The sequence below is a fragment of the Microvirga sp. 2MCAF35 genome (assembly GCF_052115545.1).
GTDB lineage: Bacteria > Pseudomonadota > Alphaproteobacteria > Rhizobiales > Beijerinckiaceae > Microvirga.
Map to the genome: position 1 here is coordinate 56,341 of NZ_JBFRGW010000011.1, position 56,796 is coordinate 113,136.

Below are 56,796 nucleotides of genomic sequence, written 5' to 3' on the forward strand. Positions count from 1 at the left end.
CTTGAAATTGTCGAGCCACGACGTGAGCCAGACTTCCAGAGCGGCTTTGGCGGCCTGTTCCGTCGGACCGTAACCCAGGCATCCTCCTGCAGCGGCGTCGACCAGATCCAGAACCGGTTGCTCCCGTCATAGGCCACGCTTCCGACCTCGATGGGGCCGACAAAACCGACATAGCGGTTGAGCGGCACGCCGGCCCCCTGGTCCTGCTGCCACCGAATTCTGTCCATTCACGGTTCCGCCTTTCGCCTGTCGCTCCTCGCGAAGTAGCGCAGACCGCCCTCCTCGCAAACCAGGCCGACGACGGCAAGGAACAGGACGTATCGAAGCACGCTGGCGCCAATCGCTTGCCATCAGGGATCTTGTCATGCGCTTTCTACCCACCAGCCTTCACGGTGCAATCGACTATCTCTGGGGCTTCGCCCTCATCGCGACGCCGTAGGTATTCGGCTTCGCCGATGTGACGGCAGCCACATCGGTTGCCATCGTGTTCGGCGCCGGTGCCATCCTGTACTCTGCCCTTACGGCTTATGAACTCGGCATCCTCAAGCTTCTGCCCATGTCCCTGCACCTGATCCTCGACGGAATTGGCGGGATCCTGCTTGCGGCATCGCCCTTCCTGCTCGGCTTTTCAGACCAAGTCTTTTGGCCGCTTGTTCTCTTCGGCCTCTTCTCGGTCGCCCCGAGCCTGGTCACACACACGGAGACGATGTGCCGACAGGGCACAGGGAGCCGACCTAGCCATCAGGATGTTCGGTTGACGGTGGCTCGCGACAGGCGCAGCATGAGGGCCACCATGGGAGGCGCCAATGTTCGAGCAGGCCGTCCAAGTGAGTGAGGCGTTCCGTCAAAGCGCACACCAGATGCAAGGGTCGCTCCATATGGCGCTCAAGGGCTGCCCCGAATGCCGGACGACGCAGATGATCGCGTCGCCCAGCCTCGGCACCTGCGAGGAATGCGGTTCGGAACTGGTCGTGCTTCTGAGCGAGTAACCGGACTTTTCCTGAGCAGGCTCCACCTACCACCCTCTATGCTCTGCGCCCGGAGAATCGCATGGCACCATCTGGGTGGATCGCGCGGATACGCAGCGTCCTTGGAGCACATTCGGCCGAATTGAAGTTGGCGCTCCGGGTCACCATCGCGGGCACGCTGGCCTACATCGTCACGAAGATCCTGAATCTGCCGCAGGGCTATTGGGCCGTGATCACCGCCGTGGTCGTGATGCAGGCGAGCGTGGGCGCGTCGCTCAAAGCCGCTATCGAACGGTTCAGCGGCACATTGGCCGGGGCCGTCTTTGGCGGCCTCGTGGCCGCCTTCGTTCCACACAACTCGCCCTTGAGTTTGGGAATTGCCATCGTCGTGGCTCTGTTTCCTCTGGCGCTTCTGGCGGCGGTCAAGCCTGCGTTCCGGGTAGCGCCCATCACCTCGCTGATCATGCTCCTGCCTCCGTCGGGACAGGCCATCGGCCCCCTCGCCTCCGCGTTCGATCGGGTGCTGGAGATCACGCTCGGCAATATCGTCGGCGTCGTCGTCTCGCTGTTCATCCTGCCTGCGCGGGCGCATGTTCTGCTGACGGACGCGGCCGCCAGGGTCGTGTCCCTCAATGCTGAGCTATTCTCCGTTTTCATCGCGGAGCTGACGGCAAGTCCCCAGGGTCGGTCTGCTCTCCAGAATCTCCATCCGCAGATCCGTTCCGCCCTGAAAAAGGCCGAGGCGGCTGCCGAAGAGGCAACACGGGAGCGCAAGAGCCACCTGACCGAGGCACCCGATCCGGAGCCGCTTATCCGCACCCTCTACCGGGTCCGCCACGACCTCGTGATGATCGGCCGCGCCTCTTCCAGTCCCCTGCCTGCTCCAGCGCGGGACAAGCTCGCCCCTTCGCTCATGGCCCTACATGAGGAAATCCAACGCTTTCTCCTGAACCTGGCTGAGGCGCTCCACCAGCGCAAGGCCCCTCCGGAACCGGCTGCCTTCGAGGAGGCTTTGAATACCTTCAGCACCGAAGCGGAAGCGCTGAGGGCGGATACACTCATCCGTGAGCTGCCCGGAAAGACCTTTGGACAGATCTTCGCCCTCGGCTTCGCATTCGAGCAGTTCAGGCAAGATCTGGGCGACCTTCTCGAGCGGACCGAAGAGCTGTCTCTTCGACAGACGGAGGCGGACAGGGAAACCGATCTGCCCGCCACCTGACCGATCATTCCTCGTAGAGCGGCACCAGCTCCATCTCCGGCACGAGCACCAGCCCCTTGTCGGTGATGCGGATCTCCGGGATGACCGAGAGCGGGATGAGGTTGAACCCCATATAGGGGATCTTGCAGCCCGCCTTCTCCCATGCGGCCTTCAGGGCACGCGTCTCCTGTGCCACTTCCGTGACGCGCTTATCGGAAAGAAGGCCCGCGATGGGCAGCGGCACCATGGCGACGACCTTGCCCTGATCCACGACGCAGACACCGCCTTGCGCCTCGATGATCGCATCGAGGGCCACCTGCATGTCCCCCTCGTTCGTTCCTGCCACGATCAGGTTGTGGGAATCGTGCCCGACGCTGCTCGCGACCGCCCCGCTCTTCAGGCCGAAATCCTTCAGGAGACCATGGGCAATGCCTGCGCCGTCGGTGCGGCCATGGCGCTCGATGACAGACACGAAGGTGAGATCGTTCCTGGAAAGCAGCGCGTCCCAATCCTTCTCGGGTTGCAGCTGGACCTTGTCGTGAAAGAGCACGATGCCGGGCAGCGCCACACGGATCACGTTGGCTTCGCAGGCCGCTGCTGGCAGCTCGGGAATGAGCGTCGGCCGCTTCGAGACATGGACCGTGCGATAGGCCTCGGCCGGATAGCGGTAGCGACTGGAAAGCGCCTGATCGAGCACCGGCGTGATCTTTCTGCCTTCGACCACCAACTCGCCGCCATACCAGGTGTTCTGCACTTCGAGCTCGTCGTTCAGCAGCACCACATCGGCACGGCGGCCGCCGCCGAGCCCGCCGATCTCCCCCTCCATGCCGAAACGTGTGGCCGGATGGAGCGAGCCCATGCTCCACGCCTGTTCGCGGCTCATGCCGGCGCGACGGGCTTCGCGCGTCACCCAATCCATGCCGAACATCATGAGATCGTCCGCATCGCGGTCATCGGTGCAGACGCAGATGCGCTTATGCGAGGAGCCCAGCTCCGTGATCGTCTTGATCGCTTCGGGCAGCGAATGCCACGGGGTCGTCGGCGGGCCGCCGCGCAGGAAGATCCACACCCCCGCATCGAGCAGGTCGTCGGCGATGTCCCGGTCAATGGCCTCATGGGTGTCCGTGACGCCGCTCGCCGCATAGGCGGCCACGAACTCACGGCCGTAGATGTGCCCGGAGACCGGCTTGCCGCGTTCCAGGGCAGCGGCGAGAATCGCGTGGCTGCGCTCGTCACCCATGGTAACGGGGACGAAGTCCATCTTCTCGCCGAGCGCCGCCGCCTCCGGCCAGCGGTCGAACAGAGCCGCGATCTTGTCGGGCGTGAGATCGCCTCCTGCCGTTTCCAAGTCCGGCGAGGTGGCGGGTACCGTGCTCGGCACCGTCAGAAAGATCGATAGCGGCGCGTGGCGGGCATCCTCCAGCATCAGCTCAATGCCGGCTGCATCCATCACGTTGCCGATCTCATGGCTGTCGCAGAAGATCGTCGTCGTGCCGTTGAGCAGAGCCGCCTCCGCATAGGCGCAGGCCGTGATCATGCTGCTCTCGATATGAATGTGCGGATCCACGAGGCCAGGCGCGACGATGCCACCCTTCGCGTCATAGACCCGTCCAGGCGCGCCATTGACCTGTCGGTAGGTTCCCGCAGGCTTTACGGCGGCGATCCGCCCGCCTGAGATCCAGATCTCCCGCTCGGGCGCAATGCGCTCACTATACGTCGAAAGGACCCGGGCACCCGTAATCACCAGATCGGCGGGGGCACGCCCTGAAGCGACATCCGCGAGACGCCGTGTCATCGTCGACAAGGGGGCTACCGAGAAGCGGGTCAGCGCCGTCTTAGGCGGCAGCGAAGGTGTGCGATGATCCATGATCCCTCATCCCGTTAGTTCAGTTTCGTCCAGGTTAGCAGCGCGAACTTTCAACCGCATCCCAGATCGAACTGGAAACCTGCCCTTCCCTAAGGAGATGTTTTCTCACCGCCAAGCTTGGATAAAGTAGAAGTCCAGCGTGATTCGGCCGGCGCCCGGTCAAATTGTCTGCAACCGGACTCGAATCCTCAAAATAAAAGGCACCTTTCGGCGCCTGAAATAGGGTGCAAGTTGAAGGAATTGGTGGCCAGCCGGGAGCAGCGTTGAGGAGGCAACGATCTGCCCCAGGCTGGCCGAGCCCACGAAGTCCCAGGAGATGCGGCGGACCTGAGCATCCGTAGGGCATTTCTTCCGCTCAGTGCGGAAATTTAGGCTGAACGTATAGGAAACATGGAGCGATGCAAGCTCCTCTGTGGCCAAAAAGCGGCATTTTCCCAAAAAAGTTAAAGCCAAGACATCTCAAAGAGATGACCTGGGTTTTTGAAGCTTGGGCGTTGCCCTGCCATGGATTCGGCCCAGTTGAGACGTAATTCAGTCCGCCTCCAGGTACGTCTTTACCGTTGCTATGAACTTGGAAACGGAGATCGGCTTGGACATATATGCCTCGCAGCCCCCCTCCCTGATCCGCTCCTCATCGCCTTTCATGGCAAATGCCGTGATGGCGATCACGGGAATCGACTTCAACTCGTCGTCGGCCTTGAGCCAGCGGGTCACTTCCAAGCCGGAAACCTCGGGCAACTGGATGTCCATGAGGATCAGGTCCGGCCTGTGAGCCCTGGCAAGCTCCATGGCCTCGATCCCATGACTGGTCTTCAAGGTCGCATAGCCATGGGCTTCGAGGAGGTCGTTGAAGAGCTTCATGTTGAGTTCGTTGTCCTCAACGATGAGCACAGTCTTCTTCATGGCCGCTTTCCCCGGGGCTCCGGATGTACTTCACCGGCCCAATGGTTCATTTGATGGTATAGTTAGGTGCAAACCTATTGATGAAATGCAAATTGACAGCATGAACACTCCCTTAAAAAGGGTTACCCGCGAGGAGGCCGAAAATGTCGCACTCGGGGCTTTTTCCTTCCTCATGGGCGACGAGGAGCGCCTCGGCCGCTTTCTGGCGGTGTCCGGCCTGAGGCCCGACACCATCCGCTCGGCCGCCACCTCCCCCGGCTTCTTTGCCGGAATCCTCGATTACGTCGTCTCGGACGAGCCGCTGCTGATCGCGCTCGCCAAGGAGATGAATACCAAGCCGGAGCACATCGTGCAGGCCCATTGGACCCTCTCCCCCTCCGAATTCGAATAATCCCACCATCGATGAGCGAAGCGCCCTTCTGCCGTGACTGCCTGACGCTTTCCGCCAGACCACTGGCGGAACGATGCGCGGTCTGCGGCTCCCCTCGCCTTCTCAGGCACAAAGAGCGGGACAGCCTCACCATCGCCCATGTGGATTGCGATGCCTTCTTTGCGGCTGTGGAAAAGCGGGACGACCCCAGCCTCGCCGACAAGCCCGTCATAATCGGCGGAGGCAAGCGAGGGGTCGTGTCCACGGCCTGCTACGTGGCGCGCACCTATGGCGTGCGCTCAGCCATGCCCATGTTCCAGGCGCTCAAGCTTTGCCCCCACGCCACGGTGATCAAGCCCAACGGGGAAAAGTACAGTAAGGCCGGGCGCGAGGTGCGCCAGCTCATGCGGGAGCTGACTCCGCTGGTGGAGCCCGTGTCCATCGACGAGGCCTTTCTCGACCTGACGGGAACGGAACGGCTGCATCACGGAAGCCCCGCTCTCACCCTCGCCCGCTTCGCCCGTAAAGTGGAGACGGAAATCGGGATCAGCATCTCCGTCGGGCTTTCCTACAACAAGTTCCTGGCCAAGATCGCCTCGGACCTCCAGAAGCCGCGAGGGTTCTCCATCATCGGTCGCGAGGAGGCGGCGGATTTCCTTGCCGACAAGCCGGTCGGGATCATCCCGGGGATCGGCGCCTCTGCCCAGGCAAGGCTCGCCAAGGTGGGCGTGACGCAGATCGCCCATCTGCGCGACGTGCCGCTCAAGACCCTGTTCGAGGCCCTAGGCCGCGACTCGCACCGCCTCTCCCGGCTGGCCTGGGGAGAGGATCGCCGCACCGTCAACCCGGAGCGGGAGACGAAGAGCGTCTCGGCGGAAACCACCTTCGAGACGGATCTGCGCTCATTCGAGGATCTGGAGCCGATCCTCTGGCGGCTCTCGGAAAAGGTCTCGCGCCGCCTCAAGGCCGCCGGCCTCGCCGGACGGAGCGTGACCCTGAAACTCAAGGACAAGGATTTCCGGCTTCTGACACGCACCCGGTCAGGTCTGGCGCCGACCCAACTCGCCGCCCGCCTGTTCGATCCGGCACGGCAACTCCTCAAAGCCTCCTGCGACGGCACGGCCTTCCGCCTGATCGGCATCGGTGCGGCCGATCTCTGCGATTCCGCCGATGCAGACAAAGGCGATCTGGCGGATCAGAGCGTGGTGCGGCAGGCCCATATGGAAGCCGCTATCGACAAGCTCCGCGACAAGTTCGGCACCAACGTGGTCCTGAAGGGCATTGTGCTGCGTAAAACCTAGAGCATCGTACGGAAAAGTGGACCCGGTTTTCCGTACGATGCTCTCATTTTGAAAGAGGAAGCATCGGATCCGATCCCAAAAGTGCAAGTCCACTTTTGAGTCCGATGCTTTAGTGCTGACAGGCGCTCGGCGTCTGCACGTCCAGTCTCTTCAGGTCGCCCTTCAAGGCGAAATCCCCGTAATCGAGCTTCAGGTTGCGACTGACGCCGTTCTCGTAGAGCTCGAACGAGATGGTATAGACCGGCGTCCGGTCGGCCTTGCCTTCCTCGAAGTAGCTGATGGTCACGGGCCAGCGCGCGACCGAGGCGAGCTTTTCGCCCTGGGCGACGTCCTCGAGAGACGCCGTTGCGGTGCCCGCCTCGATCTTGCGGCCGATCAAGCCGAGGGTGTCGTAAACCTTGTCGCCCTTGTTGGACCCGTCATAAACCTTCACGGACAGAGTGCTGTCCCCGCGCCGTCCCGCCTCGATCAGTCGCTTGAGGTGCTCGGTCGGGAACACCGTCTCGCCCTTTGCCTCGAAGGCCTTTCTCTTCGGTTGCTTGAGATCGACGTTGAGGCCGCCCTGAGGGTTAAGCTTGGCATCGCCGTCGACCTCGCCGTCCTTGATCATGCCCTGGCGGAACGACGTGGATTTGAAATGCATCGAACGGCCGTCGCCCGTCTCATAGGTCGCGGTCTGGATATCGACAGTGTTCGAGCCGGTCTCGCTGCTGTTGAGGACGGTAACCTGACGGTATTTGAGGGTGTAGCCGTCGCAGGCATCACCGCCGAATTCCATGGCAATGCGCCCTCTCGCATTCTCGACACCATTGGAATTGCCGGCCCGCAGAAGGGTGAGATCATAGACGGCTCTATGAGGCACCAATTGAACGGACGATTTTGCCGTTTCTGCAGAAGCCGGCATCAGCAAAGCGATGGACAACCCCGAGGCTACAACGAGGAACCGCATGTCTACTCCCGATTTCATGGCAGCCAAGATAGGACCCTCTTGCGGACAGGGCAATGTTCCCGCTTGCGTCCTTACGGCTCATCCGCCACTAATCCGTCCGAATGATGTCACGGAACGAGGCTTCCATGAGCGCAGTCGATAAGAAAATTCAGGAATTAGGTATCAATCTCCCGACACCGGCAGCGCCGGTCGCGAACTATGTCCCATTCGTGCGGACCGGAAATCTGATCGTCATTTCCGGGCAGCTCTGCCTCGGCCTCGACGGCAAGCTCGCCGACGCCCACAAGGGCAAGCTCGGTGCGGAAATCTCGCCCGAAGTCGGCCAGGAAGCGGCACGTCTGTGCGCCATCAACCTGCTGGCCCAGCTGAAGGCTGCCGTCGGAGATCTCGATAAGGTCACGCGCTGCGTCCGCCTCGGCGGCTTCATCAATGCGGTTCCGACTTTCGCAGCCCTCGCCCCCGTCATGAACGGCGCTTCCGACCTGATGGTCCAGGTGCTGGGCGATGCGGGCCGCCATGCCCGCTCCACCATCGGGGTCGCGGAACTGCCCCTCGATGCCTGTGTCGAAGTCGAAGGAATGTTCGAAGTCCAATGAGCACCCCGAGCTGGCTCGTCGCGAAGCCCATCGCCCATCGCGGCCTCCACAACAAAGCCAATGGCATCATCGAGAACACGGTCTCGGCCGCGGAAGCCGCCATCGCCCGGGGGTTCCCCATCGAGCTCGACGTTCAGCTGACCGCCGACAACGAGGCAATCGTCTTCCACGATTTCGACCTCGATCGCCTCACCGGCGAAACCGGGCTGGTGGCCGAGCGGAATCTCTCCGTGCTGACCGGGATCGGCATCTCCGGCACCATCGGCGGAGACAAGATTCCGTCGTTCAAGGACTATCTCGGCAAGATTGCCGGACGCACGCCCCTGGTCATCGAGATCAAGAGCAAGTTCAACGGCGACATGCGGCTCACCAAACGGGTCATCGAGGTTCTGGCGGACTATAGCGGCCCGTTTGTCGTGAAGTCGTTCGATCCCGACATCGTCGCCTATCTTCGCGAGAACGCGCCGACCATCACCCGCGGCTTCATCGGGGAGCTGGAATACGCTTCCAAGTCGGACAATTTCCTGTCCCCCGAGCAAAAGCACCGGATGGCGAACCTGCTGCATTTCTCCGAAACGCAGCCTCACTTCCTGTCCTGGCGCGTGAAGGACATCCCCTGCGCTTCGACCCACCTGAGCCGGATCCTGGGGCACCTGCCCGTCATGACCTGGACGGTGAGGACACCGGAGGATCGGGCCCGCGCCGAGAAGCACGCGGACCAGATGGTCTTCGAAGGGTTCATCCCCTGACGCTTTGCCGCATTGGTTGCAAGGATCCCGCCAAACGCTTAGCTCTTATTTCGCAAAGGCGAGATCCTTCCACCCAGTGACGATCCAGGTCAAAATTGCCCAAGGTCTCAGTGCGGTTGCCGCCGTCGACTGGGACGCTTGCGCCCTTGGGACGGGCTCTGCTGACGACGATCCGTTCAACCCGTTCGTATCGCATGCTTTCCTGTCCGCGCTGGAGGATTCCGGCTGCGTGGGGGCGAAGACGGGCTGGGCCCCTCTCCATGTCCTGTTCGAGGATGAGGCAGGAAAACTTCTCGGCGCCGCCCCCTGTTATCTCAAGTCGCATTCCATGGGCGAATACGTGTTCGATCACTCCTGGGCGGATGCCTATACCCGCGCGGGCGGACATTATTACCCGAAGCTCCAGGTCGCGGTGCCGTTCACGCCGGTCACCGGCCCCCGCCTTCTCGTCCCGAACGGCCCTCGGGCGAGGGAGATCCGCTCCTACCTGATCGGGGGCTTACGTGCCCTGCGGGAGCAGACGGGCGCGTCCTCCATCCACGCGACCTTCCTCCAGGAGTCGGATCTCGAGGCATTGACGGCGGAGAAGTTCCTGCGACGGGACGATCAGCAGTTCCACTGGTTCAACGATCGTTATGGCACCTTCGAGGATTTCCTTGCGGCTTTGGCCTCGCGCAAGCGCAAGGCCATCCGGCGCGAGCGGCGCGATGCCTTGGCGAATGACATATCGATCGAATGGGTGACGGGTCGCGAGATCACCGAAGCCCATTGGGACGCATTCTTCGCGTTCTACATGGACACGGGCTCGCGCAAATGGGGCCGCCCTTATCTCAACCGGCGCTTCTTCTCCCTCATCGGCGAGCGTATGGCCGACCGGGTCCTGCTCGTCATGGCCAAGCGGAACGGGCGCTACATCGCCGGCGCGATCAACTTCATCGGAGACAAGCGCCTCTATGGCCGCAACTGGGGCTGCATCGAGGACCATCCCTTCCTGCATTTCGAGGTCTGCTACTATCAGGCCATCGAATTCGCCATCACCCGAGGCCTCGACCGGGTCGAAGCCGGTGCACAGGGAGAGCACAAGCTCGCCCGCGGCTACAGGCCCGTGATCACGTCATCCGCGCACGACATCGCAGATTCGTCCCTGCGCCGGGCTGTGCAGGATTATCTGGAGCAGGAACGTCTCTATGTATCCGAGGCCGCCGAAGAGTTGTCGGAGTCTAGCCCGTTCCGGCACCGTGACGAGGATTGAGATCAGGGTGCGGTCTGGCGGACCAACCGGACATAGGCGGTGAAGCCCGCCAGATATTGGCGCAACTGCTCCTCGATCTTCTGATCCGTGAACGTGCCATCCTGGTTGAAGACGGTCTGTGCCCGCGACACCATCAGGCGGCCACCGGCCCAGAAATCGGTCCTGAGCGTCCGCAGGACCGGAAGCCACGCATTCTGGGACAGAATGGTCCCGAACCCGCCCGGCGAAGCGCCGATGACGGCCACCGGCTTGCCGCCGAAGACACGCTTGATGTCCGAATCCGGCCGCGAGAGCCAGTCTATGGCGTTCTTGAACACGCCGGGAATGGAATTGTTGTATTCCGGGGTCACGAGGAGCAGGCCGTCTGCAGCCGCGACGGCGTCCTTCAGCTCCGTGACTCGCTGCGGAATGCCCTCGTTGACCTCGACATCGGCATCATAAAGCGGGATCCCTCGGATCGTTTCGATGACGAGTTCCGCATTCTCAGGCATCAGCCCCGCCGCGTTCCGCAGCAGCGCGGAGTTGTACGATGCTTGGCGCAGACTTCCCGAGATACCAATCAGCTTCGTCACATCGACCTCATCGCTTACCGGAAATTGCAGCCAGTGGTGCAGATCTCTGCTCTTCCCTGCTCTCAACCGGCTGCCACAAAGCTAAAGGCCCGAAGCGAAACGTGTCAAATGGGACAGCAGGCACATTTCCCGGCGCGGTTCCGCGGCACCACAGAGCGCAAGCCAAGCTCTGGAAAAAGCAGGACACCCTTTCATATGTGGGCTATGGACTTCAAAGGCTCCTGCCGAACCTCTTATCGTCTATGAACATTGTCTTTATCTGCGTGCTGAGCGAGCCCACCTGATGCAGGAGCGTGTAAAACCTGGACCTGACTTCCTCGCACATGGCGGGGCTATGGGTGAGCGCATTCGCCATCATGATTGGACGGCCACCCCTGTCGGTGGTATCGAGACCTGGCCACATTCCCTGCGCACCGCCGTGAGCATCATGCTCCACTCGAAGTTCCCCACCTACATGCTGTGGGGACAGGAGCTGACGAGCTTCTACAACGATGCCTATGCGCCCGTCCTGGGTTCAAAATCGGACGCCTTGGGGCGGAGCTTTCGCGACGTGTGGGCTGAAGCCTGGGAGACGGTCGGCCCAATTGCCGAACGGGCACTTCTCGGGCAAGCCAGCTACTTCGAAGACCTGCCCATTACCCTCGAGCGTAATGGATACCCGGAACAGACATGGTGGACCTTTTCCTACAGCCCCATTCATGAAGAGACGGGCGGTGTCGGCGGCGTTCTCTGCATCGTCCATGATACAACTGCGAAGGTTCTCAGCGAACGTCGTCTCGAGTTTCTCGTCCGCCTGAGCGACCGCCTGCGCGGTTTGAACGAGCCCATCGAGGTGATCACCGCTGCACAGGAAATGCTCGGTCGGCATCTCAATGCGAGCCGCGTCGGCTACGGCGAGGTCGAGGCGACGGCCCGCTACTTCACGACGGAGCACAACTGGACGGACGGATCCGTTGCTCCTCAGACAGGAACCCATGACCTCGCGGCCTTCGGTCCCGAGATCCACGGCGCCCTCAAGCGCGGTGAAACACTTGTCGTCCATGATGCTGGCGCAGACTCACGCACCAACTCGCCTGAGCACCTAGCCGCCTTTGCATCGCTTGAATTTTCGGCCGTGGTCACGGTCAGTCTGATCAAGCGCGGACGCATGGTGGCAGCCCTCTACGTACACAACTGGGAATCGCGGCTTTGGAGCCCCGGTGAAGTCAAGCTGATCGAGGATGTCGCCGAGCGCACCTGGGATGCGGTCGAGCGGCTCCGCTCGGAGGCGGCCCTGCGCAAGAGCGAGGAACGCCTCCAGCTTGCCCTGAATGCAGCAAGCGTCGTGGGAACATGGGATTGGGATATCCAATCCGATCTCGTCTATGCGGACGAGCGCTTCGCCTCGCTTTACGGTGTCGACCCCGAGGCTGCGGCAGCGGGAGCCCCCATCGCCGATTTCACAGGCGGCATTCACCCGGACGATCGCAGCCGGATCGAAGAACAAATCCGACGGAGCTTGGAAACGGGCGAGACTTTGGCTGCCGAGTACCGCACGATCGACAAGAACGGACAGGTTCATTGGGTTTTCGCGCAGGGGCGCTGCTACAAAGCGGCCGGCCAGCCCGTCAGGTTTCCGGGCATCTCCGTCGACATCACCGAAAGGAAGAAGGCCGAAGAACATCGTGAGCTTCTGATCAATGAGTTGAACCATCGGGTGAAGAACACCCTGGCGACGGTTCAATCGATCGCTTCCCAGACCCTTCGCAACGCAGACAATCCGGAAGCGGCCCGCTCCTCCATGGAAGCGCGCCTGCTTGCCCTGTCCCGCGCCCACGACGTGCTCACGCGGGAAAACTGGGAGGGAGCGGGCCTGATCGAGATCGTCAGGGAAGCCATGGCTCCCTATCGCCATGAGCGCGAGAACCGCCTGCATCTGCAAGGACCAGATGTTCGCCTGACACCGCGGATGGCGCTCGCAATCGCGATGGCCCTGCAGGAACTGGCCACCAACGCCGTAAAGTACGGTGCTCTCTCGAACGCGGTCGGGGAAGTCCAGGTCTCCTGGTTCGTCAAGCAGAGCGATGAGAAGCGTCTGCATCTCACGTGGTCCGAAAGTGGCGGGCCGATCGTCGAGCCACCGCAGCGACGCGGCTTCGGCACTCGTTTGGTCGAGCGAAGCTTGGCACACGATCTCAACGGCGCAGTGCAGATCACATTCGCGCCGTCAGGAGTCATCTGCACGGTCGATGCACCGATCGCCCAGGCTTAGCTTGAACAGGCCGTCCTGCCCGCCCAAGCCATTGCGATGAAGCCCTTTCGCCTGTGAAGCTTCAATCGATGAAATCGACCGGCGTCCCCTTCTCGATCAACTTGGACAATGCGTCCACGTCCCAGTTCGTCAATCTCACGCAGCCGTGGGAATAGGCTTTCCCGACCTTCTCAGGTTCGGGTGTCCCATGGATGCCGTAGGATTCGATGGAAAGGTCGATCCAGGTGCTTCCGACGGGATTGTTCGGCCCAGGCTTGATCTCGAACTTCTCCTTGGTCTTGACGCCCTTGAACGCGTAATCCGGATTGTACGTGTAGTTCGGGTTCGGTGCCACGGCGCGAACCTTGAACGATCCGCTGGGCGCCGGCTTTTCCTCGCTGCCGACGGAGGCAGGATAGGTGGCGACCACAGCTCCGTCCTTGTTCAGAACACGCAGCATATGCTCGTTCTTCACGATCTCGATCTTCGAGGCTTTCTCCGAATCCGATGGGTTCGCCTCGACATTGGCGACGAGGATGGACGTCCCCGCCTTATCGAAGGATTTGTCCGGGTTCAGGGCCTTGAGCAGGTCCATGTCCATGTGAAACTTCTCGGCGAGAAGCTCTTCCGGGCTGGAATAGCCGAGATGATCGAGCTTAGCTTGATCTTCCATCTTCTCCGGAATGGTAACGAAGGGACCTTTTATATCTTCGCCCTTGATCGTGTACTCGATCAGGGCAGGATCGGACGAGGTCTCTTTGAGCTTGGCCCAGGATTCCTCGTCGAGATCCCCGTCGGATTTGAGATCGTGCGTCGCTTCGAAGGCCTTGATCGCGTTGCGTAGATTTTCGCCGCTATGTCCGTCGATGACGCCGGGCGAGAAACGCGCCCGGTCAAGCAGAACCTGTGCTTTGACGAGAGCCGGATCGATCTCCTTGTTCTTGCTGCTCTCGGCTGACCACTCGGCCTTGTTCACGGATTCAAGGTTCAATTTCTGAGGTGCAGCAACCGCAGGACTGAGCAGACATACGATTCCAAGGGCAACATACGCACCGCGTCTCATGAACGAACTCCACCGGCAATGTCGTGCACAGAAAAGGCGCTGGCGGTGCCCTTGTTCCCCTCAACTATTGGCAAATTCTGTAGTCGCCCTTGCGCTGGCGCAGATCGAGATGAAGGTGGTTCCCGTGGTCCGAATCCGAGCCCGGTCCGAGCACCGTGTTGAAGATCGGGCAGGCTGCCGTCCGGATCGCCGACTGGAACGTTGCTTCCGGCGAGTTTTCCTCATGGCTGCCAATCGCTAGGGCAGGCCGCTTAGAAAATTCGAATCCCATGACATCGAGGCCGTTGCCGAAGGCATGCTCGCTCAGTTTCGCTCCGTTGCGCTGGTCGCGGCACTGATAGGATGTACCGATCAGAAGTTTCGTCGGCGCGCTCTGGAACTGGCGCTCCGCCTCAGGCCCGACCGACTCGCTCATCCAACGTGTGATGCTCTCGGCCACGGGACATCCCATCAGCGATGGGGGCACGACCGTGACGCCGTTGGGCAATGAGGAGACCAGGACGGGGTTCTCGATCCTGCAATCGTTTTCCTTCACGGGCGGGCGGCTCTCGAAGCGCAGCCCGAGCTGCGTGAGGCGATGGAGACAGGCATCTTCGGCCTCGCTTCTGGCATCGGCCTTCCGTTCGGAAGGAGCTTCACGATCCGGTGCTGTTTCCGCACTGGGCTCCGATATGGCGGGATTATCCGGCCTCGGCGGCGGCAGTGGCTCGACCGGGCGATCGGGTCTGGGCGGAGGCAGCGGCGGTGTGGGATCCTGAGCCAAAACGGCGGAAGCGAGCATCATTCCGCCCATGATGCTCATGATCCGAACCAGTATGCGGCAACCGCGATCCATGCCGCCTCCTACTCTTAAGCTACCTCTCTCTATAACCCCCATGCGCCAAGGTTGAGTTCCATGTGAGTCTTTCGCGCGCCTTGCTCTCAGGGCGCGACGCTCCACAATTGAAGGATCAGAGGAGGGCCGTCATGAGGGCGTTTCCAGTGGCGGATATCGGTTCCGATGGGAGCTTGTCGTTGGTTTCTACTTTGAGACAGGAGCATGGGAGCCCCTGCACGAAGCGTATCGTGGAACTGGAGACCCGCGTCGCCAAGCTTCGCACCGAGCTTGAGGAGGCGGAAGCGGCTTTGGAATTCGAGAAAGCCCGCATGCCGTCGCCCGGCGATTTCGTCCGTTGCCCGCTGACGCACTTCTTCGGGCGGGTGACCAAGGTCACTCCTCGTCCAAATGGTCGCCCGTGGATCGAGATCATCCCCTATCTCGGCCCGGACCTTCCCGGCCACTCTTCCATGGACCTGTTCGACAGCTGGGAGCTGATCGATGCACCGGCGGATGACGGTTCAGAGAAGAGCGCCGAGGGCTCCTTGGGGCTGCCTACGATTGCACCCTTCATGCCCGCGAGAGCCACCCTGCTCGCCTCCTCCCCCGTAGAGGTCGAGGTGGAAGATGCTCTCAAGCAGCTCTGGGCACCCTCGAATCGGGTCAATTCATAGCGTCGTTTCAGCAGAGCGCTGCCTGCAACAATTCCAGGTATGTGGCGTTGGCCCTGCGGTTTCGCCGCCCGCGAAGCCTGAACGCGCGTGGCACGCGGGAAGCCTGACTATGCACGCCTCTCCCCTCACCTGTCACCGCATCGGCATCGCTCGAACAAGGGATGACAGAAATGGCAGACGATGGGCAGAGTGTACGCCTTCAGGTCGCGAACGCCCGGCCGGACGACTCGGGCCGGGGCCTCGCGCGCATGAGCCGACAGGCCCTCGCCGAGATCGGCATCCAGGAAGGCCAAGCCATCGAGATCATCGGCAAGCGACACACCACCGCCATCGCCGTCACCCCCTACCCTGAGGATGAAGGCCTGAACATTATCCGCCTCGACGGACTGCAGCGCGTCAATGCGGGCGTGAGCAGCGGCGATCACGTAGAGGTGAAGAAGGCCGAGGTACGACCGGCAACCCGCGTCGTGCTTGCTCCGGCCCAAAAGGGACTGCGCCTTCAAGGCTCTGGCGATGCCCTGAAACGGACCTTCTACCAGCGTCCCTTGACGGCGGGCGACGTGATTTCCACCTCCGTCTATTCGCAACGCTCGGCAGAGCAACGGCTGCCTGAGGAAATGCGCGGCTTCCTCAACATTCCGGCCTATGGCTTGCAGGAAATCCGCCTCGTCGTGGTCTCGACCCAGCCGCGCGGCATCGTGCATGTGACGGCCGAGACCGAAATCGAACTGCGCCCACAATTCGAGGAACCGCGCGAGGCTCGTCGCGCCGATGTGACCTATGACGATATCGGTGGCCTCGGCAACACGGTCGATCAGGTCCGCGAGATGGTGGAACTACCGCTGCGGCACCCGGAACTCTTCCAGCGCCTCGGTATCGATCCGCCAAAGGGTGTCCTGCTCTACGGACCTCCCGGCACCGGCAAGACGAGGCTGGCGCGGGCCGTCGCCAACGAGACGGAGGCGCAGTTTTTCCACATCGCCGGCCCTGAGATCATGGGCAGCCACTATGGCGAGTCTGAGCAACGGCTGCGGCAGGTCTTTCAGGAAGCCCAGCAGAACGCCCCGGCCATCATCTTCATCGACGAGATCGACAGCATCGCGCCCAAGCGTGAGGAGGTCACGGGCGAGGTCGAGCGACGGATCGTGGCCCAGTTGCTGACACTCATGGACGGCCTGGAACCGCGCCAGAACATCGTCGTGATCGGCGCGACGAACCGACGCGAAGCAATCGACGAGGCTCTTCGTCGTCCGGGCCGCTTCGACCGGGAAATCGTCATCGGCGTTCCGGACGAATCCGGACGTCGGGAGATCCTCGGCATTCACACCCGCGGCATGCCCCTGGCCGAGGACGTGAACATGGCGGACATCGCCCGTACGACCTATGGCTTCGTCGGGGCCGATCTGGCAGCCCTTGCCCGCGAGGCCGCCATGGATTCCCTGCGGCGTATCCTGCCAGAGATCAACCTCAGGGACGGGATCCCGTCGAACGTGCTCGAGAGCCTGCAGGTCACCCGGCAGGATTTCATGAATGCCATGAAGCGTGTTCAGCCCTCGGCCCTGCGGGAGATCATGATCCAGGTACCCAATGTGACCTGGGACGATATCGGCGGCGTCGAAGAGGCACGTACCCGGCTGCGAGAAGGCGTGGAATTGCCCCTCAAGAGCCCGGAATCCTTCCGCAGGCTCGGCATCCGCCCAGCCAAGGGCTTCCTTCTGTTTGGTCCTCCCGGCACCGGCAAGACACTCCTGGCGAAAGCAGTCGCCCGAGAAGCCCAGGCCAATTTCGTGGCGACCAAGTCCTCGGACCTTCTCTCGAAATGGTATGGCGAATCCGAGCAGCAGGTATCCCGCCTTTTCGCCCGGGCCCGCCAGGTCGCTCCGACCGTCATCTTCATCGACGAAATCGATTCCCTCGCACCCATTCGGGGCGGCGGGCTGGGCGAGCCTGCCGTGACGGAGCGGGTCGTCAACACGATCCTCGCTGAAATGGACGGCCTCGAGGAACTGCAGGGCGTCGTCGTCATGGCGGCCACGAACAGACCAAATCTCATCGACCCTGCCCTGCTCCGGCCGGGCCGCTTCGACGAGTTGATCTATGTGCCGGTCCCCGATGCGCAGGGACGCCGCCATATCCTGGGCATCCACACTAAGGATATGCCGCTCGGCCCGGACGTGGATCTCGATGCCATTGCCGAGCGGACAAGCCGCTTTACCGGGGCGGACCTCGAGGATCTCACCCGCCGCGCGGGCCTCCTCGCCTTGAGAGAGTCGCTTCAGGCGGCGCACGTGACCATGGCCCATTTCGAACAGGCCCTGCGTGAAACCCGTCCATCCGTGACCCCAGAGATGGAGCGGGAATATGAAGAGATGGTTCGCACCCTCAAGCAGGAAGGGCCCCAGCGTCAGTCCATCGGCTTCCTGCCTCTGAGGCAGGCAGCCGAGTAAATCCAGATCACAAATCATCGAAAGCCCCACGGCCTCTATGGACGGGCCATGGGACTTTTCTTTTGACGCCTCATACAAAAAAGCGCGGGCATTGCAGCCCGCGCCTTTATTCGTCAAATGCGTGCTTAGTAGCCGCAGGCTACCGGAATGCGGGTGTCCCGGGTATTCGGGTCCAGCACCGTACGGCACGGCACGCCGTTCACGGTGCGGATCTCATGCGGAGCCGCATAGGGGTCGGGCGAGCCCATCGGTACGGGGGCTGCCATCATGGGACCGACCGGTGCGGGAGCGATGCTGCCCGTCGTCACGACCTCACCACCCATCGGCGCCACCACGCCGCTCACCTGACCGGCACAGGCGATCGGGATACGCGAGCTACGATTGCTCGGGTCAAGAACGGTGCGGCAAGGCACGCCGTTGATGTAGCGGATCTCATGCGGAGCAGCCTCCGGGAAGAGCGAGCCGGGCGTTCCGGATATCGCCGGGGATGACTGCGCCAGAGCGGCGCCCATGCCGCCAAGAACCATAAATCCAGCGCCAGCGAAAATCGCGAGCTTCTTCATCAGTGCCTCCAGTGCGTTGATTGAGAATGGCGTTTGCCACGTAAGACAGAGGCTAAACGCACTCGACGCCGATCGTTTCCAAACGTAATTCCAACACACAGAGTTGTGATTGTCGCACAAATATAAAGCAAAGCTATGTCATAGCCAAGCTCGGCACGGATATGTTTCGGACACCTCAGATGTTTTACTGACCCATGATAATATTGTATTCGCATTCAACTTACACAGAGCAGGTTGATGCTCACATCCTATCTCTATCCGGGAGCGCTTATTTTGAAGTGAGTCACGCCACTTAACGGCGGGTCATTATCATAACCTGGGAGCTGGCTCCTTTCTGGTAGCAAGCCAAAGCCCGGCTACGACGCCGACCAGTCCGAGCAAAATGCCGAACGTGAGAGGCTCCCCGAGAAGCCAGACACCGAGCAACGCCGCGGTGATCGGGCTCAAGGAGAGGAAGACCGTGACCCGCGTCGGAGTGGTGTGCTTGAGCGCCCAAAGCCAGAGAACGTAACCGATCCCGCTCGACAGGCCGATGAACAGAACGGCGAGCCAACCCGATGAACCAAGACGCGGTTGTTCAGTGAAGAGCCCTTCCATGCCGGCGGGTGCGGCCAAGAACATGACCGAGGCCAGCATGGCCCAGGCGCCGACGGGCAGGGTCGGATAACGGGCCAGATAGGGGCGATACAGCACCGAGCATATGGCGCCGCATAGGGCAGCGCCGAGCACCAAGAGAGCCCCCGCCCATTCGCCGGTTGCGCTTTGCACAATCAGCCGTTCGCCCAGAGCCACGCCGACGCCGATGATCGTCAGCATGACGCCGGCGACTTTGGTGCGGCTGAGGTCTTCCCGTCCGAGAAGCGCCGCGATGATCATCGTCATCAACGGAAAGGTCGAGAACAGGAGAGCCGCTCGGGTGGACGAAATGAGCTGAAGCCCGAGATTCAAAAGCGCGATCAGAATGCCGAACTGCACGATGCCAAGCCCCATGACCACAAACAGGTCGCGGACGGTGAACCGAACCCGCACGCTCATCAGCAAAGGCGGAGCAAGGCAGAGCATGGCGATGGCATAGCGCAGGAAGGCCAGCGACGCCGGGCCGATATCCTGAACCACGAAACGCGTCGCCACCATGGCGGCTCCGACCTGGACGCCCGTCGCGGCAGCCGCCATCAGGGCAAGCGCGTCCCGGCGCCTCACAGATCGAGTTTCCAGATCTGTCCAACGAGGTCCTTCCCGAAGGAACGGTGCGCCTCCTCCTTGACCAGCTGAAAGCCCGCCGCTCGATAGATTTTGCATGCGGCCACGAGCACATCATTGGTCCACAGGGTCAGCGCCTTGTAGCCTTTCGCCCTGGCGAAGCCGATGCATTCATCGACCAGCCGGCGTCCGAGGCCTAATCCTCTGGCAGAAGGCTCAACATAGAGCAGCCGCAGCTTCGCGACCTCATCGTAAGAGCGCACGAGGAAGACGCTGCCGACGATCTCTCCATCTCTTTCCGCAATCCAGCAGCGTTCCCATTGCGGATCGAAATTCTTGACGAAGGCTGCGGCGATTTCCGCCACCAAGGCTTCGAAGGTTTCGTCCCAGCCATATTCCTGGGCGTAGAGCAGCCCTTGGCGGTGTGCGATCCAACCGATGTCTCCGATCCGGTGAGGACGTAGGCTGTAGAAATCAGACTTCTGACCATCTCCAACCAGACGCTGGACTTTAGCCATGGCTTGGACGAGGTGCGCCCTCTCGCCCGGCGAGAGTTCCGCAAGCATGGCCGCGACCTGGACAGCGGACGCTCGGTTCAGCGGCGCGAACGCTGCGCGGCCGTTCTCAGTCAAAGACAGGAGAAACTGACGTTTGTCCTCCCTCGATGGGATACGCTGGAGTAAACCCTTGGCGTCGAACCGTTTCAGAAGCCGACTGAGATAACCGGCGTCAAGCCCAAGGTCCCGTCCCAGCTCGGCTGCCGTCACCGGGTCACGATGGGCCAGTTCGTAGAGCACCCGCGCCTCCGTGAGCGAGAATGGGCTCTCCAAGAGTCCCTCGTTCAGAAGGCCTATATGGCGGGTATAGAAGCGGTTGAAGCTCCTGACCTTCTCGATCTGCTCGTCCGTCGGCAAATTCGGCATGTGAGACATAGCCGCCTCCCTACCGAGCAGAATTCACCAAATCGTTGACTGAGTCAACTATTTCGCCTTTGAGACACGGCGTCGGCTAAGCCGCAGCATTCACCGCCAGCCGCCCCTCATGAATCGCATGGCAGGCCACTCCCCCGATCAGCGGCGGTATCTCGGCTCGGCACCGGTCGTTGGCGAACGGGCAGCGCGGGTTGAAGGTGCAGCCGGTCGGCGGATTGATGGGGTTCGGGATCTCGCCGCGCACGGGAATGCGCTGGCGTCCCGTCATGCCCACGTCCGGTACCGCATCCAACAGCATGCGGGTGTAGGGATGTTTCGGGTGGGCAAAGAGCTCGCGGCCGTTGGAAATCTCGACAATGCGGCCGAGATACATCACCCCGATGCGACTTGCCATGTGGCGCACCACGGCGAGGTTGTGGCTGATGAACAGATAGGTCAGACCCAGGCGATCCTGCAGGTCGCGCATGAGGTTCAGGATCTGCGCCTGCACGGACACGTCCAGCGCGGAGGTCGGCTCGTCACAGACGATAAATTCCGCATTCGAGGCGAGCGCACGGGCGATGGCGATGCGCTGGCGCTGACCGCCGGAGAATTCATGCGGATATTTCCGTCCGTCCGCTGGGTGAAGTCCGACCAGCGACAGGAGCTCGCCCACCCGGGCGACAATATCTTTTTCATTATCGATCAGGCTGAAGGCCCTGATCGGCTCGGCGACGATGCGATCGACCTGCCAGCGGGGATTGAGACTGGCATAGGGATCCTGAAAGATCATCTGGATGCGCCGCCGCAGGCGCTGGCGTTCGGCGGAAGCGGCCTTGCTCGACATGGAGACGCCGTCGATCATCACCTCCCCGCTCGTAGGCGGCAGAAGGCCGACGACCATCCGGGCCACCGTCGACTTGCCCGAGCCTGACTCGCCGACAAGAGCGAAGGTCTCGCCCTTGGCGATGCCGAAGGACACGCCGTCGACCGCCTTCAGGTACTGCTTCTCGCCGCCCTCAAGAACCCGATTGAGCCAGGGCTTGGAGACGTCGAACAAGCGACGCAGGTCTTTGACTTCGACGTAAGAATTCTCGATCACGCGACGGCCTCCGACCGGACGGAAGATTGATCGTAGAGGTGGCAGGCGACGCGATGCTCGCTGTGCTGGACGGGTTCGGGCCGTTCGATCCGGCAGCGGTCAAACACATAGGGGCAGCGCGGATTGAAGGCGCATCCGGGCGGAATGGCCGAGAGGCGCGGCATCGAGCCGGGAATCTGCACAAGGCGATCCGCATCGCTCTCAAGTGACGGAATCGCACCCATCAGGCCCTTGGCATAGGGATGAAGCGGGTTCTGCACGACCTCGCGCACGGGTCCGATCTCCGCGATACGGCCCGCATACATGACCGCGACCCTGTCGGCGGTTTCGGCGATCACGCCCATATCGTGCGTGACCAGCATGATGGCCGTGCCGTGCTCGCGGCCGAGCCGCTTCAGCAACGCGATGATTTGCGCTTGGACCGAAACGTCGAGGGCCGTCGTCGGCTCGTCGGCGATGATCAGCTCCGGCTCGGCGCAGAGAGCCAGCGCGATCACCACACGCTGGCGCATGCCGCCGGAAAACTCATGCGGGTAACTGTCGATCCGCTTGTCCGGCGCCGGAATGCCGACTTCGGCCAGCAGCTCGATGGCGCGCTTCCTCGCGGCGGACGCCGAGAGGTTCGTATGGGTACGGATGGTCTCGACCAATTGCTCGCTGACTCGATAGAGCGGGTTGAGGCTGGTAAGCGGGTCCTGGAAGATCATGCCGATGCGCTTGCCGCGCACCTTGCGCATCTCTTCCGGCGGCAGGTTGTCGATGCGAAGCCCCGACAGCAGGACCTCACCGCCGGCAATCCGCCCGGGCGGATCGATGAGGCCGATGACGGCGGATCCCGTCACCGATTTGCCGGCGCCGGATTCACCGACGACGCCGAGGACCTCGCCCTTGGCGATGTCGAAGGAAATGCCGTCGATGGCTTTCAGGATTCCGCGCCGCGTGACGAACTCGACACGCAGGTCGCGGACGGAGAGGACAGGTTGAATCATGAGCGATCCTCTCATCGCAGCTTCGGATTGAGTGCATCGCGCAGCCAATCGCCCAGGAGGTTGATGGCGAGCACCAGCAGTGCGAGGGTGACACCCGGGAAGGCGATGATCCACCACTCGCCGGAGAACAGGTAGTTGTTGCCGATGCGGATGAGGGTGCCGAGCGACGGCATGGTTTCCGGCATGCCGGTGCCGAGGAAGGACAGGGTCGCCTCCGTGATGATCGCGAGGGCGAGGTTGATGGTTGCGATGACGAGCACCGGACCGAGTACATTGGGCAGGACATGCCGGAACATGATCACCGGTGCCGGCAGGCCGATGAGCTTTGCGGCGGCGATGTAGTCCTTGTTCTTCTCAACCATTACCGAGCCGCGCACGGTGCGGGCATATTGCACCCAGAAGCTCAGACCGATGGAGAAGACAAGCACGGATAGCGTCGTCACGCCGTCGAGCTGGCCTCCGAGCACCGATTTCACGACGCCATCGACCAGAAGCGCGATCAGGATCGCCGGGAACGTGAGCTGCACGTCGGCGATGCGCATGATGACCGCATCGGTGGTGCCGCCCACATAACCCGCGATGAGGCCGAGCGCGATGCCGAGGGTGGCCGAGAAGGCGACGCCCAAGAAACCGACGGCGAGCGAGATACGCAAGCCGTAGAGGATGGCCGAGAAGACGTCACGGCCCTGCTCGTCGGTGCCGAGCAGGAACGGCGCCTGCCCTTCCGCGTCCCAGAGCGGCGGCAACCGGCTGTTCAACAGGTCGAGCTGCGCCGGATCGAAAGGATCCTGCGGCGCGAGACCGGCGACAATAGCGGCCGCCATGAACAGCACCGTCACGAAGGCTGCCACCATCGTCAGCTTGGACCGTTTGAAGCTCGCCCAGATATCGCTGTCGAGAAAACGGCCTGCCCAAGTGGTGGGTTGGGACTGAGGCGCGGGCGCCGCTTGAATTGCTTCCGCCATCTCTGCCTCCTCAGGCCGGCTGCCGGATCGACGTCCTCAGGCGAGGATCGACGATGGTGTAGAGAATATCGACCGCGAGATTGATCGCCACGAAGATCAGCGCCACGAGCATGAGGTAGGCCGCCATGATCGGGATATCGACATTCTGCACGGCCTGAACGAACAACAGACCCATGCCCGGCCACTGGAACACGGTCTCCGTGATGATCGCGAAGGCGATCACCGAGCCGAATTGCAGCCCGACGATGGTGATGACCGGCACCAGGGTGTTCTTGAGCGCATGTCCGAAATGTATCGCCCGGGTCGTCAGCCCCCTCGCCCGCGCGAACTTGATGTAATCGGTGCGCAGCACTTCCAGCATCTCGGCCCGGACAATGCGCATGATCAGTGTCATCTGGAACAGGCCTAGCGTGATCGAGGGCATGACCAGCGCCTTCAGGCCAGACAAGGTGAGAAGCCCCGTCGTCCACCAGCCGATCCGCACGGTATCGCCCCGTCCATAAGACGGCAGCCATCCGAGGGTGACGGAGAAAAGGTAGATCAGCAGAATGCCGATCAGGAAGGTCGGAAGCGAGATGCCGACGAGCGAGACCGTCTGGAACACTTTTGCCAGAAAGCTGTCCCGTTTCAATCCGGAATAGACGCCCATCAGCACGCCGAATCCGGTGGCGAACAAGGTGGCGCACAATGCCAGTTCGAGGGTTGCCGGCATGCGCTCGGCCAAGAGATCCGCCACAGGCTGACGGAACTGATAGGATACGCCGAAATCGCCCTGAGCAGCCTTGGTGAGATAGCGCACGAACTGCAAGGGAACGGGATCGTCAAGTCCGAGGGAGCGCCGGACCTCCTCCCGCTGCGCGGCCGATGTGTCCAGCGAAACGATCTGGTTAACCGGATCGCCTGCAAAGCGGAACATCGCAAACGAAATGATCCCGACGGCGAATAGGACACCGATGGCCTGAAGGGCACGTCGGATGATGAAAGCGAACATCTATAAAATCTCTTGATCGCACCGGCTCCGGTAAAAACTTCACCTGAGACCTTTCAATGAATTGTCCCGGGCAGCATTCTGCCCGGGACGAGCGATCAGGCGCGCACTACTCTTTCGTGGCCCAGTAGAGCAGCACCGAGTTGTCGGCGCGCTGGGTGAGCTTCACCTTGTTGGAAACACCCCAGGCCAGTGCCTGCTGATGCAGTGGGATGTAGCCATATTCGTCGAAGGTGATCTGGAAGGCCTCCTTGATCATCTGATCGCGCTTCTCCTTGTTGCTCTCGACCAGGATCTTGTCCGCCAGCTCGTCGTGCTTCTTGTTGCAGAAGTTGCCGAGGTTCGACTCGCCACGGGACGATTGCGGGTTGTCGCGGCAACCTTCGATGTCGAACAGCACGTTATGGCTGTCGAACGTGCCCGGCGTCCATCCAAGCAGATAGAAGGAGGTATTGTAGTTGCCGGATTTCAGCACCTTTCCGAAGTACTGAGCCTTCGGTTGTGCCATCAGGTTTACCTTGACCCCCGCGCGGGCCAGCATGCTGACCACGGCTTGGCAGATCGCCTCGTCGTTGACATAGCGGTCGTTCGGGCAGTCCATGCCGATTTCGAAACCATTCGGGTAACCTGCATCCGCGAGCAGCTTCTTGGCACCTTCGAGATCGTACTTCGGACGCACGAAATCCTTCGAATACGTGAAGAGTTCCGGAGCGATCATGAGCGCGGAAGGCGTCGACATGCCGCGCATGACGCGGGATTTGATGGTCTCGATGTCGATGGCTTTGTAGAAGGCCTCGCGGACGCGCTTGTCCTTGAACGGGTTCTTACCTTTGACGTTCGAGAACAGCAGTTCGTCGCGCGTCTGGTCCATACCGAGGAAGATCGTGCGCAGTTCGGGCCCGGACAGCACTTTTGCGTTGGAGCTGCTGTTGACCCGCTGGATATCCTGCAGCGGAACGGGTTCGATCACGTCCACTTCGCCGGAGAGCAGTGCGGCGACGCGCGTGGCGTCGGAGCCAATCGGGGTGAAGACGATCTCGTCGAGGTTGTGTGCGGCCTTGTCCCACCAGTCCTTGTTGGCTTTGAAGACGGTCTTGACGCCCGGCTGATGGCTCTCGATCTTGAATGGTCCCGTGCCGTTGGCATTGAGCGACGCATAGCTCGGAGTCGTTGCCGCTGCAGGTGTCGGCGATACGGCATTGTTCGCCTCGGCCCATTCTTTATCGAGGATGTACCAAGTATCCCACTGGGAGTTCAGGATCGGGTTGGGGGACTTGAGCTTCACGTCGACGGTGTAGTCGTCGACCTTCACCCATTCCGAATTGGTCGGCACCCGGGTCTGGAAATTGGAGCCCTGTGCGCGCACCCGATTGGCCGAGAAGATCACATCGTCGGCAGTGAAGGGATTGCCGTTGTGAAACTTCACATTTTTACGCAGGAAGAGCCGCCATGTCAGGCCATCCTCACTGATTTCCCAGCGCTCGGCGAGGCTGGGCTGAATGGCCAGATCCTTGCCGCGTCTCGTCAGCCCCTCATAGACATGGCCGAGATGAGCGTTGGTGGTCGTCTCATTCACTGTGTAGGGATCGAGCGATTTCAGATCGCCCTGGTTGGCATAGCGCAGTGTCACGGCCATCGCCGGAACTGCAACGCCGGCCATGAGCGTCGCAACGGCAGCGACGAGAAGCTTCGAACGGATCGTCATAGTGTATCTTTCTCCTCTGGAGGTCCCGCGTCTTTGCGCGATGTTCTTTTTGTCGGAAGCCCGGATTGTCCGTTGTTTCTTCCGTCGGGCATGAAGTTAGGCAGGAAAGTGGCCGACGGTCTAGCCCTGACTTGGACTGTCTTGCTCAGCATTTAGGCACAGAGATCCCCGATCAGACGGCGCAGGATCGCCTCGCCAGCCTGGAATTCGCTGACCTCGATGTACTCATCCGGCTGATGAGCCTGCGCGATGTCACCGGGTCCGCAGACCACCGTCGACCAGCCGACCCGTTGGAACAGGCCCGCCTCCGTGCCGTAAGACACCACATGGGTTCCGTTATCTCCGGTCAGGCGTCGCATCAGGCGCTCGGCCGCTCCGTCCGTTTCTGGTCTGAGCCCCGGCACCTCGGCGATAAGTTCGACGGCAACGCCCGTGTCGGGCGCGATGGCCTTCATTCTCGGTTCGACGACTTCGCGGATATAGGCCTCGTAGCGAGCGAGATAATTCATAGGGCTTTCCGTCGGGATTGCACGAATGTCGCTGAAGAACCACGCAGAGGACGAGACCACGTTGGCTGCATTGCCGCCTGCCATCATGCCGCAATGCAGCGTCGTGTAAGGCGGCTCGAATGGATTCGCCGGATCCGCGTTTCGTCGGTTCTCCTCCATCACGTCCTCATGCCACGTGACCAGCCGCGCCGCGTTCATGACGGCGCTTACGCCTTGATCGATGCGGCTGGAATGGACGGCATATCCCGTCACCTGCGTGCGTAGCTGTACGGATGCTTTGTGCCCCGTCACAACCGCATGGCGGGTGGGCTCGCCGACGATCACGGCGGAGGGCGTCGGGATCCTCTCCGCCATCGCCTTCACCATCGACGGCGCGCCCCGGCATGCGATCTCCTCGTCGTAGGACAAGGCGATGTGAATGGGCCGCTTGAGAGGTGCTGCCACCATGTCGGGGACGAGCGCCAGAACGAGCGCGTCGAAACCTTTCATGTCGGTCGCGCCGCGACCGTACAGCCGACCGCTCTTCTCCGTCAGCGTCCAGGGATCGGTGGACCAGTTCTGCCCTTCCACCGGCACCACATCCGTATGACCGGAAAGGACGATCCCACCTTCGACCCGCGGTCCGATGGTCGCGTGGAGGTTCGCCTTGTCCCCTTCCGGGCTCATGACCAGATGACTTTCGACGCCATGGCTGTTGAGCCAGTCCCGACAGAAATGAATGATATCGAGATTGCTGCTGGTCGAAACGCTCGGGAAGGCAACCAGACGCGCGAGCATCTCGCGAGGTGACAGGGACATTCGGCACATCTCCTTGGGTGAGCCGTAAGCATCCGATCCTATCGAGCCTGCGGTCAAGCCGGTTTTTATCGGCGATTATTTCAATCAGCGCCCGTTGACGAAGCAACGGCGGCGCTCGCATGATCCCGTCGCCCGCCCTGCCCGTTCATCCGTTCGCATCTCGAACGCCGCCCCACGGATACACTCATGACCGCATTCGACGTGACGCTTTCCGACATCGAAGCTGCCCGCAGCCGTATCGCGGGACGGGTCAGGCGCACCCCGGCTTATGAAAGCGCCGATGTTTCCGCCCGGCTCGGGCGGCGCACCGCGTTGAAGATGGAGGCGCTTCAGCTTGCGGGCTCGTTCAAGGTCCGAGGTGTCTTCAACAAAGTCCTGACCTTGAGCGACGAGGAGCGCAGTCGTGGCCTCGTCACAGTCTCGGGCGGCAATCATGCCATCGCGGTCGCTCGTGTGGCTGGAACTCTCGGGCTCGACGCCCTGGTTTTGATGCCCAAGACGGCAGCCCGGTTCAACATCGACCTGACCACGAAGTTCGGCGCCCGCGTAGAGCTCTGCGACGATGCGGCGGAAGCCTTCGCCAAGGCCGAGGATTACCAGCGCCAGGGGCGGCTCTTCGTCCACCCCTATGACGATCCCGCCATCATTGCCGGGCACGGCACGCTCGGCGTCGAATTCCTCGAGGATATTCCCGATCTGACCCATGTGTTCGTCTCCATCGGCGGCGGCGGCTTCATGTCCGGCGTGGCGGCAGCCCTGAAGGCGAAGAGGCCTTCGCTGACGGTCTACGGCGTGGAGCCGACAGGCGCACAGACCATGACGGAAGCTCTCAAGGCTGATCAGCCGGTCACGATCCGCCCGACTTCCATCGCCCGAACCCTGGCGGCCCCCTTCGCCACCCATCGAACCGTTGCGGCCGCCAAACTTTTCCTCAAAGAGATTTTGCTTGTGGACGACGAGCCGGTCATCGCCGACGTGAGCTGGCTGCTCCAGACGGAGAAGCTCCTCTGCGAGCCCGCTGCCGCCTGCGTCCTCACCGCCGCCGAGACCGTCGCCCCGTCCCTGCCGGACGACAGCGTCATCGGCCTTGTGCTCTGCGGATCCAACCTGTCCCTGGAGGATCTCGACGCTTGGCGCCGTCGATCCGCCTAGATTGACGCCTCCTGGAATCTCGATGAACCTGCCTCCTTCCCGTCGCAGGCCCATCACCTGCGCAGAGGCCAAGGTATGCCGGATCTGTCGACCTTTCTCACCTTCTATGCCGCTGTGCTGGCCCTGCAGCTCGCCCCCGGCCCCGATATGGTTCTCCTGCTCAGCCGCGGCGTTGGGCAGGGCCGGCGAACGGCTGTCCTGACCGCAATCGGCATGACCTTGCTGGCCGGTCTCATCCAGCTGCCTCTCCTGGCCCTGGGCGTCACCTCCTTGATCAAGGCCTCGCCTTTGGCCTTCGAGGTCCTTCGCTGGGCCGGAGCCGCCTACCTCGTTTGGCTCGGCGCCAAGCTTCTGATCGGTTCGCTCGGACCCCACAGTCTCATCCGCAAAGCCCCACAGCCCGTATCGGACCTCGCGGCACTGCGACAGGGCATGATCAACAACCTGACCAACCCGAAGGCCATGGTCTTCATGCTCGCTTTCCTTCCGCAATTCGTGGATCCCGGCAATGGATGGCCCGTGACCGCCCAACTGCTGTTCCTGGGAGGCGTTCAGAAGATCTCGGGCTTTTTCATCCTCGGTGCCGTCGCAGTCGGGACTGGAACGATCGGCGAGTGGCTTGCCCGGCGTCCGGGCCTGATCGCCTGGCAGGAGAGATGCGCCGGCCTCATCATGGTGGGGCTTGGCCTGCGCCTAGCGTTTGCTGGGGACACCTCTGCGCTGCGCCGTTGAGCGCCCCTCGCCTTACCCGCTGTTAAGGCTGTTGCCAAAGCATTCGACCTTTCATGGAGCCTCCATCGGCGGGAGCCGTTCTCTCACCAACGTGGGTTCTTTCGGGGATAGCCTTCATGACGGGAAAATCTCTCAGCCTCGCCGTCCTCTCTCTTGTCTTGGCCGCAGGGTGGCAGCCCGCCGAGGCTGCCAGCTTCGATTGCGACAAGGCTAAAACACCGGACGAGAAGGCGATCTGCGCGGACCGGGCGCTGAACGACCAGGATGTCGAGATGGCTGTCCTCTATACGCAGCTCAAGCCCTTGCTGGGCATGGGAGCCCGCGGCGACATGGAAGATGCCCAGGCGACCTGGCTCCAGCGTCGTGAGACCTGCGGCAGCGACCGCTCCTGCCTCAGCAAAGCCTATGAGGAACGCGTGCTGCAGCTGAGAAGCGGGTTCGAAGCCCTGGCGAAGCGTGGCCCGTTCTAATCGCATCAACAAAAAGCCCCGCACGGAGGCGGGGTTTTGCGCAACAACGCAGGAGTGAAGCAACCGCCGTAAGCCGGTTGCCGAGAGCGCTGTGGCACTGGGGCGCCGTGGGACGCTCTCAAAGGAATTTATATCCTTTCCTCGTGTTATAACCTACACTTCTTCCCAAGGATGGTTAAGCTTCCGTCTCGGTCGTTTTTCTGGGAGGTCCCGATGGCGTGTTTTTGCGCACACCTGCGCCGCCGTGAAAATGCCACCTTGGCTGCACTTCCTTAGCGTCAGCCAACAGGACGGAACATGCGCGCCATTCTCGCACTGCTTTGCCTTTTCTCAGGAATGCCGGATGATGCCTCGGCGGAAGGCTTCGATGCGGGCCAGGAGAAAACCGAGAGGTATAGGTCCCTCCTGTCTGAACTTGCCTCTTCTGGTACGACACCCGGCATCGAAACGGCCACTGACCTGCCCGAAGGTCTGAAACAGGCCATCGAAGCCTGGACCGGCCCGCGCTCATAGGTATTTTCGCCACCGACCGCCTCCGAGCTGAGGGGCCGCGACCTCACCTAGCAGGCTCGGCGACCCCGACTTTCCACGTCGTGCGCGATTTCAGGGGTTGCGCAAGCGCCCGTTAAAAGTTAGAGGAACCAAGCCTTTCGGCAGTCGGAGCGTAGCGCAGCCCGGTTAGCGCACTAGTCTGGGGGACTAGGGGTCGGAGGTTCAAATCCTCTCGCTCCGACCATTTATTTTCTTGAAGCTCACAGCTTGTATGAGCCGGCCACAGGGCCGGCTTTTTGCTGTTCCACTCCGTCCCGGACGAATGCTGCGCGTCGAGCCCGGCCTGACAGAGATAACGCGAAAGTCCTGCCCCAGCCGAAGCTGGAGCGGGCGAGTCTGAGGAGCAATCCTTGGAGGGATCATTCCCAAACTCGATCTGGATCGGAATGTTTCATAGGCCCGGGTGCGGCGTTCCAGCCCATCGGACGATTCGCGTGAGCTTCGGCCTCAGAACAAGCTGAACTTCTTCGAAGCAAAGGCCGTTCTTATCGAGCCGTTAGGCCAGAAGCGAAGGACCTCGCCGTGAAGGCGACCGAATCTGTGTACCAAGTGGAGGAACCACGCGTAAGCCCGAGCACTGCACCCATCGAGCCCAACTGTCCTGGCCTCGGTCCTTGAGCGCAATATCGATGCCCTGCGCACCAAACGGCATGAGGACGAGGGGCAGGCCAGCCTGCAGGACCGGATCGCGGAGCTCATCACCCGCTTCTCTGGCAGCATGGCTTTCGTCTATGTGAATCTGGCGCTGGTGGCGAGCTGGGTTGCAATCAATCCCCGGCTGGTTCCCGGGATCCCGGTCTTCGACCCGACTTTCGTCATCCTTGCGGCCTTTGCCTCCGTCGAGGCGATTTTCCTCTCGACCTTCGTGCTGATCAGCCAAAACCGCGCAGCCGCCGAGGCTGACAGACGCGCCGAGCTGGACCTTCAGACCAATCTCCTGTCCGAGCATGAGATCACGCGCCTGCTGGCCCTGACCCGCGCCATTGCCGCGCATCTCGGCATCAAGGAAGCGAACGATCCGGAGCTGGAAGAGCTGGAGCGCCACGTCGCGCCTGAGAAGGTGCTCGACAGGCTAACTGAGAGTGACAAAAGCCCTTCGCCGTAACACTGCTCGACGAAGGCTCGGTCGTTTTCGGGGAATGGTGGGCGGTGAGGGACTCGAACCCCCGACCTGCGGTGTGTAAAACCGAAGCTCTACCAACTGAGCTAACCGCCCGATGGACCTGACATAAAAAGAGAAGGCCAACAACGCAAGCGTCGTCGGCCCTCTTTAGCAAGCGAACATCGCCCGAAAGGCAATTACTTCGCGTTGACGGCGTCCTTCAGGCCCGCGCCGGCGCGGAACTTCGGGGTCTTGGAAGCGGGAACCTTGACCTTCTCGCCGGTGCGCGGGTTGCGCGCCTCACCGGCAGCGCGGTTGGTCACAACGAACGTGCCGAAACCAACGATCTTGACCTCATCGCCCTTCTTCAGAGCGCCGGTGATCGCCTCGATGGCGGCGTCGATCGCGTCACCAGCCTGGCCACGCGAAAGGCCCACCTTGTCGGCGACGGCCGCAACGAGCTCGCCTTTATTCATAGTCTTATCCTCCAGTGATCACGGCGGTCGCAAAGGAAATGGTCCACCGTTTCAGGGACAACCCGTTTGGCGCAAAGCTTGTCCATACGCAAGTCCCGAAGTGGCTGAAAACAGCCGTTTTTTCGCAGTTCTCAGCAAAAAAGAAGCCCCCGGACCAAGGTCCGGGGGCTTCTATCGTTACGTAAGGCACAAGGCTTAGTGAGCGATCACACCGGCCGAGTCGTCCTCGACGCCCGGCTTGTGACCCTTGAGCTCCGCGGCCTCATCCCATTCGATCCGCTCTGGCATGCGCACGAGGGCATGCTGGAGGACTTGGTCCATCATGGAGACCGGCACGATTTCCAGGCCGTTCTTCACGCTGGCCGGGATATCCGCCAGATCCTTGGCGTTCTCCTCGGGGATCAGGACCTTCTTCATGCCGCCGCGCAGAGCCGCCAGGAGCTTCTCCTTCAGGCCACCGATGGGAAGCACCCTGCCCCGCAGCGTCACCTCGCCCGTCATGGCAATATCACGGCGAACCGGAATACCGCTGATGACGGAGACGATGGCGGTCGCCATGGCGATGCCGGCCGAAGGTCCGTCCTTGGGCGTCGCACCTTCCGGCACGTGCACGTGGATGTCCCGACGGTCGAACAGCGGCGGCTCGACGCCGAAATCGAGAGCGCGGGAACGGACATACGAAGCCGCAGCCGAGATCGATTCCTTCATGACGTCACGTAGGTTGCCCGTGACGGTCATCTTGCCCTTGCCGGGCATCATGATGCCTTCGATGGTCAGCAGCTCGCCGCCGACCTCGGTCCAAGCCAGACCTGTGACCGCACCGACCATATCCTCCGTCTCGGCCTCGCCGTAACGGTAGCGGGGCGGTCCGAGGAACTCGGGCAGGTTGTCGGTGGTCACCTCGACCGACTTGACCTTGGAGATCAGGATCTCCTTCACGGCCTTACGGACGAGATTGGCGAGCTCGCGCTCCAGGTTACGCACGCCCGCCTCGCGAGTGTAGCGGCGGATCAGCATGAGCAGAGCATCATCGCCGATCTTCCACTCCTTCTCCGCCAGACCGTGCTTCTGCATGGCCGACGGAATCAGGTGGGTGCGGGCAATCTCGGCCTTCTCCTCCTCGGTGTAACCCGCGATGCGGATCACTTCCATGCGGTCGAGGAGCGGAGCCGGGATATTGAGCGTGTTCGCCGTCGTCACGAACATCACGTTGGAGAGGTCGTAATCGACTTCCAGGTAATGGTCGTTGAAGGTCGAGTTCTGCTCAGGATCGAGAACCTCGAGCAAGGCGGCCGACGGGTCGCCGCGGAAGTCCATGCCCATCTTGTCGATCTCGTCGAGCAGGATAAGCGGGTTGGACGTCTTGGCCTTCCTCATCGACTGGATGATCTTGCCGGGCATCGAGCCGATATAGGTCCGACGGTGACCGCGGATCTCGGACTCGTCACGGACACCGCCCAGCGACATGCGCACGAACTCGCGTCCCGTGGCCTTGGCGATCGACTTGCCGAGCGAGGTCTTGCCCACGCCGGGAGGGCCGACGAGGCAGAGGATCGGGCCCGTGAGCTTGTTGGCGCGCTGCTGCACGGCCAGATACTCGACGATGCGCTCCTTGACCTTGTCGAGGCCATAGTGATCTGCGTCGAGCAGATCCTGGGCCGCCTTGAGGTCCTTCTTCATCTTCGAGCGGCGGTTCCACGGAATGCCGAGCAGCCAGTCGAGATAGTTGCGCACGACGGTGGCTTCCGCCGACATGGGCGACATCTGGCGGAGCTTCTTCAGCTCGCCCAGCGCCTTTTCGCGGGCTTCCTTCGTGAACTTGGTCTTCTCGATCTTCTCTTCGAGCTCGGCCAGCTCGTCGCGACCTTCGTCGTCGCCGAGCTCCTTCTGGATCGCCTTCATCTGCTCGTTGAGGTAGTACTCGCGCTGCGTCTTCTCCATCTGACGCTTCACGCGGGTGCGGATCCGCTTCTCGACCTGGAGGACGGAGATCTCGCTCTCCATCATGCCGAGCACCTTCTCCAGGCGCTGAGCGACTGTCGGCGTCTCCAGGATCGCCTGCTTGTCGGCAATCTTGATCGCAAGGTGCGAAGCGATGGTGTCGGCGAGCTTCGCAGGCTCGTCGATCTGGGTCACGGCGGTCACGACCTCCGGCGACACCTTCTTGTTGAGCTTCACGTAGTTCTCGAACTCGGACACGACGGAGCGGGCGAGAGCCTCTGCCTCCACCTGATCACCGAGCGAGTCTGGAAGCGCCTCGGCCTCGGCCTCGTAATATTCATCCGTGCGGGTATAGGCCTTCACCTGGGCCCGGCTCGCGCCCTCGACCAGCACCTTCACGGTCCCGTCGGGCAGCTTCAGCAGTTGCAGGACGTTGGCCAGGGTGCCGACCTTGTAGATCGCATCCGTGGACGGATCGTCGTCCGTCGCATCGATCTGGGTGGCCAGAAGAATGTGACGGTCCCCCTTGACCACTTCCTCAAGCGCCCGGATCGACTTCTCACGGCCGACGAAGAGCGGCACGATCATGTGTGGGAAGACAACAATGTCGCGCAGAGGCAGAACCGCATAGGTTCCGGTCGAGCCTGGAACAACAGGCTGACGTGGCTTCGATTGTGTCATGAGACGGTATCCTTTTGACTGCGTCCGACGGTCCCCTCGGATGAGCTGGAAGTCAGACGGATAACCGGAATGCTCAGGCTTTTGTTATGGGCTGCATCCGGTACACCGGGCTCTCCCTCGAACCATGAGCGGACAGCACCGGCGCAAGAGATAATGTGGCGTTGCGGACCTTCGGTTTCAAGACGATTGCCCGCAGCGCCTCTGTTCATGGGAAAGCCCCCGGCTCTCCTTAAGCGCTGGCGCTGGCCGCCTGATCGTTGCGCTCGCCGTGGATGAAGAGCGGCTTGGCCTTGCCCTCCACGACCTCGGGCCCGATCACCACTTGTTCGACGGAATCCAGCCCCGGCAGATCGTACATGGTCTCCAGCAGGATGCCCTCCATGATGGAGCGCAGGCCGCGGGCGCCCGTCTTCCGCTCGATCGCCTTCTTGGCAATGAGGGTGAGGGCCTCATCCTGGAACGTCAGTTGCACGTTCTCCATCTCGAAGAGGCGCTGGTATTGTTTGACTAGGGCGTTCTTCGGCTCCTGCAGAATAGTCTTCAGGGCGTCGATATCGAGATCCTCGAGGGTTGCAAGAACCGGCAGGCGGCCGACGAACTCGGGGATGAGGCCAAACTTCAGAAGGTCCTCGGGCTCGACAGAACGGAAGATCTCGCCGGTGCGGCGGTCGTCCGGAGAGCTGACCGAGGCGCCGAAGCCGATCGATGTGCCCTTGCCGCGGCCGGAAATGATCCGCTCCAGGCCGGCGAAGGCGCCGCCGCAGATGAACAGGATGTTCGTGGTGTCGACCTGCAGGAACTCCTGCTGAGGGTGTTTGCGGCCGCCCTGGGGAGGCACTGAAGCGACAGTGCCCTCCATGATCTTCAGGAGAGCTTGTTGCACGCCCTCGCCCGAAACGTCACGGGTGATGGACGGATTGTCCGACTTACGGGAAATCTTGTCGATCTCGTCGATATAGACGATGCCGCGCTGGGCCCGCTCGACATTGTAGTCGGAGGCCTGGAGCAGCTTGAGGATGATGTTCTCCACGTCCTCGCCGACATAGCCTGCCTCGGTCAGGGTCGTCGCATCCGCCATGGTGAACGGCACGTCCAGGATTCGGGCCAGGGTCTGCGCGAGCAGGGTCTTGCCCGAACCGGTGGGGCCGATCAGCAGGATGTTGGACTTGGCCAGTTCGACGTCGTTGTGCTTCGTCGCGTGGGCGAGGCGCTTGTAATGGTTGTGGACCGCCACGGAGAGCACCTTCTTGGCGTGCTCCTGGCCGATCACGTAGTCATCCAGAACGCGGCTGATTTCCTTGGGGGTGGGCACCCCGTCACGGGACTTCACGAGGGACGATTTCGACTCCTCGCGGATGATGTCCATGCACAGCTCGACGCATTCATCGCAGATGAAAACCGTCGGGCCAGCGATCAGCTTGCGAACCTCATGCTGGCTCTTGCCGCAGAAGGAGCAGTACAGCGTACTCTTGGAGTCGTTGCCGCCAGCCTTGGTCATTATCACATCTCCAATCCGTGCCGGGACAGCCCCTGCCGACCCAACACTCCTAGGTTATAGGCGACGAAACTAACAAAATGTTCCGCCGCTAAGAATTGAACGCCCAAATCGCCATGCTCCCGAATCCATATGCAATCATGCGGAGGCCGCCTGATCAATAGAAACGAGATTACCCGGCAAAAAGACGCACCTGGGGGAATTTTGTCCCCAGGTTTTAAGGGTTAAGCCGGGGTGGCGGCCGGCTCAGGGCGTTTCTCGATCACTTGGTCGATCAGCCCGAACTCCTGGGCCGCCTGGGCGGTCATGAAGTTGTCGCGCTCCAGGGCCCGCTCGATCTCTTCGTAGTTGCGACCGGTATGGCCGACATAGATCTCGTTCAGGCGGCGCTTGAGGGCCTCGCTCTCGCGGGCGTGGATCATGATGTCCGTGACCTGGCCCTGATAGCCGCCGGAGGGCTGGTGGACCATGATGCGGGCGTTCGGAAGGGCAAAGCGCATGCCCTTCTCGCCGGCGGTCAGCAACAGGGAGCCCATAGAGGCTGCCTGGCCGACACAGAGGGTCGAGACGGGGCAGCGGATGAACTGCATCGTGTCGTAGATCGACAGGCCCGAGGTCACGACGCCGCCGGGCGAATTGATGTAGAAGGAGATTTCCTTCTTGGGGTTCTCTGCCTCGAGGAACAGAAGCTGTGCCACGATCAGCGAGGCCGAGTAATCTTCAACCGGACCCGTGAGGAAGATAATCCGTTCGCGCAGGAGGCGCGAATAGATGTCGAATGCGCGCTCGCCGCGGTTCGACTGCTCAACCACCATCGGGACGAGCGTATTGTTAAAGAGCGCTACCGGATCTCTCATTGTCTCACTGCTCCAATTCGGCCGCGCGGATGCGCGGCCGTGCATTTCAGCAAGCAGCGAGACGCTTAAGGGAGCGTTACTCGCCCTTGCCGGCTTTCTCTCCGCCCTCGTCCTCGTCGCTGAAGAGGGCGTCCTTGGAGACGGTCTCCTCGTTGACCTTCACCTGGGACAGGATCTGGTCGACGACCTTCTCCTCGAACAGAGGAGCCCGGATTTCAGCGAGGGCCTGCGGGTTCTTCTGGTAGAACTCCCAAACCTGCCGCTCCTGGCCGGGGTACTGGCGGACCCGCTCGATGAGGGCCTGAGTCACCTCGTCGTCGGAAATCTTGATATCGGACTTCTCACCGATCTGCGCAAGGACCAAGCCGAGGCGAACACGACGCTCGGCGATCTTGCGGTACTCGGCCTTGGCCTCGTCTTCCGTGGTGCTCTCGTCCTCGAAGGTACGGTTGTTCGACTTCATGTCGCCGACGACCTGCGCCCACACGGCCGAGAACTCCTGCTCGACCAGGGTCGGCGGCAGTTCAAAGCTGTACTTGGCATCGAGGGAATCGAGCAGGTCCTTCTTGACCTTGCGGCGGGACTGCGCGTCGAAGTCGCGCTTGATGGCGTCGCGGATCGCGCCCTTGAGCTTGTCCAGGGACTCCATGCCGAAGCCCTTGGCCATCTCGTCGTCGATCGTCAGCTCGCCGGGCGCCTCGACCTCCTTCACGGTCACGTCGAACTCGGCGTCCTTGCCTGCCAGATGGGCCGCCATGTAGTTCACCGGGAAGGTGACCTTCACGAGCTTGGTGTCGCCGGCCTTGAGGCCGAGGAGCTGGTCCTCGAAGCCCGGGATGAAGGTGTTCGAGCCGAGCTCGACCCGGATGTCCTCACCCTTGCCGCCCTCGAATTCGGTGCCGTCGATGCGGCCCACGAAGTCGACGACGACCCGGTCGCCGTCGGCGGCAGCACCTTCCTTCGTGGCGAAGGAGCGGTTCTGCTTGGCCATGCGCTCGAGCGATTCGTTGATCTCGGCATCGGTGACCTCGGCCACCGGCTTCTTGACCGACACGTCGGAGAGATCGGCCAGCTCGAAGACCGGCAGGACCTCGAGGGCGACGGTGAAGGCCAGGTCGCCCTTGGCCTCCATGGCCTTCTCGACCTCTTCCTGGCTCTCGGGGAACTGGATCTGCGGCTCGTTGGCGAGCTTCAGGTCGTTGTCCTCGACGATCTTGCGATTGGCCTCGTTGACGGCGTTCTGCAGCACGTCAGCCATGACGGAGCGGCCATAGACCCGACGCAGATGTCCCACCGGCACCTTACCGGGACGAAAACCCTTGATCTGCACGCGATCCTTGAGGGTCGTCAATTCGCTGTTCAGGCGCTCTTCCAACTCGGTGGCCGGGAGCACGACCTTGAACTCTCGCTTCAAGCCTTGGGACAGTGTTTCCGTCACCTGCATGGTTCTGTTCGCCTTCATTCACTCGAAAATTTCTGTCAGGCTCCGGCCGATGCGGCGTCACGCCGTCAACCAGGCCACTCGGAGCCTCCGGATACCAACCCTGACGGGATTGGTGCGGGCGGAGGGACTCGAACCCCCACAACTTTCGTCGCTGGAACCTAAATCCAGTGCGTCTACCAATTCCGCCACGCCCGCGCGGGAGCGGCGCGCGAGGCGCACCCCTCTTCCGGGACGCGGCTCTATAGCACGGTTAAAAGACAGTGCATCAAAAAAGTTCGTGTGCGGCCAGATGGCAACCAAACTTGGCCGTTCACGTTCAAGGCTGTACCGATGTTTCCCATCCGCCCAACTTGAGACGGAGCCGCCGCCTTGATCACCCGTCGCGCCGTCACCGCAGGTCTCGCCACGACCCTGCTCCCCCTCTCGCTGCAAGTGCGCGCTCAGGGCTCAGGTGGTTCCGAGCAGATCCTCACAGCAAAGCCCAACCGCCTGAAAATTCGCCCCGATGCCGCCGCTGAAGCCGACATTTGGACTTTCAACGGAAGCCTGAGCCCTGTCGTCCGTGTTAAGCACGGTACCGAACTGAAGCTCAGGCTTGAGAACGAGACCGCCCTGCCCCTGTCCTTGCATTTCCATGGGGTGCGAGGCGCGAACGCTATGGATGGGGCTGGCGGCCTGACCCAGGAGCCGGTGGCGACCGGGAAAAGCCATGAATACCGCCTCACCCCGCCCGACGCGGGAACCTTCCTGATCCGCCCGTGCGTCCTCGGCGGCAGCGCGGAGCCCATGGAGCGCGGTCTGTCAGCGCTTCTGATCGTCGAAGAACCGGAGCCCCCGCAGGTCGATCAGGACCTCGCCCTACTCGTCGACGACTGGCGCCTGAACGAAGACGGATCCCTCGCCCCATTCGAGAAACCGCCAGAACCCGCTCCCGCCGGGCGGCTCGGGAGCTGGCTCAGCATCAACGGCAAAGCGACACCGCAGCGGGTCGCGGCACCTCCCAACGGACGCCTTCGCCTTCGGCTCGCCAATGCCTGCAACGCCCGGACCATGCGCCTGCGCTTCGACGGCATGAAAGCCTATGTCATCGCCGTCGACGGACAGCCGACCAGCACCTTCGAGCCACTGAAAGCCTCCCTGCCCTTCGCACCGGGCACTCGCTACGATCTGCTGGTCGATCTGGTCTCGGAATCTGGAGCAACCAGTGCCGTGACGGCTCTGATCGGCGACGGGATACCTCTGGTCGAGATCGCGGCCGCTGGAGAGAAGCGGCAGGAACGCCCGGCCGTCGCTCCGCTGCCGCCCAACCTGAAGCTCCCGGACGCCATCAAGCTCCAGAACGCCAACCGTAAGGACGTGGTCATCAAGGGCGATCCTAAGGTCCCCAACGTTCCGTGGACCATCAACGGTGCGGTGGGAAATCCATCGGAGCCGCCCCTCGTCAAGGTCAAGCGCGGCACTCCTGTGGTGCTGGCCCTCAAGAACGAGACCGCCTTCGTTCAGCCCATCCACCTGCACGGACACTCCTTCCGGCTGCTACATCCGCTCGACGATGGCTGGGAGCCCTACTGGCTCGACACGGTGCAGGTGCCGGAGAACAAGACAATCCGCATCGCCTTTGTGGCCGACAATCCGGGCAAATGGCTCCTCGCCTCGACCGTGATGGAGCGGTTCGATGCGGGCCTATGGACCTGGATCGAGGTTACCTGAGCAGCCCCCGCAGCACGCCTGGAACCAGATCCTCCAGATCCTCGGAAATCAGACCCGGGCCGAAGCTCGACCCCGCGTCGGCGTGTATCCAGACTCCGGCGCAGGCCGCCTCGAAGGCCGGGACATTCTGCGCCATCAGACCTGCGATGAGGCCGCAGAGCGTGTCACCCGAACCAGCAGTTGCCAGGTAGGGCGTACCATTCTCGTTGATGGCCGCTCTTCCATCCGGAGCGGCGATGACGGTATCGGGTCCTTTCAGCAGCACCACGGCGCCCGTATAGGCGGCGGCACGGCGGGCCCGCTCGATCTTCGATTCCGGATCGAGAATATCCGGGTGACCTTTGAACAGGCGGCCGAACTCGCCGTCATGGGGCGTGAGCACCGTCGGGGCATGGCGGAACGCCCCGTGAAGCTCCGATGCCAGCCCCTCGAAAGAGGTCAGGGCATCCGCGTCCAGGACGAGGTTTCGCCGCGCCTGGACGGCGACGGCCACCATGGCACGGGTGCCGGCATGGACGCCGAGCGCCGGCCCCAGGACGAGGGAGTTGAAGCGGGTATCCTGGAGGATCGTATGCAGCCCCTCGGGACCGTCGCAGCCCTTGAGCATGATGGCCGTGAGGTGGGCGGCGTTGACCCCGAGGGCTTCCGGTGGAGACGCCACGGTGACGAGGCCGGAACCGATCCTGAGGGCTGCCCGCGCCGCCAGCCTGGCGGCGCCTGTGCGGGTCGCACCGCCCGAGGCGACGAGAGTATGGCCGCGCTCGTATTTGTGGGACGCGAGGCCCGGCCTCGGCAAGGAGTGGAGCCACAGGACCGGGCTATTGGCGAAGAGGCTTCCGCCCTTCGCCTCGAGGATCTCCCGCCCGATCCCAATATCCGCTACCTCGACGGGCCCGCTATGAGCCCGGCCCGGCATCAGGAGATGGCATGGCTTTCGGGCCGCGAACGTAACGGTGCCGACGGCCTTGACCGCGAGGCCCCGCACCGCCCCGGTCCTGCCGTCGAGGCCGGAGGGCAGGTCCACGGCCAGGATCGGCCTGCCGGATCCGTTCATGCGGTCGACCACATGCCGGGCGGTGCCGTCAAGATCTCGCGACAGGCCGGTCCCGAAGAGAGCATCGACGATCAGGTCCGCCTCCTCGAAAGGCAGATCTTCAGCTGTCGCCACCTCGCCCGTCCAGCCCCGTGCCGCTTCCGCCGCATCGCCGGTGAGGCGGCCCGAAGAGCCCAGGAGGCCGAGTTTCACGCTATAGCCCCGCTCGGCCATGATCGTGGCCGCAACGAAGCCGTCGCCTCCGTTTTGTCCAGGCCCGCAGGCAACCGCGATCCTGCTGCCCGGAGAGGCTAATTTTTCGGCAGAATCGGCGACCGCCCACCCTGCCCGCCTCATGAGTTCGATGCCCGGAATGCCTCGTGCCATGGCCTCGAGGTCGGCTTGCTTCATTTCGGCGGGGGTCAGGACAAGTTCAGGGGCTGGCATGGGACCAAAACGGACCTGTTTTCGAGGATTTGGCGAGCTTTTCCGCAACTGCCCAAACTTTGATCACAATATGCCCATCAACTCGGCAGATTGGCCCAATTTGAATCGATGACCGCATGGAAGGCGCTCCGGGCTGGTGCTAAAAGCGGCAAAACCTCGAACGAAACGGTTGACCGGGATGAAGAAGATCGAAGCCATCATCAAGCCCTTCAAGCTCGATGAAGTCAAAGAAGCTCTCCAGGAAGTCGGCCTTCAGGGCATCACCGTCATCGAGGCGAAAGGCTTCGGCCGCCAGAAGGGCCACACCGAACTCTATCGCGGCGCGGAGTACGTGGTGGATTTCCTCCCCAAGGTGAAGCTGGAGATCGTCCTGAACGACGACATGGCCGAGAGCGCCATCGAGGCGATCCGCAAGGCCGCTCAGACCGGGCGCATCGGCGACGGCAAGATTTTCGTTTCGACGGTCGAAGAGGCCGTTCGCATCCGCACGGGCGAGACCGGATCCGACGCGATCTAAGCTCGCTTTCCCAAGCCAAGGCCTTCAGGCCGAGGACTATCTCTAAGGGCAGAAGAGGACCAGACGATCATGCAGACCGCCAAGGATGTGCTCAAGGCGATCAAAGATAACGACGTCCAATACGTCGACTTCCGTTTCACCGACCCGCGCGGCAAGTGGCAGCATGTGACCTTCGACGTCTCGATGGTCGACGAGGACATGTTCGCCGACGGCATCATGTTCGACGGTTCGTCCATCGCCGGCTGGAAGGCGATCAACGAATCCGACATGACCCTCATGCCCGACCCGACGACTGCCCAGATGGACCCGTTCTTCTCGGCGTCCACCCTGGTCATCAACTGCGACATTCTCGAGCCGGCCACGGGCGAGCCTTATAACCGCGATCCGCGCGGCATCGCCAAGAAGGCCGAAGCCTATCTGCAGTCCACGGGCATCGCCGACACGGTCTATGTCGGTCCCGAGGCCGAGTTCTTCGTGTTCGACGACGTGAAGTTCATGGCCGATCCCTACAACACCGGCTTCAAGCTCGACTCTTCCGAGCTGCCGATCAACGGCGACACGCCTTACGAGGGCGGCAACCTCGGCCACCGCATTCCGATCAAGGGCGGCTACTTCCCGGTTCCGCCGCTGGATTCCGCTCAGGACATGCGTGGCGAGATGCTGGCCGCCATGAAGGCCATGGGCGTCACGGTCGAGAAGCACCACCACGAGGTGGCTTCCGCCCAGCACGAGCTCGGCACGAAGTTCAACACCCTCGTGCGCACCGCCGACGAGATGCAGATCTACAAGTACTGCATCCACAACGTCGCCCAGTCCTACGGCAAGACGGCCACCTTCATGCCGAAGCCGGTCTATGGCGACAACGGCTCGGGCATGCACGTGCACCAGTCCCTGTGGAAGGGCGGCAAGCCTCTGTTCGCAGGCAACAAATACGCCGACCTCAGCCAGGAATGCCTGTGGTACATCGGCGGCATCATCAAGCACGCCAAGGCGCTGAACGCCTTCACCAACCCGTCGACGAACTCCTACAAGCGTCTCGTCCCAGGCTACGAGGCTCCGGTGCTGCTGGCCTACTCCGCCCGTAACCGCTCGGCCTCCTGCCGTATTCCGTGGACGACCTCGCCGAAGGCCAAGCGCGTCGAGGTTCGCTTCCCCGATCCGACCGCCAATCCGTATCTCGCCTTCGCGGCGCTGATGATGGCCGGTCTCGACGGCATCCTGAACAAGATCGATCCCGGCCAGGCGATGGACAAGGATCTCTACGATCTGCCGCCGCGCGAGCTGAAGAAGATCCCGACGGTCTGCGGCAGCTTGCGCGAAGCCCTCGCCAGCCTCGACAAGGACCGCGCGTTCCTCAAGGCCGGCGGCGTCTTCAGCGACGACTTCATCGACAGCTACATCGAGCTGAAGATGACGGAGGTCGCTCGCTTCGAGATGACCCCGCATCCGGTCGAGTTCCAGATGTACTACTCCGTCTAACGGATCAGACTTTCCTCCCGGCTGCGGAATCGCAGCCTCCCTTCACCGGGGCTCGACAAGAGCCCCGGTTTTTTGTGGTCGAAGGACTACCTCGCGCAAGCTTTTGAACCGACCGCGTTGATGCCTTTGGCCAGCGGCACAAGTTGGGACTGATGCGTACTGGCGGACTCTGAGTTCGCGATTAGGCTCGCAGAGGCTCTCCGAAGCCCCAAGCTTTCCAGCTGCAACCTCCGACGCTAGACTCTCATTCTACGGGAGCCGCCAATGACAGACGCTGCGATGCCTGCCGTGAAACTGGAAATCGTGAGGCGCGCCTTTGCTCGCCAGATGGTCGGGTTGATCGGCAGTGCGAATGAACGCCTCGAAGCAGCCTTCGCAATCGTTCATCGGGAGCGGTTCCTCGGCACCGAGCCATGGCAGATTCGGCACGGCCCTGAAGGTTGGGTGTCGCTACCGTCTAACGATCCTGTCTATGTCTACCAGGACGTACTTTTTGTTCTTTCCCGAGAGCGTGGAGTGAACAACGGCAGCCCTTCGCTGCATGCCAGGATGATGAATGCGCTCAATCCCAAACCGGGAGACACAGTCGTGCACATCGGCGCGGGCACAGGCTACTACACGGCGATTCTGGCCGAATTGGTCGGCCCCTCGGGAAGAGTCGTTGCCGTCGAGTACGACCATGCATTAGCCGAGCGGGCGCGGGTTAATCTCATGCCCTGGCCAAATGTCGAGGTTGTCCATGACGACGGGGCTGCTTGGCCCCAGGGCGAAGCGGATGGGATCTATGTGAATTTTGCAGTTGAGCGACCTGCTGAACCTTGGATTGAGCTCCTACGCCCCGGAGGGCATTTGGTGTTCCCCCTCGGGGTTAGAGGGCGGCCGGAATCACCCGTTGGACCGCGGCATACCATCCGAGGAGGCGTCCTCCTTATGGTGAAGGATAGAGCAGAGCATCCGGTTGAGATCGTGAGCCCTGCAAGCTTTGTCTGCGTGGAAGGGACACTTGCGGCCAGCGATGAAGAAAGAGAGCGGCTTGCAGCTGCATTCAACCGCGGCGGCGCCGAGTTCGTCAGGGCTCTTATCTGGAAACGCCCCGTAGATCCGGCACGGTGTTGGTATGTGGCGGCCGACTGGGCGCTCTCCTATGACTCACCTCGGATAGATCGCGGAGGTGACCAAGCTCTGAAGCATCGGACATGAATCCAAACTCACGTCCCATGACTCACGTTATGGCTTTGACGCATCTTTTCACGCAGAATCGGGAGCTTTGAGCGCCGCCCTCAGCGCACCGTTCGAAGCGAAGTCGGTTTTCCGCACGATCTCCCAAAAACAAAAAAGGCCCGGTGTTTCCACCGGGCCTCTCTTATCGCCGAAGCGACGGATCTTAGTAGGTGCTGAAGCGGTAGTTCAGACCAGCGCGAACCACGCCGAACTCGGCGTCGTTGTTGATGCCCAGGAAGTTGTCGTCCTGGTCGAGGTTCACGTACAGACCTTCGACCTTGGCCGACAGGTTGTTGGTGAAGGCGTACTCGATGCCGCCGCCGACGGTCCAGCCCGTGGCGTCGTCAGCAAAGGCGAAACCGCCGGTTGCGTAGATCAGAGCGCGGTCGAAAGCCACACCGGCGCGAGCACGAACCGTGCCGAACCAGTCGCTGTTGTTGAAGTCGGCAAGGCGGCCGTCACGGAGGACGACGTCATCGCCACCGAAATCGGCGTACTGGATGTCGCCTTCGAGACCGACCACGAACGAACCGATCTGGTAGTTGTAGCCAGCCTGAGCGCCGCCGACGAAGCCACCGTCGTCATTGAGGCTGTAGCGGAAGTTGTCGAACACGAAATCGTCGTTCGTGTTCCAGCCGTAGCCGGCGTTCACACCGACGTAGAAGCCGGTCCAGGTGAAGACCGGAACGGCAGCGATGACCGGAGCCGGAGCGCGGCGGGACGGGAGGTCAGCAGCCAGAGCGCCAGAGGCGAGGCCGAGCAGGGCAACCGAAGAGAGGAGGATCTTTTTCATTTGTCTTGGTCCATCTGTTAGAAGGATGTGACGCAGCTTGTAGCCCAGAGCCGCCCTATCGTCTGTCACTTTCCTGCCACAGTTAAGACAAGAAGCGCGGCTTTTCGCATCCGCAACCGAAAGTAGGCGGGTTTTACCGCATCGCCGTTCCGTACCTTGCCATCTCCGCCCCGACTTCAGTCTTGAAATTTATTTTCCAGATCAGGATCTTAGATCAAAAAACAAGGACTTAACGAGGCGTTAATCGAGCCAGTAACCACTTATTGACCATGCTCGCGTGGAGTTTCGCAAGCGTACGGCGTTCCGATGGTTAATGGCCGTTAAGCCACAATTCCATTGCGTGGCTGACCCGATCAGGCTGTTCGAGAGTCGACATGTGCCCTGCCCCGGGCACCACGACCAGGGACGCCCATTCGATCATCTCGGCCATCTCGCGGGCGATCTCGGGCGGCGTGATCGAATCGCCGTCCCCGACCAGAACCAAGGTGGGAATTTCGATTCCCGGCAAAGAAGGGCGCGAATCGACTCGCGCCATGATGGCCCGCTGCTGCCGGATAAAGGCTTCGAAACCCGTCTCCCGCATCATTCCGAGCATGACGTCCCGGAGAGCCCGGTCGCCCAGATGATCGGGATGGACCAGGCGGGGCCAGAGCGCTGAATTGATTTCATCGATCCGCCCCGCCTCCGCCAGCGCGATCAGCCGCTTGCGGTCCTGGCTCGCCTCTGGCGTGTCGGGGCGCGCGCTGGTGTCGAGCAGGGCCAGCCGTTCCACCCGTTCCGGCGCCTGGCGCATCACCTCCATGGCGATGTACCCGCCCATGGAGAGCCCCGCGAGAGCGAATCTCCCGGGTACGTCCCGCAGGAGGCGGGCGGCCATCGCGGCAATCGAATCATCCCGGGGGTTTTCCGCCACGATAATGTTGCGGCCCGAGGACAGAGCTGCGATCTGGGGCTCGAAGAGCCGGGCGGTGCAGGCCAATCCGGGAATCAGAACAAGTGTTTCGGCCATTCAAACGTCCCTTTGTCGCCTCTCGGCAAGTTTCCTTGGATTGACAAGCGCATAGCTTATCTTATGGTCCCGCCAATCCTTTAACTTGAGCAAGAACCTCAGGTGAAACCAGTCTCGCGCCTGTTTGTTGCCGTAGAGCGCGGCCGGCACTTAAGAGCGCGCCCAGCCCCTCAACGGTAATTAGCATTCATGTCGTTCGCCGAACTCGGACTTAGCGATAAAGTTCAACAGGCCGTAACAAGCGCCGGATACACGGAGCCGACGCCGATCCAGGCCCAGGCCATTCCGCACGTCCTTTCCCGCCGCGATGTGCTGGGCATCGCCCAGACTGGCACCGGCAAGACGGCCGCCTTCACGCTCCCGATGCTAACCCTGCTCGAAACCGGGCGGGCGCGGGCACGCATGCCCCGCACGCTGATTCTCGAGCCGACGCGCGAGCTGGCCGCCCAGGTCGAGGAGAACTTCGACAAGTACGGGATCAATCACAAGCTGTCCGTCGCCCTGCTCATCGGCGGCATGTCCTTCGGCGACCAGGATGCCAAGATCACCCGTGGCGTCGACGTGCTGATCGCCACCCCGGGCCGTCTGCTCGACCATTTCGAGCGCGGCAAGCTCCTGCTCACGGGCGTCGAGCTGCTCGTGATCGACGAGGCCGACCGGATGCTCGACATGGGCTTCATCCCGGATATCGAGCGGATCGTGAAGCTGGTGCCGTTCACCCGCCAGACCCTGTTCTTCTCCGCCACCATGCCGCCGGAGATCCAGCGCCTCGCCGACGCCTTCCTTCACAATCCGGTGAAGGTGGAGGTCGCCCGCGCCGCTTCGACAGCTTCCACGATCACCCAGCGCCTGGTGGCGACGGGCCGTGAGGATTACGAGAAGCGCGAGACCCTGCGCGAGCTGATCCGAAGCGCCACGGACCTGCAGAACGCCATCGTGTTCTGCAATCGCAAGCGCGACGTGGCAGTCCTGCACCGCTCCCTCCAGAAGCACGGCTTCGACGCCGCGGCCCTCCACGGCGACATGGACCAGCATGCCCGCATGGCCGCGCTCGACAGCTTCCGCAGCGGCGAGATGCCGATCCTGGTTGCCAGCGACGTGGCGGCCCGCGGCCTGGACATTCCGGCGGTCAGCCACGTGTTCAACTACGACATTCCGCACCACGCGGAGGATTACGTCCACAGGATCGGCCGAACGGGACGTGCGGGACGGAGCGGCCAATCCTTCACGCTGGTGGGTCCGGGCGACGAGAAATCGCTGGCGGCCATTGAAAAGCTGATCGGCCAGCCGGTCGAGTGGCAGGGGCCGACGCTCGCCGAGCGCCCGGCCTCGGAAGGCTCTTCCCGCCGTCGCGGCGGAAGGGGCGAAGAGCGCTCGCGCGGCCGCAAGGTCAAGGTCCGTTCGGGCGGCAGGAGCCGCGGGCCTTCCGAAGAATCGCGGGAGGAGGCTCCCGTCGCGCGAGCGGCTCAGCCTGCCCGCGAGGAGCACGAGAACCGCAGACCTCGGCAGGAGCGCCAGGAGCGCTCGTCGGATCGGGGCTATCACGGACGCTCGCGGCGCGACGACGACATGGACGAGAAGGTGATCGGTCTCGGCGATCACGTCCCGGCCTTCCTCATGCGGCCCGTGACGACCAAGAAAGCCAAGTAGGAAAGCTAAGTAGCGGGTTCCGCGGTCTTCTTCGGAACCTTGCGGCCCGACTTGGCCCGGCCGCCCTTCCGCGCCTGGGCGGATTTCGCCCTTCGGGCCGTCGCCATGGCCATGGCGGCAAGCTGTGCCGCCTCGTCGGGATCGTCGAGGGCCGATTCCGGCATGAGCCAATAGCTCATGATGCTCTTGCGCCCGTCCCGGGTCTCGTAGGCGAAGGGGCGCGAGCCCCGATCCCGGAAGAACCCGGCCGTCTCGTCGTCGGCCTTGAGATAGACCTCGTCGGACGCCACAAGGGCGAACATCAACTCGCCCTGATACACCCCCTGCCCGCCGAACATCCGGCGGACATGCACCGGGCCGAGACTGCGGAAGATGTCGCGAAGATCCTCGGGATCCATGACCTGATTCCGATGCTTCAAGCTTTTGGTTTTGCGCATCTTTACACGCAAAACCGGTTCCCACTTTTGCGTTCGATGCGCTACCCGGCCGATTGAAGGGCCGCAGGCGTCGCCGGAGTGATCGCCACCGACTCGCCGCAGCCGCAGGCCGAGGTCTGGTTCGGGTTGTTGAACACGAACTGGGACGACATCTTGCTGGTCTGGAAATCCATTTCCGTGCCGAGCAGGAACAGCACGGCCTTAGGGTCGATCAGGACGGTCACGCCCTTGTCCTCAACCACCTCGTCGAGCGGGTTGACGCTCTCCGCATATTCCATGGTGTAGGACATGCCGGCGCAGCCGCCGTTCTTGACGCCGACGCGCACGCCCACGATGGGGCGGTCCGCCTTGCCGATGATGTCCTTGACGCGGTTTGCCGCCGCGTCGGTCAAGGTGACGACCTTGAAACCGGGTAGTGCCATAAGCCTTCTCTCCTGACGGCCGGGTTCAAGGCCCGGGCAGAACGAGTTCGATCTTCCATAAATAAGAGCTGAAACGGCAAACGTCGAGACCGTTCAGGGTTGCTCCTATGGCCCAGGTCGCTCATATCGGATGGATCCCATCCCACACTGCGCCGCTTCCCAAGGATAGCAGATGCCGCATCACACGCCGCTGATATCGACCATCGTCATCGGCCTCGTGATGGCATTCACCCTCGGCACCATCGCGCATCGCTTCCGCCTCTCCCCGCTCATCGGCTACCTTCTCGCAGGCGTCCTAGCCGGCCCGTTCACGCCGGGCTACGTGGCCGATCAGGGACTCGCCAACCAGCTTGCCGAAATCGGCGTGATCCTGCTGATGTTCGGCGTGGGGCTTCACTTCTCCCTGAAGGATCTTCTCTCCGTCAAAGCCATCGCGATCCCGGGCGCCGTCGTCCAGATCGCCAGCGCCACGCTTCTCGGCATGGGGCTCGCCTGGGCGATGGGGTGGAACCCCATCGGCGGCCTCGTCTTCGGTCTGGCGCTCTCCGTCGCCAGTACGGTCGTGCTGTTGCGCTCACCCGTCCTGTCATCCGTCGAGGACGCGGATGACATGCCCAATGGCGACGAACCTCTATCGGACGTGCTCGGGCCGGAATCCAATGCCGATGAGGCGGGCGGGAAGCCGGCGGAAGAGCGGCCAACGGGCCAGCAGGCGGACGAGCCAGGGCGCTGAGACCGGCTTCTTGCTTTTCAGGACCGGATCGATCAGCTGGTTCTGCAGCAGGACCTGAAGCCCTTGTGTCATGCGTGTCGGCCACTCACGCCGCTTCTGCACGAGAGCGAGAGATTCAGGCCCGACAGGCCCCTGCTTCAGCAACGGCCCCAGTATATTGGACGTCGCGACAGCATCCTGTATGGCGAGATTGATCCCGACGCCGCCGGCCGGCGACATGGCATGGGCGGCATCGCCGATGCACAGGAGGCCCGGCTTGAACCATTGCTTCAGCCGGTCCACGGCAACGGTCAGGAGCTTGATCTCGTCCCAGGATTGCAGCTCCTCGACACGGCTCCCGAGGAAAGGGGCCATTCCTGCGAGCTTTGCCCGGAAGGCCGGAAGCCCCTCTTGCCGGAGCTGTTCGACCGTTCCTTTCGGGATGAGGTAGGCGCATTGCCAGTAATCGCCGCGATCGATCATCACCAGCATCTGCCCGGCCTCGATCCGTCCGAGCAGTTGGCTGGGATCGCCCGGCTGCTTCGATAGCCTCAGCCAGAGCACGTCCATGGGCGCGCCGATATCGAGGATTTCGAACCCTGCCTTCTCCCGTATCACCGAGTGTCGCCCGTCGGCCGCCACCACGAGGTCGGCCCGCACCTCGAAAGATCCCTCCGGCATCGCGCCCCGCACACCCACCACCTTGCCCTGCTCCTCGATCAGGTCGGTTGCCTCCGCCAGCAGCCGCAGATGGAAATGTGGATAGGCACGTGCGTGATCGGCCAGGAAATCGAGGAAATCCCATTGCGGCATGAAGGCAATGAACTTGCACCGCGTGGGCAGGTGGGAGAAGTCGCCCATCTTCAGGGTCTCGCCCCCGACGACGAGGCTGACGGTCTGCGCCTCCTGATGCGCCCGGGCGAGGAATTCCTGCAGCAGACCAAGTTCGCCCATGATCTCGAGGGTCGAGGGATGAATGGTGTCGCCGCGGAAATCCCGCAGGAAATCGGCATGCTTTTCGAGGACCACCACGTCGATCCCCTGCCGGGCCAACAGAAAACCCAGCATCATCCCGGCCGGCCCACCGCCGACGATACAGCAGCGGGTGTGCAGAATCTCAGGGGGATGAGGCGTGTCCATGCTGGCCTCCCTAAAGTCTAGCCGATCAACCGGCGCTTGCCCGAGCCCTCATCCTGAGGAGCGAAGCGTCTCGAAGGACGAGGGCATATCCAGTGCTCTCTGGAACCTCCTTCGAGACGCCGCTTGCAGCGGCTCCTCAGGATGAGGTCAGATTTTGACGATCCGCCTCTCGGAAGCTCCGGCGAATGCCGTCAGGCTTAGAGAAACTTAGCACAGGTTAATGACGATAGCCTCATCGTCATTGCAGAACGACAATGGCCGGGACGAGCCCGGCCATGACGTCGAAGAGAATGTGAAAGCTTTAGCTCACCACATGTCGAGGGCGACACGGGCCTCGTCGGACATGCGGCTCTGGTCCCATGGCGGATCGAAGACCATGTTCACCTTGACGTTCTGGATGCCCTGGACGGACGCGACGGCGTTCTCGACCCAGCCGGGCATCTCGCCGGCGACCGGGCATCCGGGCGCGGTCAGGGTCATGTCGATGACCACGTTGCGGTCGTCATCGATATCGACCCGGTAGATCAGGCCGAGCTCGTAGATGTCCGACGGAATTTCCGGATCGTAGACGGTCTTGAGCGCCGAGATGATGTCGTCCGTCATACGGTCGAGCTCTTCCGGCGGAATCTTGGAACCCGGAGACACCTGCGGCGCGTTGGGCCCATCCTGGTTCGGGGTCATGTCGTTCACGGGTCAATCCTCAAGCAAACAGGGCTTCGGCCTTCTGCAGGGCTTCAGCCAGCTTATCGACTTCTTGCATTGTGTTGTAGAGGCCAAATGAGGCGCGGCAGGTCGAGGTCGCGCCAAAGCGTTCCAGCAGCGGCATGGCGCAGTGGGTGCCGGCCCGGACGGCCACGCCCTGCCGGTCGATGATGGTCGCGACGTCATGGGCGTGCGCGTTCTTCATCTCGAAGGACAGGATGGCGCCCTTGCCCTTGGCCTGGCCGATGATCCGGATCGAGTTCATGGCCCCCAGGCGCTCGTGCGCATAGGCCGAGAGCGCCGCCTCGTGCGCCTGGATATTCTCTCGCCCGAGCTGCATCATGAAGCGCAGGGCCGCATCGAGACCGATGGCTTCAATGATCGGGGGGGTGCCCGCCTCGAACCGGTGCGGCGGGTCGTTGTAGGTGATCGCGTCCTGCTTCACCTCGCGGATCATCTCGCCGCCGCCCGAGTAAGGCGGCATCTTCGCGAGCAACTCGCGCTTGCCGTAGAGGACGCCGATGCCGGTGGGTCCATAAACCTTGTGGCCGGTGAAGACGTAGAAATCCGCATCGAGGTCGCGCACGTCCACCTGCAGGTGCACAGCACCCTGAGCCCCGTCGATCAGCACCGGGACCCCGTGGGCATGGGCGATGCGGATGATCTCCTTCGCGGGCGTCACGGTGCCGAGCACGTTCGACATATGCGTGATGGCGACGATCTTGGTACGCGGCGAGATGAGCTTCTCGAATTCCTCGACGAGGAAGTTGCCCTCGTCGTCCACCGGCGCCCATTTGATCACTGCGCCTTTCCGCTCGCGCAGGAAATGCCACGGCACGATGTTGGAATGGTGCTCCATGATGGAGAGGATAATCTCGTCGCCCTCTCCGATATTCATGCGCCCGAAAGAATCCGCCACCAGGTTGTAGGCTTCCGTCGCCGACTTGGTGAACACGATCTCGTCGATGGACCCGGCGTTGAGGAACTCCCGCACGGTTTCCCGCGCGCGCTCGAACCCCTCGGTCGCAACATTCGCCATGTAGTGCAGGCCGCGGTGAACGTTGGAATACCCTGTCTCCATGGTGTTCACCATGGCGTCGATCACAACCTTCGGCTTCTGAGCCGAGGCGGCGTTGTCGAGATAGACGAGCGGCTTGCCATAGACCTGGCTCGCCAGGATCGGAAACTCCGCCCGGATGGTCTCGACGTCGTATGGCTTCACAGGAGCGTTCATTGTGTCTCCTCCACCGTCATCATCGGCCTTGTGCCGGTGATCCCGATTAGGAACAGCACTGAGCTCTTCCAATCGAGATGGCCGGGACGAGCCCGGCCATGACGAACTGAGTGTTACGAGCGGGCCTTCAGCCAGCCCTCGACCGTACCGACGAGCGCCTCGCGGGCGGTTTCGTTCTCCACGAACTCCAGCGCTTCGCCCAAAAAGGCCTGGACCAGGAGGCTTTCGGCTTCCTTCTTCGGCAGGCCGCGGGCCATGAGGTAGAACAGGAGATCCTCGTCGAGCTGGCCGCAAGTGGCGCCGTGGGCGCACTGCACGTCGTCAGCGAAGATTTCGAGCTCGGGCTTGTTGTTCATGGAGCCGCCCTCCTCCAGGAGGAGAGCCGCAGACATCATCCGGCCGTCGGTCTTCTGGGCGTGATGCGGAACGATGATCTTGCCCTGGAAGACGCCCGTCGCCTCGTTGTCGATGACCGTCTTGAACAGCTCGCGGCTCTCGCAATGGGGAGCGCCGTGCTCGACGATGAGCGTCGAGTCGCCGTGCTGCGAGCCCTTGAGCATCGTCGCACCGTTGACGCGCAGATGGGTGTTCTCGCCGTCGAGGAGAGCGAAGACCTGATGGCGCGAGGTTGCGGCACCCGCCGTCACGTTAATGCTGTTGAACACGGCCTCGCCGCCGATCTTGGCCGCGAGCGTCGACAGGGCAAGTGCCTTGTCGCCCTCGGCATTGACGCGCACGTGCTGCACGTTGGTGCGGTCACCCGCGATCATCTCGACCACGTCGTTCGGCTGATGGTTCGCGCCGTCGGTGCTCTCGTGCGTTTCGAGCAGGGTCACGGACGCGCCCTCCTCCACCACCACGAGAACCCGCGTCGCCGTGGCGACGGCGGAAGTCGCCGTCGTCACGAAGCGCAGATGCACAGGCGTCTCGACAGGCCCGGCCACGCGGATCATGACGCCGTCGGCCATGAAGGACGTGTTGAGCTGGTAGACCGGGTTATCGTTCGCCCATTGGACCGGGCTCAAACGGGACAGCCACTCGTGGCCGTTCGCCAGGGCTTCCGCCAGCGGAACAATTTCGATGTTCTCGGGCAGCGCGCGGAAATCCACCGCCTCGCGCACGAAGTGGCCGTTCACGAACGGCACCTGAAGCGCCTCGACGCCCGCGAGAGCCTTGGCATTCGCCAGGGCAGCCTTGGCCTCGTCGGAGGAAGGCGCATCGGCAAAAGGTGCCACCTCGCGCAGGAGTGCCCGCAGATCCGTGTACTTGAATTCCTCGACCCGGCGGTGCGGAAGACCGCGCGCGTTGAATTGCTCGAAGGCCTGAGCGCGCGACTCACCGTTGCCGGGCAATGTCGTCTTCGCGCTCTCGAAAGCCTGCACCAGCGCGGATTCCGCCGGCGTCTTCATGAGGGTCACGTCAGCCATCTCAGGCGGCCTCGCTTTCCCGGTAATCGGCATAGCCGTTGGCCTCGAGTTCGAGCGCCAGCTCCTTGCCGCCCGTCTTCACGATACGGCCAGAATGCATGACATGCACGGTATCCGGCACGATGTGGTTCAGGAGGCGCTGGTAGTGCGTGATGACCAGGAAGGCACGGTCGGACGAACGCAGGGCGTTCACACCCTCCGAGACGATGCGCAGGGCATCGATGTCAAGGCCGGAATCGGTCTCGTCCAGGATGCAGAAGTTCGGCTGGAGCAGCGCCATCTGCAGGATTTCCATGCGCTTCTTCTCGCCGCCGGAGAAGCCGACATTGAGGGCGCGCTTGAGCATGTCCTTCGGGATTTCGAGCTGCTGGGCGGCTGCGTTCACGCGCTTGATGAAGTCCGGCGTGGTCAGCTCCTCTTCGCCGCGCGCCTTGCGCTGAGCGTTGAGGGTGGCCTTCAGGAAGGTCATCGAGGCGACGCCCGGGATCTCCAATGGGTATTGGAAGGCCAAGAACACGCCGGCGGCAGCGCGCTGGTCGGGTTCCATCTCCAGCAGGTTCTGGCCGTCGAGCAGGATCTCGCCGTCGAGGACCTCGTAGTCCTCCTTGCCGGCGATCACATAGGACAGGGTCGACTTGCCCGAGCCGTTCGGGCCCATGATGGCGGCGACCTCGCCCTTGTTCACGGTGAGGTTGAGGCCGTTGAGAATGCGCTTGTCCTCGATCTGGACAACAAGGTTCTTGATTTCGAGCATTGTGATTTTCCTAAACCCTCATCCTGAGGAGCGCGCTTCCAGCGCGCGTCTCGAAGGATGACTTCAGCGAGATGCCCCTCGTCCTTCGAGACGCCGCCCTTGGCGGCTCCTCAGGATGAGGGGCTATGTGGCGATTAACCGACCGAGCCTTCCAGCGAGATCGAGATCAGCTTCTGCGCCTCGACGGCGAACTCCATGGGGAGCTGCTGCAGGACGTCCTTCACGAAGCCGTTCACGATGAGCGCCGTCGCCTCCTCTTCCGAGAGACCGCGCTGCTGGCAGTAGAACATCTGATCTTCGGAGATCTTCGATGTGGTCGCCTCGTGCTCGAACACGGCGGTGGCGTTCTTCGACTCGATGTAGGGCACCGTATGCGCGCCGCACTGGTTGCCGATGAGGAGCGAGTCGCAGTTCGTGAAGTTGCGTGCGCCGGTCGCCTTGCGGTGAGCCGACACGAGACCGCGATAGGTGTTCTCGGACTTGCCCGCCGCGATGCCCTTCGAGATGATCCGGCTCGTGGTGTTCTTGCCCAGATGGATCATCTTGGTGCCGGAATCGACCTGCTGCATGCCGTTCGACACGGCGATCGAGTAGAACTCGCCGCGCGAGTTGTCGCCGCGCAGGATGCAGGACGGGTATTTCCAGGTGATCGCGGAACCCGTCTCCACCTGGGTCCAGGTGATGACCGAGTTCTTGCCCCGGCAATCGCCGCGCTTGGTCACGAAGTTGTAGATGCCGCCCCGGCCCTCGGCATCACCCGGATACCAGTTCTGCACCGTGGAATACTTGATCTCGGCATCGTCGAGGGCGATCAGCTCAACCACGGCGGCGTGAAGCTGGTTCTCGTCGCGCTTGGGCGCCGTGCAGCCTTCGAGATAGGACACGTAGGAGCCCTTGTCGGCGATGATCAGGGTGCGCTCGAACTGGCCGGTGTTCTTCTCGTTGATGCGGAAATAGGTCGACAGCTCCATCGGGCAGCGGACGCCCGGCGGGATGTAGACGAACGAGCCGTCGGTGAATACGGCCGAGTTCAGGGTGGCGAAGAAGTTGTCCGTCACCGGCACGACCGAGCCGAGATATTGGCGCACGAGATCCGGATATTCCCGGATTGCCTCCGAGATCGGCATGAAGATCACGCCGGCCTTGGCGAGTTCCTCCTTGAAGGTCGTGGCGACCGACACGCTGTCGAAAACCGCGTCCACGGCGACCCGGCGCTCGGGCTCGACGCCTGCGAGAATTTCCTGCTCGCGCAGCGGAATGCCGAGCTTCTCATAGGTCTTGAGAATCTCCGGATCCACCTCGTCGAGGGACTTCGGCGCCGGGTTCTTCTTCGGCGCCGCATAGTAGTAGATGTCGTTGTAGTCGATCTTGTCGTACGATACGCGCGCCCAGCTCGGCTCCTTCATGGTGAGCCAGCGCTTATAGGCGTCAAGACGCCACTGGAGCATCCATTCCGGCTCGCCCTTCTTGGCCGAGATGAAGCGGATCACGTCCTCGGAGAGGCCCTTCGGCGCCTTCTCC

Annotated in this window: 51 protein-coding genes, 3 tRNA genes and 2 pseudogenes (1 of these 56 only partly in view); 23 read left to right on the plus strand and 33 right to left on the minus strand. The window is 62.2% G+C overall.

What is annotated here, in order from left to right:
- Nucleotides 1-451: 451 nt before the first annotated feature.
- The 3 genes and pseudogenes from AB4097_RS08045 to AB4097_RS08055 all read left to right on the plus strand — a co-directional run.
- A pseudogene (locus tag AB4097_RS08045) lies at nt 452-835 on the plus strand (SPW repeat domain-containing protein); the annotation flags it as partial.
- Nucleotides 807-989, plus strand: coding sequence for a hypothetical protein (locus AB4097_RS08050; RefSeq protein ID WP_442038264.1), 183 nt, complete (start codon nt 807-809; stop codon nt 987-989). The pseudogene AB4097_RS08045 and the gene AB4097_RS08050, both read left to right, overlap by 29 nt.
- Before the next feature lie 61 nt (nt 990-1,050).
- Nucleotides 1,051-2,187, plus strand: a complete 1,137-nt coding sequence (locus AB4097_RS08055; RefSeq protein WP_442038266.1) for an FUSC family protein — start codon at nt 1,051-1,053, stop codon at nt 2,185-2,187.
- 4 nt (nt 2,188-2,191) lie between these two features.
- Here AB4097_RS08055 and AB4097_RS08060 read toward each other — a convergent pair whose 3' ends face one another.
- The gene (locus AB4097_RS08060) at nt 2,192-4,033 is read right to left on the minus strand and encodes an adenine deaminase (RefSeq protein WP_442038268.1); all 1,842 of its coding nucleotides are present in this window, start codon (nt 4,031-4,033) and stop codon (nt 2,192-2,194) included.
- Between the two features lie 531 nt (nt 4,034-4,564).
- Nucleotides 4,565-4,936 carry a response regulator gene (locus AB4097_RS08065; RefSeq protein WP_442038270.1) on the minus strand — a complete coding sequence of 124 codons (372 nt, stop codon included), beginning with the start codon at nt 4,934-4,936 and terminating at the stop codon, nt 4,565-4,567.
- A 100-nt stretch (nt 4,937-5,036) separates the two neighbouring features.
- Between AB4097_RS08065 and AB4097_RS08070 the strand changes: the two genes are divergently transcribed.
- Nucleotides 5,037-5,327, plus strand: coding sequence for a DUF3572 domain-containing protein (locus AB4097_RS08070; RefSeq protein WP_442038272.1), 291 nt, complete (start codon nt 5,037-5,039; stop codon nt 5,325-5,327).
- 11 nt (nt 5,328-5,338) lie between these two features.
- Nucleotides 5,339-6,607 (plus strand): DNA polymerase IV, encoded by a 1,269-nt coding sequence (locus tag AB4097_RS08075; RefSeq protein WP_442038274.1) that lies wholly within the window; start codon nt 5,339-5,341, stop codon nt 6,605-6,607.
- Between the two features lie 109 nt (nt 6,608-6,716).
- Here the strand turns inward: AB4097_RS08075 and AB4097_RS08080 are convergent, their stop codons facing one another.
- Entirely contained in the window at nt 6,717-7,556 is an 840-nt protein-coding gene (locus AB4097_RS08080) for a cell envelope integrity EipB family protein (protein ID WP_442038276.1), read from the minus strand.
- Nucleotides 7,557-7,681: 125 nt separating this feature from the next.
- Here AB4097_RS08080 and AB4097_RS08085 point away from each other — a divergent pair, with 125 nt between their 5' ends.
- The 3 genes from AB4097_RS08085 to AB4097_RS08095 all read left to right on the plus strand — a co-directional run bounded on the left by AB4097_RS08085 (nt 7,682) and on the right by AB4097_RS08095 (nt 10,153).
- Nucleotides 7,682-8,152, plus strand: coding sequence for a RidA family protein (locus AB4097_RS08085; RefSeq protein ID WP_442038278.1), 471 nt, complete (start codon nt 7,682-7,684; stop codon nt 8,150-8,152).
- Complete coding sequence (locus AB4097_RS08090) at nt 8,149-8,901, plus strand: glycerophosphodiester phosphodiesterase family protein (RefSeq protein WP_442038280.1); 753 nt, start codon at nt 8,149-8,151, stop codon at nt 8,899-8,901. The genes AB4097_RS08085 and AB4097_RS08090 overlap by 4 nt, the downstream gene beginning before the upstream one ends.
- A gap of 76 nt (nt 8,902-8,977) precedes the next feature.
- Nucleotides 8,978-10,153: a GNAT family N-acetyltransferase gene (locus AB4097_RS08095; RefSeq protein ID WP_442038282.1), complete on the plus strand. Its 1,176-nt coding sequence runs from the start codon at nt 8,978-8,980 to the stop codon at nt 10,151-10,153.
- Between the two features lie 2 nt (nt 10,154-10,155).
- Here AB4097_RS08095 and AB4097_RS08100 read toward each other — a convergent pair whose 3' ends face one another.
- A complete protein-coding gene (locus AB4097_RS08100; RefSeq protein WP_442038284.1) occupies nt 10,156-10,725 on the minus strand; it encodes an NADPH-dependent FMN reductase in 570 nt (189 codons plus the stop codon).
- 283 nt (nt 10,726-11,008) lie between these two features.
- Between AB4097_RS08100 and AB4097_RS08105 the strand changes: the two genes are divergently transcribed.
- Nucleotides 11,009-12,976 carry an HWE histidine kinase domain-containing protein gene (locus AB4097_RS08105; RefSeq protein WP_442038286.1) on the plus strand — a complete coding sequence of 656 codons (1,968 nt, stop codon included), beginning with the start codon at nt 11,009-11,011 and terminating at the stop codon, nt 12,974-12,976.
- 61 nt (nt 12,977-13,037) lie between these two features.
- Here AB4097_RS08105 and AB4097_RS08110 read toward each other — a convergent pair whose 3' ends face one another.
- Both AB4097_RS08110 and AB4097_RS08115 read right to left on the minus strand, forming a co-directional pair.
- Nucleotides 13,038-13,931, minus strand: coding sequence for a L,D-transpeptidase family protein (locus tag AB4097_RS08110; protein ID WP_442038288.1), 894 nt, complete (start codon nt 13,929-13,931; stop codon nt 13,038-13,040).
- A gap of 151 nt (nt 13,932-14,082) precedes the next feature.
- Nucleotides 14,083-14,853: an extensin-like domain-containing protein gene (locus AB4097_RS08115; RefSeq protein ID WP_442038290.1), complete on the minus strand. Its 771-nt coding sequence runs from the start codon at nt 14,851-14,853 to the stop codon at nt 14,083-14,085.
- 230 nt (nt 14,854-15,083) lie between these two features.
- On the opposite strand from AB4097_RS08115, the gene AB4097_RS08120 reads away from it, so the two are divergent.
- Entirely contained in the window at nt 15,084-15,509 is a 426-nt protein-coding gene (locus tag AB4097_RS08120; protein ID WP_442038292.1) for a hypothetical protein, read from the plus strand.
- A gap of 170 nt (nt 15,510-15,679) precedes the next feature.
- Complete coding sequence (locus AB4097_RS08125; protein WP_442038294.1) at nt 15,680-17,956, plus strand: CDC48 family AAA ATPase; 2,277 nt, start codon at nt 15,680-15,682, stop codon at nt 17,954-17,956.
- 125 nt (nt 17,957-18,081) lie between these two features.
- On the opposite strand, the gene AB4097_RS08130 is transcribed toward AB4097_RS08125, so the two are convergent.
- From AB4097_RS08130 to argE, 9 genes are all read right to left on the minus strand, one after another.
- Nucleotides 18,082-18,519, minus strand: a complete 438-nt coding sequence (locus AB4097_RS08130; protein ID WP_442038296.1) for a hypothetical protein — start codon at nt 18,517-18,519, stop codon at nt 18,082-18,084.
- Between the two features lie 309 nt (nt 18,520-18,828).
- Complete coding sequence (locus AB4097_RS08135) at nt 18,829-19,719, minus strand: DMT family transporter (protein WP_442038298.1); 891 nt, start codon at nt 19,717-19,719, stop codon at nt 18,829-18,831.
- Nucleotides 19,716-20,651, minus strand: coding sequence for a bifunctional helix-turn-helix transcriptional regulator/GNAT family N-acetyltransferase (locus tag AB4097_RS08140; protein WP_442038300.1), 936 nt, complete (start codon nt 20,649-20,651; stop codon nt 19,716-19,718). Before AB4097_RS08140 ends, AB4097_RS08135 begins: the two co-directional genes overlap by 4 nt.
- 76 nt (nt 20,652-20,727) lie before the next feature.
- Nucleotides 20,728-21,732 carry an ABC transporter ATP-binding protein gene (locus tag AB4097_RS08145; protein WP_442038302.1) on the minus strand — a complete coding sequence of 335 codons (1,005 nt, stop codon included), beginning with the start codon at nt 21,730-21,732 and terminating at the stop codon, nt 20,728-20,730.
- Nucleotides 21,729-22,721, minus strand: coding sequence for an ABC transporter ATP-binding protein (locus AB4097_RS08150; RefSeq protein WP_442038304.1), 993 nt, complete (start codon nt 22,719-22,721; stop codon nt 21,729-21,731). The genes AB4097_RS08145 and AB4097_RS08150 overlap by 4 nt, the downstream gene beginning before the upstream one ends.
- Before the next feature lie 11 nt (nt 22,722-22,732).
- Entirely contained in the window at nt 22,733-23,686 is a 954-nt protein-coding gene (locus tag AB4097_RS08155; RefSeq protein WP_442038306.1) for an ABC transporter permease, read from the minus strand.
- 10 nt (nt 23,687-23,696) lie between these two features.
- Nucleotides 23,697-24,677, minus strand: a complete 981-nt coding sequence (locus AB4097_RS08160) for an ABC transporter permease (protein ID WP_442038308.1) — start codon at nt 24,675-24,677, stop codon at nt 23,697-23,699.
- Nucleotides 24,678-24,783: 106 nt separating this feature from the next.
- A complete protein-coding gene (locus AB4097_RS08165; RefSeq protein WP_442038310.1) occupies nt 24,784-26,379 on the minus strand; it encodes an ABC transporter substrate-binding protein in 1,596 nt (531 codons plus the stop codon).
- 152 nt (nt 26,380-26,531) lie between these two features.
- Nucleotides 26,532-27,686 carry an acetylornithine deacetylase gene (gene argE, locus AB4097_RS08170; protein WP_442038312.1) on the minus strand — a complete coding sequence of 385 codons (1,155 nt, stop codon included), beginning with the start codon at nt 27,684-27,686 and terminating at the stop codon, nt 26,532-26,534.
- A 186-nt stretch (nt 27,687-27,872) separates the two neighbouring features.
- Here argE and AB4097_RS08175 point away from each other — a divergent pair, with 186 nt between their 5' ends.
- From AB4097_RS08175 to AB4097_RS08200, 6 genes are all read left to right on the plus strand, one after another.
- On the plus strand, nt 27,873-28,838 hold the full coding sequence (locus tag AB4097_RS08175; protein ID WP_442038314.1) for a threonine ammonia-lyase: 966 nt from the start codon (nt 27,873-27,875) through the stop codon (nt 28,836-28,838).
- 75 nt (nt 28,839-28,913) lie between these two features.
- Nucleotides 28,914-29,570, plus strand: coding sequence for a LysE family translocator (locus AB4097_RS08180; protein WP_442038316.1), 657 nt, complete (start codon nt 28,914-28,916; stop codon nt 29,568-29,570).
- A gap of 116 nt (nt 29,571-29,686) precedes the next feature.
- Entirely contained in the window at nt 29,687-30,040 is a 354-nt protein-coding gene (locus AB4097_RS08185; protein ID WP_442038318.1) for a lysozyme inhibitor LprI family protein, read from the plus strand.
- 297 nt (nt 30,041-30,337) lie between these two features.
- Entirely contained in the window at nt 30,338-30,553 is a 216-nt protein-coding gene (locus AB4097_RS08190; RefSeq protein ID WP_442038320.1) for a hypothetical protein, read from the plus strand.
- Between the two features lie 145 nt (nt 30,554-30,698).
- Nucleotides 30,699-30,776 (plus strand) — tRNA-Pro (locus tag AB4097_RS08195).
- A gap of 534 nt (nt 30,777-31,310) precedes the next feature.
- Nucleotides 31,311-31,697: a DUF1003 domain-containing protein gene (locus AB4097_RS08200; protein WP_442038322.1), complete on the plus strand. Its 387-nt coding sequence runs from the start codon at nt 31,311-31,313 to the stop codon at nt 31,695-31,697.
- A 35-nt stretch (nt 31,698-31,732) separates the two neighbouring features.
- Here the strand turns inward: AB4097_RS08200 and AB4097_RS08205 are convergent.
- From AB4097_RS08205 to AB4097_RS08235, 7 genes are all read right to left on the minus strand, one after another.
- A tRNA-Val gene (locus AB4097_RS08205) sits at nt 31,733-31,808 on the minus strand.
- Nucleotides 31,809-31,891: 83 nt separating this feature from the next.
- Entirely contained in the window at nt 31,892-32,170 is a 279-nt protein-coding gene (locus AB4097_RS08210; protein WP_009490969.1) for an HU family DNA-binding protein, read from the minus strand.
- A gap of 195 nt (nt 32,171-32,365) precedes the next feature.
- Nucleotides 32,366-34,792: an endopeptidase La gene (lon, locus tag AB4097_RS08215; protein WP_442038325.1), complete on the minus strand. Its 2,427-nt coding sequence runs from the start codon at nt 34,790-34,792 to the stop codon at nt 32,366-32,368.
- 229 nt (nt 34,793-35,021) lie between these two features.
- Entirely contained in the window at nt 35,022-36,290 is a 1,269-nt protein-coding gene (gene clpX / locus AB4097_RS08220) for an ATP-dependent Clp protease ATP-binding subunit ClpX (RefSeq protein ID WP_442038326.1), read from the minus strand.
- A gap of 221 nt (nt 36,291-36,511) precedes the next feature.
- On the minus strand, nt 36,512-37,144 hold the full coding sequence (locus AB4097_RS08225) for an ATP-dependent Clp protease proteolytic subunit (protein ID WP_009490965.1): 633 nt from the start codon (nt 37,142-37,144) through the stop codon (nt 36,512-36,514).
- Nucleotides 37,145-37,220: 76 nt separating this feature from the next.
- Nucleotides 37,221-38,588 carry a trigger factor gene (tig, locus tag AB4097_RS08230; RefSeq protein ID WP_442038364.1) on the minus strand — a complete coding sequence of 456 codons (1,368 nt, stop codon included), beginning with the start codon at nt 38,586-38,588 and terminating at the stop codon, nt 37,221-37,223.
- Between the two features lie 110 nt (nt 38,589-38,698).
- A tRNA-Leu gene (locus AB4097_RS08235) sits at nt 38,699-38,783 on the minus strand.
- Nucleotides 38,784-38,957: 174 nt separating this feature from the next.
- Between AB4097_RS08235 and AB4097_RS08240 the strand changes: the two genes are divergently transcribed.
- Nucleotides 38,958-40,298 (plus strand): multicopper oxidase family protein, encoded by a 1,341-nt coding sequence (locus AB4097_RS08240; protein ID WP_442038327.1) that lies wholly within the window; start codon nt 38,958-38,960, stop codon nt 40,296-40,298.
- On the opposite strand, the gene AB4097_RS08245 is transcribed toward AB4097_RS08240, so the two are convergent.
- Complete coding sequence (locus AB4097_RS08245; RefSeq protein WP_442038329.1) at nt 40,291-41,778, minus strand: NAD(P)H-hydrate dehydratase; 1,488 nt, start codon at nt 41,776-41,778, stop codon at nt 40,291-40,293. The genes AB4097_RS08240 and AB4097_RS08245 overlap by 8 nt on opposite strands.
- 178 nt (nt 41,779-41,956) lie before the next feature.
- On the opposite strand from AB4097_RS08245, the gene AB4097_RS08250 reads away from it, so the two are divergent.
- The 3 genes from AB4097_RS08250 to AB4097_RS08260 all read left to right on the plus strand — a co-directional run bounded on the left by AB4097_RS08250 (nt 41,957) and on the right by AB4097_RS08260 (nt 44,974).
- On the plus strand, nt 41,957-42,295 hold the full coding sequence (locus AB4097_RS08250; RefSeq protein ID WP_009490961.1) for a P-II family nitrogen regulator: 339 nt from the start codon (nt 41,957-41,959) through the stop codon (nt 42,293-42,295).
- Nucleotides 42,296-42,364: 69 nt separating this feature from the next.
- Nucleotides 42,365-43,774 carry a type I glutamate--ammonia ligase gene (gene glnA, locus AB4097_RS08255; RefSeq protein WP_442038331.1) on the plus strand — a complete coding sequence of 470 codons (1,410 nt, stop codon included), beginning with the start codon at nt 42,365-42,367 and terminating at the stop codon, nt 43,772-43,774.
- A 264-nt stretch (nt 43,775-44,038) separates the two neighbouring features.
- The gene (locus AB4097_RS08260) at nt 44,039-44,974 is read left to right on the plus strand and encodes a protein-L-isoaspartate O-methyltransferase family protein (RefSeq protein ID WP_442038333.1); all 936 of its coding nucleotides are present in this window, start codon (nt 44,039-44,041) and stop codon (nt 44,972-44,974) included.
- Nucleotides 44,975-45,158: 184 nt separating this feature from the next.
- Here AB4097_RS08260 and AB4097_RS08265 read toward each other — a convergent pair whose 3' ends face one another.
- Together AB4097_RS08265 and AB4097_RS08270 are read right to left on the minus strand one after the other, a co-directional pair.
- Complete coding sequence (locus AB4097_RS08265) at nt 45,159-45,788, minus strand: outer membrane protein (RefSeq protein ID WP_442038335.1); 630 nt, start codon at nt 45,786-45,788, stop codon at nt 45,159-45,161.
- Between the two features lie 310 nt (nt 45,789-46,098).
- Nucleotides 46,099-46,797 carry an alpha/beta fold hydrolase gene (locus AB4097_RS08270; RefSeq protein WP_442038337.1) on the minus strand — a complete coding sequence of 233 codons (699 nt, stop codon included), beginning with the start codon at nt 46,795-46,797 and terminating at the stop codon, nt 46,099-46,101.
- A gap of 189 nt (nt 46,798-46,986) precedes the next feature.
- Between AB4097_RS08270 and AB4097_RS08275 the strand changes: the two genes are divergently transcribed.
- Nucleotides 46,987-48,447 (plus strand): DEAD/DEAH box helicase, encoded by a 1,461-nt coding sequence (locus AB4097_RS08275; RefSeq protein ID WP_442038339.1) that lies wholly within the window; start codon nt 46,987-46,989, stop codon nt 48,445-48,447.
- A 5-nt stretch (nt 48,448-48,452) separates the two neighbouring features.
- On the opposite strand, the gene AB4097_RS08280 is transcribed toward AB4097_RS08275, so the two are convergent.
- Both AB4097_RS08280 and AB4097_RS08285 read right to left on the minus strand, forming a co-directional pair.
- Nucleotides 48,453-48,845 carry a TfoX/Sxy family protein gene (locus AB4097_RS08280; protein WP_442038341.1) on the minus strand — a complete coding sequence of 131 codons (393 nt, stop codon included), beginning with the start codon at nt 48,843-48,845 and terminating at the stop codon, nt 48,453-48,455.
- A gap of 80 nt (nt 48,846-48,925) precedes the next feature.
- On the minus strand, nt 48,926-49,306 hold the full coding sequence (locus AB4097_RS08285; RefSeq protein ID WP_442038343.1) for a HesB/IscA family protein: 381 nt from the start codon (nt 49,304-49,306) through the stop codon (nt 48,926-48,928).
- A 172-nt stretch (nt 49,307-49,478) separates the two neighbouring features.
- Between AB4097_RS08285 and AB4097_RS08290 the strand changes: the two are divergent.
- Nucleotides 49,479-49,883: pseudogene (locus AB4097_RS08290) on the plus strand (cation:proton antiporter domain-containing protein); the annotation flags it as partial.
- Between the two features lie 54 nt (nt 49,884-49,937).
- Here AB4097_RS08290 and AB4097_RS08295 read toward each other — a convergent pair.
- From AB4097_RS08295 to sufB, 6 genes are all read right to left on the minus strand, one after another.
- The gene (locus AB4097_RS08295) at nt 49,938-51,158 is read right to left on the minus strand and encodes an FAD-dependent oxidoreductase (protein WP_442038345.1); all 1,221 of its coding nucleotides are present in this window, start codon (nt 51,156-51,158) and stop codon (nt 49,938-49,940) included.
- A 306-nt stretch (nt 51,159-51,464) separates the two neighbouring features.
- Nucleotides 51,465-51,839, minus strand: a complete 375-nt coding sequence (locus tag AB4097_RS08300; RefSeq protein WP_442038366.1) for an SUF system Fe-S cluster assembly protein — start codon at nt 51,837-51,839, stop codon at nt 51,465-51,467.
- A 19-nt stretch (nt 51,840-51,858) separates the two neighbouring features.
- Nucleotides 51,859-53,094, minus strand: a complete 1,236-nt coding sequence (locus tag AB4097_RS08305) for a cysteine desulfurase (protein WP_442038347.1) — start codon at nt 53,092-53,094, stop codon at nt 51,859-51,861.
- A 113-nt stretch (nt 53,095-53,207) separates the two neighbouring features.
- Nucleotides 53,208-54,521: a Fe-S cluster assembly protein SufD gene (sufD, locus tag AB4097_RS08310; RefSeq protein ID WP_442038349.1), complete on the minus strand. Its 1,314-nt coding sequence runs from the start codon at nt 54,519-54,521 to the stop codon at nt 53,208-53,210.
- Between the two features lies 1 nt (nt 54,522).
- A complete protein-coding gene (gene sufC / locus AB4097_RS08315; RefSeq protein WP_442038351.1) occupies nt 54,523-55,275 on the minus strand; it encodes a Fe-S cluster assembly ATPase SufC in 753 nt (250 codons plus the stop codon).
- A gap of 134 nt (nt 55,276-55,409) precedes the next feature.
- Nucleotides 55,410-56,796: the 3' portion of a Fe-S cluster assembly protein SufB gene (sufB, locus tag AB4097_RS08320; RefSeq protein WP_442038353.1), read on the minus strand. It continues 86 nt past the right edge of the window; the window shows 1,387 of its 1,473 coding nt (coding positions 87-1,473); the start codon falls outside the window, past its right edge; its stop codon occupies nt 55,410-55,412.

Coding starts and splice junctions, on each gene's coding strand:
- AB4097_RS08050 (WP_442038264.1), top strand. CDS start 807: ATGTTCGAGCAGGCCGTCCAAGTGAGTGAGGCGTTCCGTCAAAGCGCA.
- AB4097_RS08055 (WP_442038266.1), top strand. CDS start 1,051: ATGGCACCATCTGGGTGGATCGCGCGGATACGCAGCGTCCTTGGAGCA.
- AB4097_RS08060 (WP_442038268.1), bottom strand. CDS start 4,033: ATGGATCATCGCACACCTTCGCTGCCGCCTAAGACGGCGCTGACCCGC.
- AB4097_RS08065 (WP_442038270.1), bottom strand. CDS start 4,936: ATGAAGAAGACTGTGCTCATCGTTGAGGACAACGAACTCAACATGAAG.
- AB4097_RS08070 (WP_442038272.1), top strand. CDS start 5,037: ATGAACACTCCCTTAAAAAGGGTTACCCGCGAGGAGGCCGAAAATGTC.
- AB4097_RS08075 (WP_442038274.1), top strand. CDS start 5,339: ATGAGCGAAGCGCCCTTCTGCCGTGACTGCCTGACGCTTTCCGCCAGA.
- AB4097_RS08080 (WP_442038276.1), bottom strand. CDS start 7,556: ATGCGGTTCCTCGTTGTAGCCTCGGGGTTGTCCATCGCTTTGCTGATG.
- AB4097_RS08085 (WP_442038278.1), top strand. CDS start 7,682: ATGAGCGCAGTCGATAAGAAAATTCAGGAATTAGGTATCAATCTCCCG.
- AB4097_RS08090 (WP_442038280.1), top strand. CDS start 8,149: ATGAGCACCCCGAGCTGGCTCGTCGCGAAGCCCATCGCCCATCGCGGC.
- AB4097_RS08105 (WP_442038286.1), top strand. CDS start 11,009: ATGCAGGAGCGTGTAAAACCTGGACCTGACTTCCTCGCACATGGCGGG.
- AB4097_RS08115 (WP_442038290.1), bottom strand. CDS start 14,853: ATGGATCGCGGTTGCCGCATACTGGTTCGGATCATGAGCATCATGGGC.
- AB4097_RS08125 (WP_442038294.1), top strand. CDS start 15,680: ATGGCAGACGATGGGCAGAGTGTACGCCTTCAGGTCGCGAACGCCCGG.
- AB4097_RS08130 (WP_442038296.1), bottom strand. CDS start 18,519: ATGAAGAAGCTCGCGATTTTCGCTGGCGCTGGATTTATGGTTCTTGGC.
- AB4097_RS08140 (WP_442038300.1), bottom strand. CDS start 20,651: ATGTCTCACATGCCGAATTTGCCGACGGACGAGCAGATCGAGAAGGTC.
- AB4097_RS08150 (WP_442038304.1), bottom strand. CDS start 22,721: ATGATTCAACCTGTCCTCTCCGTCCGCGACCTGCGTGTCGAGTTCGTC.
- AB4097_RS08155 (WP_442038306.1), bottom strand. CDS start 23,686: ATGGCGGAAGCAATTCAAGCGGCGCCCGCGCCTCAGTCCCAACCCACC.
- AB4097_RS08160 (WP_442038308.1), bottom strand. CDS start 24,677: ATGTTCGCTTTCATCATCCGACGTGCCCTTCAGGCCATCGGTGTCCTA.
- AB4097_RS08165 (WP_442038310.1), bottom strand. CDS start 26,379: ATGACGATCCGTTCGAAGCTTCTCGTCGCTGCCGTTGCGACGCTCATG.
- argE (WP_442038312.1), bottom strand. CDS start 27,686: ATGTCCCTGTCACCTCGCGAGATGCTCGCGCGTCTGGTTGCCTTCCCG.
- AB4097_RS08175 (WP_442038314.1), top strand. CDS start 27,873: ATGACCGCATTCGACGTGACGCTTTCCGACATCGAAGCTGCCCGCAGC.
- AB4097_RS08180 (WP_442038316.1), top strand. CDS start 28,914: ATGCCGGATCTGTCGACCTTTCTCACCTTCTATGCCGCTGTGCTGGCC.
- AB4097_RS08185 (WP_442038318.1), top strand. CDS start 29,687: ATGACGGGAAAATCTCTCAGCCTCGCCGTCCTCTCTCTTGTCTTGGCC.
- AB4097_RS08190 (WP_442038320.1), top strand. CDS start 30,338: ATGCGCGCCATTCTCGCACTGCTTTGCCTTTTCTCAGGAATGCCGGAT.
- AB4097_RS08200 (WP_442038322.1), top strand. CDS start 31,311: ATGGCTTTCGTCTATGTGAATCTGGCGCTGGTGGCGAGCTGGGTTGCA.
- AB4097_RS08210 (WP_009490969.1), bottom strand. CDS start 32,170: ATGAATAAAGGCGAGCTCGTTGCGGCCGTCGCCGACAAGGTGGGCCTT.
- lon (WP_442038325.1), bottom strand. CDS start 34,792: ATGACACAATCGAAGCCACGTCAGCCTGTTGTTCCAGGCTCGACCGGA.
- clpX (WP_442038326.1), bottom strand. CDS start 36,290: ATGACCAAGGCTGGCGGCAACGACTCCAAGAGTACGCTGTACTGCTCC.
- AB4097_RS08225 (WP_009490965.1), bottom strand. CDS start 37,144: ATGAGAGATCCGGTAGCGCTCTTTAACAATACGCTCGTCCCGATGGTG.
- tig (WP_442038364.1), bottom strand. CDS start 38,588: ATGCAGGTGACGGAAACACTGTCCCAAGGCTTGAAGCGAGAGTTCAAG.
- AB4097_RS08245 (WP_442038329.1), bottom strand. CDS start 41,778: ATGCCAGCCCCTGAACTTGTCCTGACCCCCGCCGAAATGAAGCAAGCC.
- AB4097_RS08250 (WP_009490961.1), top strand. CDS start 41,957: ATGAAGAAGATCGAAGCCATCATCAAGCCCTTCAAGCTCGATGAAGTC.
- glnA (WP_442038331.1), top strand. CDS start 42,365: ATGCAGACCGCCAAGGATGTGCTCAAGGCGATCAAAGATAACGACGTC.
- AB4097_RS08260 (WP_442038333.1), top strand. CDS start 44,039: ATGACAGACGCTGCGATGCCTGCCGTGAAACTGGAAATCGTGAGGCGC.
- AB4097_RS08265 (WP_442038335.1), bottom strand. CDS start 45,788: ATGAAAAAGATCCTCCTCTCTTCGGTTGCCCTGCTCGGCCTCGCCTCT.
- AB4097_RS08270 (WP_442038337.1), bottom strand. CDS start 46,797: ATGGCCGAAACACTTGTTCTGATTCCCGGATTGGCCTGCACCGCCCGG.
- AB4097_RS08275 (WP_442038339.1), top strand. CDS start 46,987: ATGTCGTTCGCCGAACTCGGACTTAGCGATAAAGTTCAACAGGCCGTA.
- AB4097_RS08280 (WP_442038341.1), bottom strand. CDS start 48,845: ATGGATCCCGAGGATCTTCGCGACATCTTCCGCAGTCTCGGCCCGGTG.
- AB4097_RS08285 (WP_442038343.1), bottom strand. CDS start 49,306: ATGGCACTACCCGGTTTCAAGGTCGTCACCTTGACCGACGCGGCGGCA.
- AB4097_RS08295 (WP_442038345.1), bottom strand. CDS start 51,158: ATGGACACGCCTCATCCCCCTGAGATTCTGCACACCCGCTGCTGTATC.
- AB4097_RS08300 (WP_442038366.1), bottom strand. CDS start 51,839: ATGACCCCGAACCAGGATGGGCCCAACGCGCCGCAGGTGTCTCCGGGT.
- AB4097_RS08305 (WP_442038347.1), bottom strand. CDS start 53,094: ATGAACGCTCCTGTGAAGCCATACGACGTCGAGACCATCCGGGCGGAG.
- sufD (WP_442038349.1), bottom strand. CDS start 54,521: ATGGCTGACGTGACCCTCATGAAGACGCCGGCGGAATCCGCGCTGGTG.
- sufC (WP_442038351.1), bottom strand. CDS start 55,275: ATGCTCGAAATCAAGAACCTTGTTGTCCAGATCGAGGACAAGCGCATT.